The 57,671-nt window shown below is 74.7% G+C and carries 46 protein-coding genes and 2 tRNA genes; 14 read left to right on the top strand and 34 right to left on the bottom strand.

Annotated features, from left to right (window positions below; genetic code table 11):
* The first annotated feature begins 29 nt into the window (after positions 1-29).
* A complete protein-coding gene (locus tag ACH4SL_RS12280; RefSeq protein ID WP_398444222.1) occupies positions 30-353 on the top strand; it encodes a DMT family transporter in 324 nt (107 codons plus the stop codon).
* Between the two features lie 15 nt (positions 354-368).
* Here ACH4SL_RS12280 and ACH4SL_RS12275 read toward each other — a convergent pair whose 3' ends face one another.
* Positions 369-938, bottom strand: coding sequence for a TetR family transcriptional regulator (locus ACH4SL_RS12275; protein ID WP_398444219.1), 570 nt, complete (start codon positions 936-938; stop codon positions 369-371).
* 161 nt (positions 939-1,099) lie between these two features.
* Between ACH4SL_RS12275 and hisN the strand changes: the two genes are divergently transcribed.
* Together hisN and ACH4SL_RS12265 are read left to right on the top strand one after the other, a co-directional pair.
* On the top strand, positions 1,100-1,900 hold the full coding sequence (gene hisN / locus ACH4SL_RS12270; RefSeq protein WP_398444217.1) for a histidinol-phosphatase: 801 nt from the start codon (positions 1,100-1,102) through the stop codon (positions 1,898-1,900).
* 214 nt (positions 1,901-2,114) lie between these two features.
* Entirely contained in the window at positions 2,115-2,513 is a 399-nt protein-coding gene (locus ACH4SL_RS12265) for a cyclic nucleotide-binding/CBS domain-containing protein (protein WP_398444214.1), read from the top strand.
* 199 nt (positions 2,514-2,712) lie between these two features.
* On the opposite strand, the gene ACH4SL_RS12260 is transcribed toward ACH4SL_RS12265, so the two are convergent.
* The 5 genes from ACH4SL_RS12260 to ACH4SL_RS12240 form a co-directional block, all read right to left on the bottom strand.
* Positions 2,713-3,996 carry a hypothetical protein gene (locus ACH4SL_RS12260; RefSeq protein ID WP_398444212.1) on the bottom strand — a complete coding sequence of 428 codons (1,284 nt, stop codon included), beginning with the start codon at positions 3,994-3,996 and terminating at the stop codon, positions 2,713-2,715.
* 144 nt (positions 3,997-4,140) lie between these two features.
* A tRNA-Met gene (locus ACH4SL_RS12255) sits at positions 4,141-4,217 on the bottom strand.
* Positions 4,218-4,343: 126 nt separating this feature from the next.
* On the bottom strand, positions 4,344-6,311 hold the full coding sequence (locus ACH4SL_RS12250; RefSeq protein ID WP_398444210.1) for a tetratricopeptide repeat protein: 1,968 nt from the start codon (positions 6,309-6,311) through the stop codon (positions 4,344-4,346).
* 377 nt (positions 6,312-6,688) lie between these two features.
* Positions 6,689-6,765, bottom strand: a tRNA-Met gene (locus tag ACH4SL_RS12245).
* 41 nt (positions 6,766-6,806) lie between these two features.
* Positions 6,807-9,731 carry a UPF0182 family protein gene (locus ACH4SL_RS12240; RefSeq protein ID WP_398444208.1) on the bottom strand — a complete coding sequence of 975 codons (2,925 nt, stop codon included), beginning with the start codon at positions 9,729-9,731 and terminating at the stop codon, positions 6,807-6,809.
* Between the two features lie 132 nt (positions 9,732-9,863).
* Between ACH4SL_RS12240 and ACH4SL_RS12235 the strand changes: the two genes are divergently transcribed.
* A complete protein-coding gene (locus ACH4SL_RS12235) occupies positions 9,864-10,427 on the top strand; it encodes a PPA1309 family protein (RefSeq protein WP_398444206.1) in 564 nt (187 codons plus the stop codon).
* A 12-nt stretch (positions 10,428-10,439) separates the two neighbouring features.
* On the opposite strand, the gene ACH4SL_RS12230 is transcribed toward ACH4SL_RS12235, so the two are convergent.
* The 4 genes from ACH4SL_RS12230 to ACH4SL_RS12215 all read right to left on the bottom strand — a co-directional run bounded on the left by ACH4SL_RS12230 (position 10,440) and on the right by ACH4SL_RS12215 (position 13,632).
* On the bottom strand, positions 10,440-11,525 hold the full coding sequence (locus ACH4SL_RS12230; protein ID WP_398444203.1) for a PDZ domain-containing protein: 1,086 nt from the start codon (positions 11,523-11,525) through the stop codon (positions 10,440-10,442).
* A gap of 70 nt (positions 11,526-11,595) precedes the next feature.
* Complete coding sequence (locus tag ACH4SL_RS12225; protein ID WP_398444201.1) at positions 11,596-11,805, bottom strand: hypothetical protein; 210 nt, start codon at positions 11,803-11,805, stop codon at positions 11,596-11,598.
* A gap of 160 nt (positions 11,806-11,965) precedes the next feature.
* Positions 11,966-12,427, bottom strand: a complete 462-nt coding sequence (locus ACH4SL_RS12220; protein ID WP_398444199.1) for a molybdenum cofactor biosynthesis protein MoaE — start codon at positions 12,425-12,427, stop codon at positions 11,966-11,968.
* A 101-nt stretch (positions 12,428-12,528) separates the two neighbouring features.
* Positions 12,529-13,632 carry an SDR family oxidoreductase gene (locus ACH4SL_RS12215; RefSeq protein WP_398444197.1) on the bottom strand — a complete coding sequence of 368 codons (1,104 nt, stop codon included), beginning with the start codon at positions 13,630-13,632 and terminating at the stop codon, positions 12,529-12,531.
* 168 nt (positions 13,633-13,800) lie between these two features.
* On the opposite strand from ACH4SL_RS12215, the gene ACH4SL_RS12210 reads away from it, so the two are divergent.
* Both ACH4SL_RS12210 and ACH4SL_RS12205 read left to right on the top strand, forming a co-directional pair.
* A complete protein-coding gene (locus ACH4SL_RS12210; RefSeq protein WP_398444195.1) occupies positions 13,801-15,303 on the top strand; it encodes a zinc-dependent metalloprotease in 1,503 nt (500 codons plus the stop codon).
* The gene (locus tag ACH4SL_RS12205; RefSeq protein WP_398444193.1) at positions 15,300-15,833 is read left to right on the top strand and encodes an NUDIX hydrolase; all 534 of its coding nucleotides are present in this window, start codon (positions 15,300-15,302) and stop codon (positions 15,831-15,833) included. Before ACH4SL_RS12210 ends, ACH4SL_RS12205 begins: the two co-directional genes overlap by 4 nt.
* 73 nt (positions 15,834-15,906) lie before the next feature.
* Here the strand turns inward: ACH4SL_RS12205 and ACH4SL_RS12200 are convergent, their stop codons facing one another.
* From ACH4SL_RS12200 to ACH4SL_RS12170, 7 genes are all read right to left on the bottom strand, one after another.
* Entirely contained in the window at positions 15,907-16,671 is a 765-nt protein-coding gene (locus ACH4SL_RS12200; protein ID WP_398444191.1) for an AIM24 family protein, read from the bottom strand.
* A 16-nt stretch (positions 16,672-16,687) separates the two neighbouring features.
* Positions 16,688-17,371: an AIM24 family protein gene (locus ACH4SL_RS12195; RefSeq protein ID WP_398444189.1), complete on the bottom strand. Its 684-nt coding sequence runs from the start codon at positions 17,369-17,371 to the stop codon at positions 16,688-16,690.
* 6 nt (positions 17,372-17,377) lie between these two features.
* Positions 17,378-19,063 (bottom strand): TerD family protein, encoded by a 1,686-nt coding sequence (locus ACH4SL_RS12190; protein WP_398444186.1) that lies wholly within the window; start codon positions 19,061-19,063, stop codon positions 17,378-17,380.
* Positions 19,064-19,135: 72 nt separating this feature from the next.
* Positions 19,136-19,735 carry a M48 family metallopeptidase gene (locus ACH4SL_RS12185; protein WP_398444184.1) on the bottom strand — a complete coding sequence of 200 codons (600 nt, stop codon included), beginning with the start codon at positions 19,733-19,735 and terminating at the stop codon, positions 19,136-19,138.
* Positions 19,736-19,872: 137 nt separating this feature from the next.
* Positions 19,873-20,916, bottom strand: coding sequence for a hypothetical protein (locus ACH4SL_RS12180; protein ID WP_398444182.1), 1,044 nt, complete (start codon positions 20,914-20,916; stop codon positions 19,873-19,875).
* Positions 20,906-22,993: a hypothetical protein gene (locus ACH4SL_RS12175; protein WP_398444179.1), complete on the bottom strand. Its 2,088-nt coding sequence runs from the start codon at positions 22,991-22,993 to the stop codon at positions 20,906-20,908. Before ACH4SL_RS12175 ends, ACH4SL_RS12180 begins: the two co-directional genes overlap by 11 nt.
* A gap of 68 nt (positions 22,994-23,061) precedes the next feature.
* Positions 23,062-23,349 (bottom strand): hypothetical protein, encoded by a 288-nt coding sequence (locus ACH4SL_RS12170; RefSeq protein ID WP_398444177.1) that lies wholly within the window; start codon positions 23,347-23,349, stop codon positions 23,062-23,064.
* Positions 23,350-23,579: 230 nt separating this feature from the next.
* On the opposite strand from ACH4SL_RS12170, the gene ACH4SL_RS12165 reads away from it, so the two are divergent.
* Positions 23,580-24,962, top strand: a complete 1,383-nt coding sequence (locus ACH4SL_RS12165; protein ID WP_398444175.1) for an ABC1 kinase family protein — start codon at positions 23,580-23,582, stop codon at positions 24,960-24,962.
* Between the two features lie 22 nt (positions 24,963-24,984).
* On the opposite strand, the gene ACH4SL_RS12160 is transcribed toward ACH4SL_RS12165, so the two are convergent.
* The 5 genes from ACH4SL_RS12160 to ACH4SL_RS12140 all read right to left on the bottom strand — a co-directional run bounded on the left by ACH4SL_RS12160 (position 24,985) and on the right by ACH4SL_RS12140 (position 28,799).
* The gene (locus ACH4SL_RS12160; RefSeq protein WP_398444173.1) at positions 24,985-25,164 is read right to left on the bottom strand and encodes a hypothetical protein; all 180 of its coding nucleotides are present in this window, start codon (positions 25,162-25,164) and stop codon (positions 24,985-24,987) included.
* Positions 25,165-25,301: 137 nt separating this feature from the next.
* On the bottom strand, positions 25,302-25,622 hold the full coding sequence (locus ACH4SL_RS12155) for a hypothetical protein (RefSeq protein WP_398444171.1): 321 nt from the start codon (positions 25,620-25,622) through the stop codon (positions 25,302-25,304).
* Positions 25,619-25,978, bottom strand: a complete 360-nt coding sequence (locus tag ACH4SL_RS12150; protein ID WP_398444169.1) for a WhiB family transcriptional regulator — start codon at positions 25,976-25,978, stop codon at positions 25,619-25,621. Before ACH4SL_RS12150 ends, ACH4SL_RS12155 begins: the two co-directional genes overlap by 4 nt.
* 155 nt (positions 25,979-26,133) lie before the next feature.
* Positions 26,134-26,472: a hypothetical protein gene (locus ACH4SL_RS12145; protein WP_398444167.1), complete on the bottom strand. Its 339-nt coding sequence runs from the start codon at positions 26,470-26,472 to the stop codon at positions 26,134-26,136.
* A 137-nt stretch (positions 26,473-26,609) separates the two neighbouring features.
* Positions 26,610-28,799: an ATP-dependent DNA helicase UvrD2 gene (locus ACH4SL_RS12140; protein WP_398444165.1), complete on the bottom strand. Its 2,190-nt coding sequence runs from the start codon at positions 28,797-28,799 to the stop codon at positions 26,610-26,612.
* A 194-nt stretch (positions 28,800-28,993) separates the two neighbouring features.
* Between ACH4SL_RS12140 and ACH4SL_RS12135 the strand changes: the two genes are divergently transcribed.
* Positions 28,994-29,248 carry a mycoredoxin gene (locus tag ACH4SL_RS12135; protein WP_398444163.1) on the top strand — a complete coding sequence of 85 codons (255 nt, stop codon included), beginning with the start codon at positions 28,994-28,996 and terminating at the stop codon, positions 29,246-29,248.
* A 51-nt stretch (positions 29,249-29,299) separates the two neighbouring features.
* Here ACH4SL_RS12135 and nudC read toward each other — a convergent pair whose 3' ends face one another.
* The 5 genes from nudC to ACH4SL_RS12110 all read right to left on the bottom strand — a co-directional run bounded on the left by nudC (position 29,300) and on the right by ACH4SL_RS12110 (position 39,986).
* Positions 29,300-30,241, bottom strand: a complete 942-nt coding sequence (nudC, locus tag ACH4SL_RS12130; RefSeq protein ID WP_398445288.1) for an NAD(+) diphosphatase — start codon at positions 30,239-30,241, stop codon at positions 29,300-29,302.
* A gap of 207 nt (positions 30,242-30,448) precedes the next feature.
* A complete protein-coding gene (locus tag ACH4SL_RS12125; protein ID WP_398444160.1) occupies positions 30,449-33,829 on the bottom strand; it encodes a UvrD-helicase domain-containing protein in 3,381 nt (1,126 codons plus the stop codon).
* 93 nt (positions 33,830-33,922) lie between these two features.
* Positions 33,923-34,735 (bottom strand): hypothetical protein, encoded by an 813-nt coding sequence (locus tag ACH4SL_RS12120; RefSeq protein ID WP_398444158.1) that lies wholly within the window; start codon positions 34,733-34,735, stop codon positions 33,923-33,925.
* A 184-nt stretch (positions 34,736-34,919) separates the two neighbouring features.
* Entirely contained in the window at positions 34,920-38,939 is a 4,020-nt protein-coding gene (locus ACH4SL_RS12115; protein ID WP_398445286.1) for a UvrD-helicase domain-containing protein, read from the bottom strand.
* 648 nt (positions 38,940-39,587) lie between these two features.
* Positions 39,588-39,986, bottom strand: coding sequence for an MGMT family protein (locus tag ACH4SL_RS12110; protein ID WP_398444156.1), 399 nt, complete (start codon positions 39,984-39,986; stop codon positions 39,588-39,590).
* A gap of 80 nt (positions 39,987-40,066) precedes the next feature.
* Between ACH4SL_RS12110 and ACH4SL_RS12105 the strand changes: the two genes are divergently transcribed.
* The 3 genes from ACH4SL_RS12105 to ACH4SL_RS12095 all read left to right on the top strand — a co-directional run bounded on the left by ACH4SL_RS12105 (position 40,067) and on the right by ACH4SL_RS12095 (position 45,128).
* On the top strand, positions 40,067-43,180 hold the full coding sequence (locus tag ACH4SL_RS12105) for a lysylphosphatidylglycerol synthase domain-containing protein (protein WP_398444153.1): 3,114 nt from the start codon (positions 40,067-40,069) through the stop codon (positions 43,178-43,180).
* Between the two features lie 185 nt (positions 43,181-43,365).
* A complete protein-coding gene (locus tag ACH4SL_RS12100; RefSeq protein WP_398444151.1) occupies positions 43,366-44,064 on the top strand; it encodes a hypothetical protein in 699 nt (232 codons plus the stop codon).
* Between the two features lie 8 nt (positions 44,065-44,072).
* Complete coding sequence (locus ACH4SL_RS12095) at positions 44,073-45,128, top strand: hypothetical protein (protein ID WP_398444149.1); 1,056 nt, start codon at positions 44,073-44,075, stop codon at positions 45,126-45,128.
* A gap of 106 nt (positions 45,129-45,234) precedes the next feature.
* Here ACH4SL_RS12095 and moeZ read toward each other — a convergent pair whose 3' ends face one another.
* The 7 genes from moeZ to ACH4SL_RS12060 all read right to left on the bottom strand — a co-directional run bounded on the left by moeZ (position 45,235) and on the right by ACH4SL_RS12060 (position 55,728).
* Positions 45,235-46,413 (bottom strand): adenylyltransferase/sulfurtransferase MoeZ, encoded by a 1,179-nt coding sequence (gene moeZ / locus ACH4SL_RS12090; protein ID WP_398444147.1) that lies wholly within the window; start codon positions 46,411-46,413, stop codon positions 45,235-45,237.
* Positions 46,414-46,542: 129 nt separating this feature from the next.
* The gene (locus tag ACH4SL_RS12085; RefSeq protein ID WP_398444145.1) at positions 46,543-47,358 is read right to left on the bottom strand and encodes a spherulation-specific family 4 protein; all 816 of its coding nucleotides are present in this window, start codon (positions 47,356-47,358) and stop codon (positions 46,543-46,545) included.
* On the bottom strand, positions 47,346-48,260 hold the full coding sequence (locus tag ACH4SL_RS12080) for an NAD-dependent epimerase/dehydratase family protein (RefSeq protein WP_398444143.1): 915 nt from the start codon (positions 48,258-48,260) through the stop codon (positions 47,346-47,348). The genes ACH4SL_RS12085 and ACH4SL_RS12080 overlap by 13 nt, the downstream gene beginning before the upstream one ends.
* Positions 48,261-49,272: 1,012 nt before the next feature.
* A complete protein-coding gene (locus ACH4SL_RS12075; RefSeq protein ID WP_398445284.1) occupies positions 49,273-50,211 on the bottom strand; it encodes a hypothetical protein in 939 nt (312 codons plus the stop codon).
* Positions 50,212-50,618: 407 nt separating this feature from the next.
* Positions 50,619-52,304: a DUF3492 domain-containing protein gene (locus tag ACH4SL_RS12070; RefSeq protein WP_398444141.1), complete on the bottom strand. Its 1,686-nt coding sequence runs from the start codon at positions 52,302-52,304 to the stop codon at positions 50,619-50,621.
* Between the two features lie 566 nt (positions 52,305-52,870).
* Positions 52,871-54,187: a DUF3152 domain-containing protein gene (locus tag ACH4SL_RS12065; protein WP_398444139.1), complete on the bottom strand. Its 1,317-nt coding sequence runs from the start codon at positions 54,185-54,187 to the stop codon at positions 52,871-52,873.
* A gap of 392 nt (positions 54,188-54,579) precedes the next feature.
* Positions 54,580-55,728 (bottom strand): alpha/beta fold hydrolase, encoded by a 1,149-nt coding sequence (locus ACH4SL_RS12060; protein ID WP_398444136.1) that lies wholly within the window; start codon positions 55,726-55,728, stop codon positions 54,580-54,582.
* A 312-nt stretch (positions 55,729-56,040) separates the two neighbouring features.
* Here ACH4SL_RS12060 and ACH4SL_RS12055 point away from each other — a divergent pair, with 312 nt between their 5' ends.
* From ACH4SL_RS12055 to ACH4SL_RS12045, 3 genes are all read left to right on the top strand, one after another.
* The gene (locus ACH4SL_RS12055; RefSeq protein ID WP_398444134.1) at positions 56,041-56,307 is read left to right on the top strand and encodes a hypothetical protein; all 267 of its coding nucleotides are present in this window, start codon (positions 56,041-56,043) and stop codon (positions 56,305-56,307) included.
* A 169-nt stretch (positions 56,308-56,476) separates the two neighbouring features.
* Positions 56,477-57,142 (top strand): TetR/AcrR family transcriptional regulator, encoded by a 666-nt coding sequence (locus tag ACH4SL_RS12050; RefSeq protein WP_398444132.1) that lies wholly within the window; start codon positions 56,477-56,479, stop codon positions 57,140-57,142.
* A gap of 152 nt (positions 57,143-57,294) precedes the next feature.
* On the top strand, positions 57,295-57,525 hold the full coding sequence (locus ACH4SL_RS12045) for a DUF3107 domain-containing protein (protein WP_398444129.1): 231 nt from the start codon (positions 57,295-57,297) through the stop codon (positions 57,523-57,525).
* Positions 57,526-57,671 lie beyond the last annotated feature (146 nt).

Genomic DNA, 57,671 nt, shown 5'->3' with positions numbered 1-57,671 from the left:
CGACGAACGAGCCGAAACGGAGGCGCCGGATGGCCTGGCTCCTGGTGGTGGTCGCGGGTCTCATGGAGACCGGCTTCGCGGTCTGCCTGAAGCTGTCCCACGGCTTCACCAGGCTGTGGCCGACCATCGCCTTCGCCGCGTTCGCGCTCGGTTCCTTCGGGCTGCTGACGCTGTCGCTGAAGAAGCTGGACGTCGGCCCCGCCTACGCGGTGTGGACCGGCATCGGCGCCGCGGGCACCGCCATCTACGGCATGGCCTTCCTCGGCGACCTGGTCTCCTCGCTCAAACTCGTCTCGATCTCGCTGGTCATCGTCGGCGTCATCGGCCTGCAGATCTCCAGCACCTCGCACTGACCCCGCCGCGCCCGGTCACCTCCCGCCCCGCGCGGGCGGGTCGAGCAGGCCGCGGATCAGCTGGCCGATCCGCAGGCACGACTCCTCGTCGTCCGCGGCCGGCGCGATCACGTACGACAGCGTGAGCCGCAGCGCCGCCTCGCACGCCCAGCCGACGTCCTCCGGGAGCAGCCGCGGGCAGCCGTCGACCAGGACGGCGACCGTACGGGCGTGCAGCGCGGCCACCAGCCCCGCGCCCGGGACGGGGACGCCGCTCCGGCCCGGCCCGGTCAGCGCGGCATGCAGCAGCGGGCTGCGGCGGGCGCTGCGCAGCGTCCAGCGCGCGGCGGCCGCGAAGCACTCCCCCGCGTCGCCGCCCGCGCAGCGCGCCCCGGCCAGCGTGCTGTCCAGACCCGCGAGGAATTCCTCGGCCTCCCGCCGGGCGAGCGCCCTGGCCAGGCCGTCCTTGCTGCTGAACTCGTTGTAGAGGGTCTGCCGGGACACCCCGGCCGCGGCCGCGACCTCGGTCATGCGCACCGCCTCCCAGGGCCGTTCGCCGAGCGCGGCGAAGGCAGCGTCCATGAGTGTGTCTCGCGCGGTAGGCATCGGCGCCTCCAGGCGGTGCCTCCGGGCCGCCACGGTGGGGGCGGCGGGTCGGACGGACAGGCCGTACGGGGAGAATTGACGCACCGCCAGGGCCTGTCAAGGCCCCGCGGCACGGCGCAGCGGCGACCGGCCGCACACCCCGCCGCGCTACTGTTCGGCACATGCCCGACTACACCGACGACCTGCGGCTCGCCCATGTGCTGGCCGACGCCGCCGACGCCGCGACCATGGCCCGCTTCCGGGCACTCGACCTCAAGGTCGAGACCAAGCCGGACCTGACGCCGGTCAGCGAGGCCGACAAGGAGGCCGAGGAGCTGATCCGCGGGCAGCTCGCCCGCGCCCGTCCGCGCGACGCGGTGCTCGGCGAGGAGTACGGCGTCACCGACGGCGGGGGCCCGCGCCGCTGGATCGTCGACCCCATCGACGGCACCAAGAACTACGTGCGCGGGGTGCCCGTGTGGGCGACGCTGATCGCGCTCGTGGTGCGCGGCGAGGGGGGCGACGAGGGCGTCGTCGGCCTGGTCTCCGCCCCGGCGCTCGGCCGCCGCTGGTGGGCCGCCGCGGGCAGCGGCGCGTACACCGGGCGCAGCCTGACCTCCGCGACCCGCATCCGCGTCTCGAAGGTGAACCGCCTGGAGGACGCGTCCTTCGCGTACTCCTCGCTCACCGGCTGGGAGGAGCTGGGCCGCCTCGACAACTTCCTGCACCTGTCCCGCAACTGCTGGCGCACCCGCGGCTACGGCGACTTCTGGCCCTACATGATGGTGGCCGAGGGCTCCGTCGACATCTGCGCGGAACCCGAGCTGAGCCTGTGGGACATGGCGGCCAACGACGTGATCGTGCGCGAGGCCGGCGGCAGCTTCACGTCCCTGGCCGGTACGCAGGGCCCCTTCGGCGGCAACGCGGCGGCCTCCAACGGGCTGCTGCACGACGAGCTGCTGGGCTACCTGGGCGACTCCTGACCCGGGCGCGAAGGCGCGGGCCCGCGCCGGGAGGGCACCTCCGCGCGCGGGCCGCGGGCCGCGCGCGCCCCCTTCCGTCCGCCGGTGCTGCGTGTGACCATGAAAGTGCCGCCGCTTGTGAATTTGTGAATGCTTTCACGGGCTTTCCACAGGAGCGCATCCGGTCCGGCGCGCATGCACACCGCACACCGCACAGCCAGGAGGTGCCCTGCCCATGCTGGTCCGCGACGCGATGAGCACGGTGGTTCTCACCATCGGCCCCGCACACACGCTCCGCCAGGCCGCCCAGTTGATGTCCGCCCGCCGGGTCGGCGCGGCCATCGTCCTCGACGCCGACAACGACGCCTGCGGGCTCGGCATCCTCACCGAGCGCGACGTCCTCGACGCGGTCGGTGCGGGCATGAGCCCCGACGAGGAGCGCGCCCACGCCCACACGACGACCGACGTCGTCTTCGCCGGCCCGCAGTGGACGCTGGAGGAGGCGGCCGCCGCGATGGTCCGCGGCGGATTCCGCCACCTCATCGTCCTCGACGGGCCCGCGCCCGTGGGCGTCGTCTCCGTCCGCGACATCCTCCGCGTATGGGCTGCCGCCGGCTCGCCCGTGAACGCATAAGCCCCCGTAGGGGCGCGGGGAACTGCGCGCTCAGCCACATCCGTGGCGCGGGTAGTCACCGGCCCGGAGGGGCAGTTCGGTTCGTTCCGGACCACCGGCCGGTGGTGGGTTGCTCGCGCAGTTCCCCGCGCCCCCAGAACCGCTCGCCCGGCGGCGCAGTCGCGCCCTAAAACGCTTGCCGCCCCGCGCAGGGGCGTGCTCAGAGGCGGGCGGCGGCGCGGCGGACGGCGGGTTCGGGGCGGACGGAGCCGAGCCAACGGATCTCGGGCGGGATCCCGCCCGCCGCCCGCGCGGCGAACGCGGTGAAGACCTCCCGGGCGACCCCGGGGTCGGAGTCGCGGGCCAACGGTCCGAGGAGGGAGACGAGTTCGGCCCGCGGCGCGAGCCGCCCCACCGCGTGGACCGCGGCGCGCCGCACCGCGGCGGGCGCGGGCCGCCGCCGGTCCAGGAGCCGCATCAGCACCGGCACGTCACCCGCGTCGCCGCACTCCCCGAGCCCGGCGGCGAGGCCGGCGAGATGGCGCGCGGGCGTCGTACGGCCCGCGCGGGCGATCTGCCGCCGGTAGACCGCGGAGGGCGGCTCCCCGCGCCCGTACAGCATCCAGCGGGCCGTCGCCCGCACCGTGCGCGCGCGGTCCGCCAGCGGGGCGACCAGCCGGGTCGCGGGCACGTCCAGGGGCAGCGCGGCGACCGCTATCTCGCGGACCGCAGCGTCCCGGGCCTGGAGGAGGCGGGCCGCCTGGCCGGGGTCGAGGTCGAGCAGCCGCTGCGCGCACAGCGTGCGGCACTCCTGGTCGTGGTCGTGCAGCGCGGTGCTGAGCAGCTCGCCGCAGGCGTACTCGCCCACCTCCAGGGCGAGCGCGAGACCGAAGCGGCGGGCGGGCCCGTCCTGGTCGACGGCGAGCGCGTGCAGGGCGCGGCGGTACGGGGGGCGGCACAGCAGCCCGCGGTAGTCGGTGAGCAGGGCGCCCGTACGCCGGCGGCCCGCGAGCCGCAGCAGGACGCGTACGGCGGCGGCCACCTCGTCGGGGGCGCTGCGGGCGAGCAGCGCGGCCGTCGCGCGGGCCCTGACGGGCTCGACCCAGTCGGCGCTGCGCAGTGCCAGGCCCGCGGCGGCCGCGGGCCCGCCACGGGCGGCCAGGGCCGTGACGGCGGCCTCCCGCACCCGCCCGTCGGGCGCGAACGACCGCAGGAGCAGCCCGAGTACGTCACCGCCCGCGGCCTGCGGGGTGCCCGTGCGGCGGGCGGCGCGGTCGAGCCGGAGCAGCAGCCGGGGCGGGGCCGCGCTCAGCGCGGCGAGGGCGGCGTCGCGCTCGTACGGTTCGCCCTGGGCGGGCAGCGCGAGCAGGCGGCGGAGCAGCGCGTCCGCGTCCGCGGGCCCCCCGGATTCCGCCGCCTCGCACCACAGGGCCCAGCGTGCGCCCGCCTCGGCGGCCGCCGCCCCCCGGCCCCGCCCCTCCCGACTCCGCAGCCACCGCCACACGCGCGCCTCCTGAGGATCCGTCAGTTCATCCTCTCTTCAGCATTCCCTTCCGGGGTGCCCGCCTCCACCTGATATGCCCGGACTTTGCCCGAACCAGAACAAAAAACGAAGGCCCGGAGGCAGATGCCTCCGGGCCTTCGTCCGTGGTAGCGGGGACAGGATTTGAACCTGCGACCTCTGGGTTATGAGCCCAGCGAGCTACCGAGCTGCTCCACCCCGCGTCGTTGTGTCTTTACCTTAGCCCACGCCATTTGATCAGCGCAAATCCCTTCCCGGGAAGGGGACGCCGGAGGAGGCCGCGCCTGCGCGGTGGGGCGCCCCAGGAGCGCGTGGGGGCGCCCCGCGGGCTAAGCGGTGAGCTCGCTCGTCAGGACTGCCGTCAGGCGGGTCGCGCGCTCGGCGACTGCCGCCGGGCCCAGGGCCACCGCGCGGGCGCACCAGGTCTGCGCGTCGGCGAGGCGGCCGTGCCGGGCGGATAGGAGGGCGAGGCGCAGGGCCGCGCGGCCGTGGCCCGCGTCGGCGGCGCGGGTCCACCAGAGCGCGGCCTCCGGCTCGCTGCCCTCGCGGGCCAGCAGCAGGCCGAGGTTGAAGGCGCCGTTGCGCGACCCGGCCTCCGCCGCCAGGCGGTACCAGTGCGCGGCCAGCTCGATGTCGCCGCACTGCGCGGCGGTCATGCCGAGCCGCACCTGCGCGCGGCTGTGCCCTTGCCGCGCCGCGCGCTCGTACCACTCCGCGGCCTCGTCGCCGAAGGCCTCCGCGCCCTCGAACTCGCGGGCGCGGGCGTCGAGCAGCGCACCGAGGCGGAAGGCCGCGTCGGGGCTGCCGCCGCCCGCGGCGCACCGCAGGTGGCGTTCGGCGCCGTGGTGGTCGCCCTCGTGCTGGAGGGCGATGGCCACCTGGAGCGCGGCTCCGGCGTGCCCGGCCGCGGCGGCGCGGTCGTACCAGACCCGCGCGGCGGCGGGCTCGTCGCGCCCGGCGAAGAGGATGCCGAGGTTGAAGGCGGCGTCGATGCTGCCGGCTTCCGCGGCCTTGGAGAACCACGGTTCGGCCCCGTCGGCGTCGCCGTGCTGGAGCAGCAGGACGGCGAGCGCGTTGGCGGCCTCGCGGTGCCCGGCGTAGGCGGCCTTGCGGTACCACTGCTCGGCCTGCGGGGCGCGGCCCTGGCCGGCGCAGAGCAGGCCGAGGTTGTAGGCCCCGTTGATGTCGCCGGCCTCCAGCGCGGCGCGGTACCACCGCTCGGCGGTCTGCGGCTCGCCCTCCTGGGCGTGCAGGGCGCCGAGCGCGTTGGCGGCGTTGCCGTCGCCCGCCTGGGCGGCGCGGCGCCACCAGGTGGCGGCCTGGTCGAGGTCGCCGGAGTCGCGCAGCAGGAAGCCGAGGGCGCACGCGGCCTTGGCCTCGCCGTCGCGCGCGGCGGTCAGGTACCAGTGCGCAGCCTCCTTGGTCTCGCCGCGCTCCTCCAGCAGACCGCCGAGCCGCAGGGCGGCGCGGCGGTGCCGGCGGGCGGCGGCCTGCCGGAACCACTGCTCCGCCTCGTGGCTCTCGCCGCGGCCGGCGCAGAAGCGCGCGAGCCGGTAGGCGGCCTCGCGGTGGCCGTGCTCGGCGGCGACCCGGAACCACCGTTCGGCGGCGCTGTCCCGGCGGTGGTCGAGCAGGTCGGCGAGCGCGTAGGCGCCCAGCACATGGCCGGACTCGGCGGCCTGGCGCAGCCAGTATTCGGCGCCGGGCTCGTCGCCGCGCTCGCGGTAGTGCCGCCCGAGGGCGTGCGCGGCCGCGGCGGAGCCGGCGACGGCGGCGATACGCCACCACCCGGCGGCCTCGTCGGCGCGGCCGCGCTGGTGCAGCAGCAGGCCGAGGTTGTTGGCGGCGGCGCGGTCGCCGTGCTGGACGGCGGCGCGCAGGTACGGCTCCGCGCCGTCGAGGTCGCCGCGGCGCAGCAGCAGGGTGCCGAGCGCGCTCATGGCGCCGGGGTCGCCGTGCTCGGCGGCGCGCCGGTGGCGGGCCTCTATCTCGGCTTCCTCGCGCAGCGCGAGGGTGTCCTCGTCGGGCAGCTCGAAGGGCGTGCCGTCGTCGTCCGCCGCGCCGGGCAGCACGGGGATGCGGGGAGCGGGGAGCAGGGCGGCGGGGCTCTCCACGGAGCCCTCGGCGGATTCCGGGGCGGCCGGGCCGGCGGGCACGGCGGCGGGCGCTCCCGGGGCCGGGGCCTCCGGGGCGGACGGGTCAGTGGCGGCGGGCAGCACGGGCTCGCCCGCCGGACCGTGGCGACCACGGTTCTGACGAGTGTTCAGCAGTCCTGCACCATCCCCCATGAGTTCCATCGTCGCACCACCCGCTAACGGCGTACACCTGGTATACCCCAACCCGCCGGTCTCTACAGCGTTTTGTCGACTTCCCGACATGACGTCAGATCAAACACTCCTTCCCTGGATTCATCAGAACAAGCGAAGAGGCCCGAAGTCGCTTGACTTCGGGCCTACTTCATGTCGTAGCGGGGGCAGGCCGCGACCCGGCCACTCCGCCCCGCGTCGATCGCCTCCCGGCAATCTAGCAGAGCACCCCACCTCCGCGTGACGGGCGTTCACCCTCCGTGCCCACCCGGCGTGGGCCCGGGGCGTACCTCCGGCGTTGACGGGCCCGTGAGCTGCCGGGTAACGCACAAAACCCCCTCCGGCCGGAAGCCGGAGGGGGTCTCGATTGGTAGCGGGGACAGGATTTGAACCTGCGACCTCTGGGTTATGAGCCCAGCGAGCTACCGAGCTGCTCCACCCCGCGTCGTTGTGTGCTCACCGTATCACGGAGCGGGCCTCACCCGTTCAGTCTTTCCCTGCGGGGACCTGCGGGGTCGCCGTGGGGGCCCGCGGGGTCGGCGTGGCCTCCTCCGCGGTACGCGCGGTCTCCAGCGCCGCGTCCAGCCGCCGCTGGGCGGCGTCGTAGGCGGCCCGGTCACCCTTGCGCTCGGCGGCCTGCCGGTCGGCGTAGGCGTGCTGCGCGTCGTCCAGCGCCTTGTCGAGGGTGGCGTCGGGGTCCGCCCCGGGCGGGGCGGCGTCCTTGGCCGCGGCGGGTCCGAGGAGGTCGTCGAGGGCCTGGTCGAGCGTCGGCCGGTAGCTGGTGCGGTCGCCGTAGACCGCGGCCACGCTCACCAGCTGCGGGTAGTCCGCCTTGGGCGCGCGCGCGTAGACCGGCTCGACGTAGAGCAGCCCGCGGTCCAGCGGGATGGTCAGCAGATTGCCGTGGACGACCGTGGCGTTCGCGCCGAGGCTCGCCAGCTGGTCGGCGGCCGGGGCGGAGCGGCCGGCCGCGTCGATCGCCGACTGGACGGCCGCCGGGCCGTCCGCGTCCGCGCCGGCGGATATCCGCAGCAGCCGGATCGTGCCGTAGTCGCGGCTGGTCGGATCGGCGTCGACGGCCATGAAGGCGCTCATGCTCTCCCCCTTGGCGGGGGTGAAGGTACTGGTGAGCGAGTACGTCTTGGCGGTCTGGCTCTCGGGCATCCGCAGATCCAGGTAGTACGGCGGCACCGCCTTGCCGGCCTTGGCCGCCGGGTCGTCCGGCACGTCCCACACCTGGCCGGGCGCGCCGAAGTCGGCCGCCTTGGTGACGTGGTAGGTCGTGAGCATCTGGCGCTGCACCTTGAACAGGTCCTGCGGGTAGCGCAGGTGGGGCAGCAGCCCGGCGGGGATGTCGGCCTTGGGCTCGACGGTGTGCGGGAAGGCCTTCATCCAGGTCTTGAGCACCGGGTCCTGCTCGTCCCACTGGTAGAGGGTGACCGTGCCGTCGTAGGCGTCGACGGTGGCCTTGACCGAGTTGCGGATGTAGTTGACCTCGTTCTGGCCGGTGAGGACCTGGCGGCGGCTGTCGGTGAGCGAGTCGGCCGTCGCGTCGCCGAGGTAGGTGCGGCTGGCGTAGGGGTAGTCGTCGCTCGTGGTGTAGCCGTCCACGACCCACAGCACCTTGCCGCCGACCACCGTGGGGTAGGGGTCGCCGTCGATCGTCAGCCAGGGCGCGACCGCCGCGACCCGTTCCTTGGGGGTGCGGTTGTAGAGGATCTTCGAGCCTTTGCCGACGGCGTCGGAGGAGAGGATCCGCGGCTCGCCGAGGCTTATCGCGTACGCGGCGCGCGTCAGCGGGTTGCTCAGGCTGACCCCGCCCTTGCCCTGGTAGGTGGTGGTCGTCCCGCCGCCCTTGGTGCCGTCCGCGTAGTCCATCTCCGGGGTGCCGCCGCCGACGATGGCGTACTGCCGGGTCTGCTCGCCGAAGTAGATCCGCTGCTGGTAGCCGGCGGACGGGCCGGCTGTGCCGGGATCCTGGCCGCCGAAGAGCGGGGTGCCGTCGCTGCTGGTCGTACTGCCGTCGGCGATGACGACGCCGTACCCGTGGGTGTAGACGAGGTGGTCGTCGGTCCAGTCGCCGTGCGGTATGCCGTCGCTGTTGAGCTCGCGCACGCCGACGACCGTGTCCTTGGCCGTGCCGCCGTCCTGGTAGTGGTCGACGTCCAGGGTGGAGGGGAATTCGTAGGCGGAGCTGCCGCGCTGGAGCTTCTGGAAGGCGGGCGAGACGACCTTGGGGTCCAGCACCGTGGGGCTCGCCGCGTCGCCGGCCTCCTTGCGCAGGCTGCCGTCGGCGGCGGGGGCCGCCGAGGCGGTGGTGTCCGCGCCGGGATACTGCGTGACCTGGGTGTCCGCCAGGCCGTACGCGGCCCGGGTCGCGTCCAGGTTCTTCTGGACGTACGGCGCCTCCTTGGCGGACTCGTGCGGCAGGACCTGGAATTTCTGCATGACGGCCGGGTAGAGCCCGCCGATCAGGATCGCGGAGAGCACCATCAGGCCGAAGCCGACGGCCGGCAGCGTCCAGGTCCGCCGCCACGCGGTGGCGAAGAAGAGCAGCGCGCAGATCACGGCGATGAAGCACAGGATCGTCTTGGCCGGCAGGTACGCGTTGGCGTCGACGTACCGCAGGCCCGTCCAGCCGCGGGCGGCGCGGTGGCCGCCGGAACGCACGGCCAGGGCGTAGCGGTCCAGCCAGTAGGCGGCGGCCTTGAGGGACACGAACAGGCCGAGCAGGACCGCCAGGTGCGCGGTGGCGGCCCCGGTGACGCGCGCGCCGGGCGAGGTGAAGCGCACCCCGCCGTAGAGGTAGTGCACCATCGCGGCGGCGAGCAGGGACAGGACCACGAGCGCGAAGCCGAAGCCGACGAGGAAGCGGTAGCAGGGCAGCTGGAAGATGTAGAACGACAGGTCCTTGTGGAACTGCGGGTCCTTGGTGTGGAAGGGCGTCGAGTGCGTCATCAGCAGCCAGGAGCGCCACTGGGTGGCCGCCGCGCTGCCGGCGATGATCCCGAGCGCCCCGCAGATCCCGGCGAGCACCCACATCCGGTAGGGCGCCAGGCCCATCCGGTAGCGGTCCAGGCTCTGCTCCTCGCTGGACATGGCGCTCAGCGGCGGGCGCAGCCGGTAGGCGAGGTACATGTTCAGGCCGACGCCGAGGGCCATCAGCAGGCCGAAGCCGGCGAAGAGCGCGGCCTTGGTGCGGGTCATGGTGGAGAAGACCGAGGAGTAGTGCACCGAGCGGTACCAGAGCAGGTCGGTCCACAGGCCCGAGAAGGTGACGAGCCCGGTCATCAGCACGGCGAGGACGCCGAGGACGACGATGAGCACGACGGCCGCGCGGGAATGGCGCCCGGGGCTCCGGCTGTGCCCTGCGGCCCCCGCGCCGCCGCGGTCGGGCATCTGGAATACCAAGGGTCGTGCACCTCGAATAGTGGCGAATGTCGGCTTTTGTCCGCTGGTCCCGGGTCGGACTCCCACACATGCAACTTCACCACGCTTTGGCCGGTTCCCGATTCCGGCAGGGGAAGGGGGAGGATACGCACCATGTCCAACAACGCGACCGAAGGAACGCCGCTCGCGGCGAACCCGCTGACCCGTGCCGTCCTGGAGATCGACGACTACGCCTCGGGCCTCGGCTGGGACCAGCCCGCCCGGCTGTTCGCCCTCGTCGACACCGCCGAGCTGAAGGCCCAGGAGCCCGCGCTCGCCGCGCAGCTCGGGCTGGCCGACCAGGAGGCGACCGCCGCGGGGGCGCTCACCCCGATCGAGCAGGACGAACTGCCGGAGGGCGCGCCGCTCGACGAATTCCTGGCTACCATCGCCTGGCCCGACGTGATCAGCGGCTGCGCCCTGACCGTGGAGCGGCTGATGCTCCCGCCGACCGCCGAGGCGGCGATCCCGAAGGGCATGGACGACGCGTCACTGGCCGCCTGGGTGGCCGCGCACCCCGAGCGGCAGGAGGTGCGGATGACGGTCGCGGTGCTGCGCGGCGGCGCGCGGGAGTCGGCGGTGCGGCTGCGGTCGAAGGACACCCCGTCCGAGGTGCTGACCGGCGGCGGCCTGGTGCCGGGGCTCGCGGACGCCCTGTCGGCGACGTTCGAGGCGTAGCCCCGGGGCCCGTCAGCTCTTCGTGCAGCTGGGCAGGGCCTTGGTGTTGCCGGACTTGATGTCCGCCAGCGCCTTCACCGCGTCGTCCAGGGTTGTGATCTTGACCAGGGTGAGGCCGCCGGGGACGTCCTTGGCGGCCTCGCCGCAGTTGTCCGCGGGCGTCAGGAAGTACTGGGCGCCCTTGTTGCGGGCGCCGATGGTCTTGAGGCTGATGCCGCCGATCGGCCCGACGGTGCCGTTGTCGTCGATCGTGCCCGTGCCCGCGACGAAGTGGCCGCCGGTCATGTTGCCCGGGGTCAGCTTGTCGATGATGCCCAGCGCGAACATCGTCCCCGCGCTCGGGCCGCCGACGTCCGCGAGCTTGATGTCGATGCTGAACGGGAAGAGGTGTTCGACCCCGGCCTGGATGCCCACCACGGCGCGGCTCGGCCCGGTGTCGGCGGACTTCCGGGTGGTGACCGTGATCTTCTTGCCCGGGACGTCGTCCACCGACTTGCCCTTGGCCTGCGCCGCGGGGACGACCGTGAAGACCACCGGCTCGCCCGGCTTGTGCTTGGTGACCAGCGTCGCGACGTCGTCCGGCTGCTTGACCTCGGTGCCGTCGACGGCCTTGATCACGTCACCGGCGTGCAGCACGCCCTGCGAGGCGCCGCCGCTGACCACCGCGGCCACGACCACCCGGGACGGCACGGGGATGTTCAGTTCCTTCAGCGCCGCCACCTTGGCGCTGTCCTGCGACTGCGTGAATTCCTCGGCGTTCTGCTGGTCGGCCTGCTCGGCTGTCTGACCCTTGGGGTAGAGCGTGTCGTGCTCGACGACCTTGTCGTCGTGCCGCAGCCAGCCGAAGACCGACTCGACCAGGTTCATGTGGTAGTCGGCGCCGGTGACCCGGACGGTGGTCATGTTCAGATGCCCGTCCGCGGGGTAGGTCTTGCGCCCCGAGATCTGGATCACGGTGTCGCCGCCGTAGGTCCCCAGGGTGTTCACCGTGGGGCCGGGCGACATCTCCGAGTAGGGCGTCGGGACGAGCAGCGCGACGCCGAGCAGCGCTATCAGCGTCAGTGTCGAGGTGATCAGCGTCGCGGTACGACTGGGCATGGAACGACAGTACGTGACCGGTGCGCGGTCCGGCCCCCCGGGTGAGCCCGGAAGGGTCGCCGCGCGGGCCTCAGACGGGCTCGGCGTCGGTCTCGTCCGTGTCGCCCTTGCCGAGCGTCAGCGGCGGCAGCTCGCCGGGCTGCATCGCCGTACGGAAACGCTCGTACCCCGCCAGCGACGCGCCGTCCGCGTGGGTACGGCCGCGGGCCGCCCAGCGCGCCCAGACCACGGCGACCAGCACACCGAACAGGGGGATGACCAACCACGCAAGTGCCGCCACGGCGAACTCCCGACCCGACGCATGACGAAAGCGTCATAACCGACCTATGAGCAGATTAACGACCCACCAGGTCAACGCTCGGCCGGGGCGCGGGGTTACGCAACCCGAATTCCCCCTGGCAGCGGACCGCCCGCGGCGCCGGACGGGCGGGGGCGGCGGGTCAGACGCCGACCCACTCCTCGGTGCCGTCGGCGAAGGTCTGCTGCTTCCAGATGGGCACCTGGCTCTTGAGGTCGTCGATGAGCCGGCGGCTGGCCGCGAACGCCTCGCCGCGGTGCGGGCAGGACACCGCCACGATCACCGCGAGGTCGCCGACCCGCAGCTCGCCCACCCGGTGGACGGCGGCCAGCGCCGTGACGGGGAAATCCGCCGCGACCTTCTCCGCGACCTGGCGCAGCGCGTCCTGCGCGCCGGGGTGCGCGGTGTACGTCAGGCCCGTCACGGCCGCGCGGGAGCCGCCGTCGTGGTCGCGCACCGTACCGACGAAGAGGGTCGTGCCGCCCGCCGCGTCGTCGCCGACCGCCGCGAAGACCTCGTCCACCGACAGCGGGGTGTCGCGGACGGCCAGCAGCCGGATCGGCCCGGCGGGGTCGGTGGGGGCGGTGGGTGTCATAAGGGCCATGCTCCCTCATCCGCCCGCGCCGCGGAAAACCGCCCCGGACCCCGCCCCCGTCACCGCTCCCCCGCCCCGCCCCCTGTCCCGTCCCTGCTCAGATACCGCGCTCAGATACCGCGCCGCTTGCGCGCCCGGCGCACCAGCGCCGCGGTGCCGACCAGCGCGACCGTGGCCCCTGCCGCGCCCAGCGTGGTGGCGTCCTTGCGGCCGAGCCGCCGCCCGGCCACCGAGTTGCGGCCCGCGACCTCCTTGAGCAGTTCGGCGAGCACCTCCTCGTTCGTCCACCGCGGCCGCCAGCCCGCCTCGTGCAGCCGGCTGCCGCTGACCACCCACGGGTGCATGGTGTAGGCGAGGTCGCCCGCGGGCGAGGGCGTCAGCCCCAGCCGGTGCAGCCGGGAGGCGGCGCCGAAGGCGATCGCGGGCGGCAGCTCCATGCGCCGGATGCCGCTCAGCTCCTCGACCTCCTCCTGCTCCAGCCAGCCGTCGCAGCCGACGGCCATCTCCCCCTCGACCTCCTCCAGCACCGCGTACTCCAGCGCCGACACCAGGTCCTCGACGTGGCAGAACTGCCAGCAGGGGCGGCTGCCCGCGACGACCAGCAGCCGCGGCGACTCGAAATACCGGGTCAGGGCGGTGTCCGTGCCGCCGACCAGCACCGCGGGGCGCAGGATCGTCACGTTCAGCCCGGGGTGCGCGCGGGGGGCGCGGCGGCCCAGCCGTTCGATCTCCAGCAGGTCGTCGACAAAGCTGGCCTCGGACGTCGCCCGCAGCGGCGCGTCCTCGGCGAGCGGCACGTCGTTGTCGGCCTGGGCCCCGTAGACCATCGCCGAGGTGCACAGCACGACCCGGCGCACCCCGGCCGCCGCGGCGGCGGTGAGCACGGTCTGGGTGCCGCGCACGTTGAAGGCCGAGCGGGCCTTGGGGTCGGACTCCAGGTCGAGGTCCACCGCGAGGTGCACCACCACGTCCGCGCCGCGCAGCCGCTCGGCGATGGCCGGGTCGCGCACGTCCAGCACCCGCCAGGTCGCCCCCGGCACCTCCCCGCGCCGCTCGTCGATCGCCACCACCTTCCTGACCTGGTCGGACTCGGTCAGGCGGCGGGTCAGCGCAAGCCCGACGCCGGACGCGGCGCCGGTGACGGCGACCACCGGCCCCGCACCGCCGCGGGCGGCGCTCCGCTCTGGGCGAACGTGTCCATCTGGGGAACTCACCGGGCGTCTCCCACGGTTGTCTCAGTTACGTACGCGGCCTTGGCGTACGCGGCCCGTACCCGCCACGCACGCAGCCATCCTGCCGGACAGGTGTCTAGGCTTGGAGGTACAGCCCATCACACCCGGCCGACCACGACAGCCCACCACGACACAGATCCGAGGAATCCCGTGAGCGACATCCCATTCGGATTCGGCGTCCCTCCGGAGGAGCCCGAGGACGGCGACGAAGGCAAGCAGCGCAAGGGCGGTGGGGAGGGCGACGCCACCGGGGGAGCCGGGGGTCCGGGCAATCCGTTCGGTTTCGGGGGCGCGGGCCCCTTCGGCGCCAATCCCTTCGGCGCGGGCGGCGACAACCCCTTCGCCGCGATGTTCGGCTCCATGAATCCCGGTGACCTCGGCGCGGCCTTCCAGCAGCTCGGCCAGATGCTCTCCTACGACGGCGGCCCGGTGAACTGGGACATGGCGCGGGACATCGCCCGGCAGACCGTCGCCCAGGGCACCGCGGACGGCGTCAAGGACGCCTCCGTCAGCCGCGCCGACCGCGCGTGGGTCGAGGAGGCCGTGCGGCTGGCCGACCTGTGGCTGGACGGCGTGACGTCGCTGCCCTCGGGCGCCGGCACCGCCGTGGCCTGGAGCCGCGCGGAGTGGGTCGAGGGCACGCTCCCGGTGTGGAAGGACCTGGTGAACCCGCTCGCCGAGCGCGTGGCGGGAGCGATGGGCGACGTCATGCCGGAGGAGATGCAGGCCATGACCGGGCCGCTGCTCGGCATGATGCGCTCCATGGGCGGGGCGATGTTCGGCTCCCAGATCGGGCAGGCACTCGGCACCCTGGCCGGCGAGGTCGTCGGCTCGACCGACATCGGGCTGCCCCTCGCCCCCGCGGGCAAGGCGGCCCTGCTGCCGGCCAACACGGCGGCGTTCGGCGCCGGGCTCGGGGTGCCGATGGAGGAGGTGCGGCTGTATCTCGCCCTGCGTGAGGCCGCCCACCAGCGGCTCTTCGCGCACGTGCCGTGGCTGCGGGCCCATCTGTTCGGCGCCGTCGAGGGCTACGCGCGGGGCATCAAGGTGGACACCGCGCGGCTGGAGGAGGCGATCGGCCAGCTGGATCCGACGCAGCCCGAGCAGCTCCAGGAGGCCCTGCAGGGCGGCATGCTGCAGCCCGAGGACACCCCGGAGCAGAAGGCGGCGCTGGCCCGGCTGGAGACGGCGCTCGCGCTCGTCGAGGGCTGGGTGGACGCGGTGGTGCACGCCGCCGCGGCCCCGCACCTGCCGTCCGCGGGCGCGCTGCGCGAGACGCTGCGCCGCCGCCGGGCGACCGGCGGGCCCGCCGAGCAGACCTTCGCGACGCTGATCGGCCTGGAGCTGCGGCCGCGCCGGCTGCGGGACGCCTCGCGGCTGTGGGCGTCGCTGACGGACGCGCGCGGGGTCGACGGGCGGGACGGCCTGTGGGCGCACCCGGACATGCTGCCGACCGCCGCGGATCTCGACGACCCGGACGGCTTCGTGCACCGCGAGTCCCTGGACATCGACTTCTCCGAGCTCGACCGCATGCTCGGCGAGGCGGCGGACGGCACCGACGACACCGACAGCACGGACCGCGCCGACGACGCGGACGCCGGTGAGGGCGACGGCCCCGCCGACGGCCCGGCGAAGGGGGACAGCGGCAAGTGAGCACCCTGTACGCCGACGCCGTCGCCGTCCTGGAGGGCTGGCAGGCGCCCGGCGCCGAGCAGGACGTGCTGCGCAAGGACTACCTGGCGCATCTGGCCGCCCACGGCGAAGAAGGGCTGTGGAAGCCGTGCAGGGCCGGGCACATCACCGCGAGCGCGCTGGTGGTGGATCCGCCGCGGGAGCGGGTGCTGCTGACGCTGCACGCAAAGATCAGGATATGGCTGCAGATGGGCGGCCACTGCGAGCCGGAGGACGGCACGCTCGCGCGGGCCGCGCTGCGCGAGGCCACCGAGGAGTCGGGCCTGCCGGGGCTGCGGCTGCTGGCGCCGCGGCCGGTGCGGCTGGACCGGCACCTGACGCCCTGCGCCTGGCATCTGGACGTGCAGTACGCGGCGCTGGCCCCCGAGGGCGTGGAGCCGGTCATGAGCGACGAGTCGCTCGATCTGCGGTGGTTCGGCTACGACGAGGTCGCGGAGGTCGCCGACACCTCGGTGCGGACGCTGCTGGCGGAGACGCGCGCGCTGCTGTGAGCGTGCCGGAGGGCCGGGGAGGAGCGCGACACGCTCCCTCCCCGGCCCTCCCCGGCTTCTCCCGGCCGTCCGGTCAGTTCGACCAGATGTTGCCGGCGTTCTGCCCGCGGGCGCCCTGCTGCCCCATGCCGTACTGCGCGCGCAGGCCGCTGCCGATCTCGGCGTGCTGCGGCGGCATCTGCTCGCTGGGCTGCACCAGGACGTAGCCCTGCCCGACGAAGTTCAGCTCCCAGCCCTCGCCGGTGCTGCCGCGGCGGCGCCACACCGAGCTGCTGCTGGTCTGCGCCTGCATCTGGACCCGCAGGCCGGTGGACCAGGCGACGACGGCGTCCGCGTCGCACGACACGTACTTGTCCGGCGTGACCTGCATCATCAGCGGCTTGCCCGAGGTCATGAGGGCGACCTTGCCGTTGCCCGCGATGTTCAGGTTGTACTGGCCGGTGCCGGACAGGCCGAACTGGCTGTCCACCGCGATGACGTCCCAGTGCAGGCCGGAGTCGAGGGCGAGGACGTAGGCGCTGTCCACCGTCAGGCCGTCGTGGTCGACGTCGAGGATGTGGATCTGCTGCGCGAGGTTGGCGAGGTAGACGGTGCCCTGGCCGGAGCAGCGCATCAGGTCCAGCCCCTCGCCCGTACGGCGGCGGTTGCCGCGCTGCTGGTGGGACTGGTATTCGCCGTCGAACTCGATCATCCCCTGGTAGGCGACCATCGACCCCTTGCGCGCCAGGCAGTCCGGCCCGGTGGTGCCGTCGAGGCGCACCCGCAGCAGGTAGGAGTTCTGCAGGCTGTAGTGGTCCTGGTTCTGGACCTCGGTGTACGCGAACAGCGGACTCTGCATGATGTGTCGCTCCCCCTCAGCCCCGCGCCCGCAGGCGGTCGGTGCTGTCCTCGCTCGGCTGTACCACCACGAAGCCCTGCCCGGAGAAGGCGATCTGGAAGGCCTCCCCGCTGCCCCGCCCGATGAGCGAGCCGGCCCTGAAGCTCCGCTTGGCCTTCATCTTCAGGCCGGACGACCAGGCCACCAGCGCGTCCGGGTCGACGTACGTCTCGTCCTCGCCGCGGCCGCAGTCGACCACGATCGGGGTGCCGCGGGAGGTCACGGCGACCCATCCGCTGCCGGACACACCGACGTTGAACAGGCCCTGCCCGGCGAATTTCGCCAGGCCCTTGACCCGCTCGACACCCCAGCTCAGATGGGCGTCGAAGGCGAGCAGGTTGGTGCCGTTGACCGACACCGACTCGTTGTTCAGGTTCAGGCACACCACGTCGGCGCCGTAGTCGGCCAGGTAGAGCAGGCCGTCGCCGCTGCACTTCATGATGGGCGTGCTCTCACCGGTCAGCCAGGCCGAGGCCATCTGCCGCACCGCCGGGGGATTCGGCTCGTACTGCACATAGCCCTCGTAGGCGACCATGGAGCCGGTGCGCGCGAAGAGGTCCTGCCCGGTCACCATGGCGACCTTGAGCATGTGCGAACCGTGGTTCTCCATCCGGGCCGCCACCGGGGTGGGTGCGTAGCCCGCGATCATCTGCTGGTCCATGGCGGGTCACACCTCGTAGGGCTGGACGACGATGAAATTGCCGGGAGCGCCGCGGAACTGGAGGTTCACGGTCTCGCCGCTGTGGCCGGGGTAGGCGCTCCGGCGCAGCCGCACCTGGCTGGAGACGATCACCTGGGCGCCGGCCGACCACGCCACGACGGCGTTGCTGTCGGCGTAGGTGGTCGGGGTGACGGGCAGCACCACCGGGGTGCCGTGGGTCTTGACGATCACCGTGCCCGTGCCCTGGAAGAGCATGGTGAACAGCGCGCCGCCGGGGATGCCGTGGCCCTCGATCCGGCGCACCTCGTGCTGGAGGCCCTCGTCGAAGGCCAGCACGTTCTCCGCGGAGACGCAGATGGCGTCGTTCTGCAGCTCTATCGGATGCAGGTAGGCGGCGTTCTCGGCGAAGAAGACCTGGCCGTTGCCGGTGCAGCGCATGAGCTGCATCTCCTGGCCGGTCATGTTGCCGACGATCCGGCCGGTGAAGCCCGCGCCCTTGTAGGCGAAGTCGACCTTGCCCTGGTAGAGCACCATGCTGCCCTGCCGGGCGAGCACGGCCTGGCCGCCGCCCTGGGCGAGGTCGGCACGCATCATCTTCGGATTCTGCGCCGTCCAGCGCTGCCCGGTGGGCAGCTCGCGGTACTTCTGCATGACGACGGCCATGCCCGCGCCCTGCGTGGGAACGGGCGGCTGGCCGTAGCCGGCGGCCGGGGGCTGGCCGAAGGCGGGCTGCTGGCCGCCGAAGGGCGGCTGCGCGTAGCCGGGCGGGGGCTGCTGGCCGTATCCGGCGGGCGGGCCGGGCGGCTGGGCGTATCCGGGCGGGCCGGGCGGTGCGCTCTGGCCGGGGAAGCCGCCGGGCGCGCCCGGGGTGGGCCCGGGGGGCGGGACCTGGCCGAAGGGCGGTGCGGTGGGCCGGCCGAGCGGGGCGACCATGGTGGGCGCCTGGTGGACGTCGCCGGGCGGGGTGCCGAAGGCGGGCGGCGCGGGGGCCGGGGCGGGCGGCGGGGTGCCGAACGCGGGGGGCGCGGGGGCCGGGGGCGGGGTGCCGAAGGCGGGCGGGGCCTGGGCCGCCGGGGGCGGGGCGAAGCCCGGGGCGGGGGCGGGCGCGGCGGGGGGCGGGGCGAAGCCGGGGGCCGCGGAGGGCTCGGGCGCGGCCGGCTGCTCCTCGGCGACCTCGCCGCCGAAGTTCTGCAGCAGCGCGGCGAGCCCGCCGTCGAAGCCCTGGCCGACCGCGGCGAAGCGCCACACGTCCTTGAGGTAGATGTCGGCGAGCATCACGGCGCGCTCGGTGGAGAATTCCGCGCCGGTGAACGAATACCGCACGACCTCCTCGCCGCCCGCGACGAGCCGCAGGTAGCCGGGGCCGATCTGCGACATCCGGCCGTCGCCGTCGATGGTCGCGGTGAAGCTGAGCTTGTGCACCGCGGGGGGTATGCGGTCGAGCGTGACCCGGAAGGACTCGGTGTCACCGGACTGCGGGCCGAGCAGCTGGATCGATTCCTCGGGCGACTTCGGCTGGTTGAAGAAGACGAAGTAGCGGTCGTCCGACAGCTCTTCCTTGGCGTCCAGACCGAAGCAGCTGATGTCGAAGGTCAGGCCCGGCGCGGCGATCGAGACACCGACGTACAGATCCGTCCCCGAGGTCAGATCGCTGATCTTGGCCTTGTGACCGCGCTGGAATTCCCTGGCCATGGATCGACCGGCCCCCATCCCGTCTGGCGTGCGTGTACGTTGCGACAGGCTAACCGGTCGCGCCGGGGGCGGCTATTCCCCCATGGCCTTCGGGGCCCGGAGCTCGTCCCCCTCGTCCCGGCCGCCCCTGGCCTCGCGGTCCGCCACGCCCTCCAGGAAACCGCGGGCCCGCTCGGTGCGCGGATAGCTGTCCAGCAGCTTCCAGAAGGCCGGGCCGTGTCCGGGCACCAGCAGATGCGCCAGCTCGTGCAGCAGGACGTAGTCGATGACGTACTCCGGCATGCCCTGGAGCCGGTGCGACAGCCGGATGGTGCCCTCGGACGGCGTGCAGGAGCCCCAGCGGGAGTTCTGGTTGGTGACCCAGCGCACCGTGTCGGGCACGGCGCGGCCGTTGAGGTACTGGCCCGAGAGCCGTTCCGCGCGGGCGGCCAGCTCCGCGTCGCCGGGCGTGCGGCGGCTCTCCTGCGCGGCCAGCTTCTCCAGCATCACGGCCACCCAGCGCTGCTCCTCGGCCGTCGACATCCGGGCCGGGATCAGCACGACGGTGCGGTCGCCGTCGCGGTAGGCGGACACGGTCCGGCGCCGCCGGGCGCTGCGGCGGACTTCCACCGAGCTCGTCCGGTGGCCGCGGGCGGGCTGGCTGGCGGTATTGCGCGCTGGATCGGCCGACACGCTGTCGACCGTACCCGCTGTCCGTCCGGGAAGTCCCGTTTCCCGACCGGTTGCCTCAGGAATCACCTCGCTTCTTACGCATATTGAACGACTTCCTTCGCCGGACCCCCTCGGAGGCAGGTCGTCCACCTGCGTCTTTACGCCCCCGGAGAGGGTGCGGCGCGCACGGCGAGGGCGGGACCCGCGGCCCGGCCGTCGCTCTGGCCGACCAGCAGCACGCGGTCGCCGAGCGGGAGGGCGAAGTAGGGCATGACGCACGGATTGCCGAGCGCGGGGTAGTGGTGCCCCGCCGCGCACGTCGCGGCCTCGGCGGGCGCCCCGAACGCCGCGAGCACGTCCGCCGCGGTGCCGTGGACGCGGATCAGGTAGGTGGCCGTGCCGTCGGGGGTGCCGGCGGTGGCGTAGAAGCCGTCGGCCGCCCCGGCGAGGGTGTAGACCTCGAGCCCGGAGACCGGTGCGGAGCCGCCCGGCAGGTGCCCGGTCACGCGCAGGGCGTGCGTCCCCCCGGCCGGGGGGACGACGCGCACGGCGTCGAGCCGGTTCTTCCCGGCCGGGACGACGTACGCCGTTCCCGCCCCGTCCACGGCGCCGGGGCCCAGCCCGTCCGCCCCGGCGGCGTCGGTCAGGGCGGAGGTGTGCCCGTCGCGTACCGACCAGACCTGCCCGGCGTCCAGGACGACGAGCGAGCCGTCGGGCCGCGCCCCGATCGGCACCGGGCCGGTGAAGCGGTGGTCGGCGGGCAGTGCGGCGGGGGCCCCTTTCCCGGTCACGCGCAGCAGGGTCGCCCCGCGCCCCACCGCCAGGCTGCCGTCCGGGAGGGCGGTGAGCCCGAAGACGGTGGGCCCGGGCCCGAGGGAGGCGAACCGGCTGACCTCCCCCTGGGACGTCAGACGCAGGATCTCCGTGGAGCCGTCGGACGCCGTCCGGTGCGCCACATAGCCCGCACCGCCCCGCCCGGCGGCGACATGGCTGCCGTACGGGAGGTCGCTGACGTCGCGCTGCAACGGGAAGCCGCCCCCGAGGCCGTCCAGGTCGAAGGCCGCCACCGTCCCCGCCGCCGGGTCGGGCAGCCCCTCGGCTCCCTTGTGCCCGCCCCCGGAGCACCCCCCGAGCACCAGCCCGGCGACCACCGCGCCGAGCGCCGCGGCCCGGCCGGCCCGCCCTTTGCGGCTACGAGCCACTGACGTCCCCCTCCTGGGTGTCGAACCCGTCCTGGAACTGGCCGATGTAGGCGTCCGGGACGTGCTGCTCGCCCAGCCAGGTGTTGAAGCTGTTCACCGAGTTCGCGTCCGTCGACACGGTCTTCGTCGCCGGGTCGTACCAGGAAGGGTCCCCGGCCGGCGGTTTCATCCGGCCGGACCGGATGAGGCCCTGCACCACGGCCGGGGAGAAGGACTTGTACTGGTCGCGTGCCTGGTCCTTGTTGAGCGCTTCCTGGGATGCCGCGTTGCCGGTGCCGAAGGGGTCCTGGGTGGGTGCCGCGATCGTCCGGCCGATCGTGGCGAGGTTCTGCGAGTACTTGAGCCCCTTGGTCAGCACCTTCGGCGCCGTGCCCGGCGGAGCGGGGACGAAGCCGAAGAGCAGGCCCGCCGTGTTGAGGAGGGCGAGATTGCGCTTGTGGTCCTCGTCGATCTGCTGCGCCTGCGTGTAGTTGACGGCGACCTTCGCCTTGGTGAACAGCCCGGCGGTGTTGCCGATGGTGAGGAGGGCGTGGTCGGGGTCCGGCCCGGCGGCCGCCTCGGACACCTGCTCGTGCAGGGTCGTGTCGAACATCGCGGCGGCGTCCGGGTTGCCCTTGACGAACAGCTGCATCACGTTCTCCAGGTCGGTGGAGTTCGACCCCAGGCGGTGCAGCTGCGGGTCGTAGCCGTGCGTGTGGGAGGAGGAGTCGGCGGTCTTGATCGTACTGCCGAGGTCCTGCGCCCATGTGCCGGTGATGCCGGCCAGCGCCATCGAGGTGGCCTTGGGGTAGTCCGGGTAGTCCTGCCGGTAGCCCTGCTCGTGCTCGGTCTTGTTCATGTCGAAGAAGATGTCCTTCTCCTTCGCGGCGGCCGTGAGGATGTTGTCGGCCGCCTGCCCCGACTGGTCGATGTGGGCGGGGCTGCGGTCGGTGGCGGCGAAGGTGAGGACGGTGCCGACCGGCCCGGACTCGTCGATGTCGCCGTGCGGGCCGGGCGTCTGCCACGTGTGGTCGACGAGCTGCTGGGCGTTCTTCAGGCCGACGCCGTCAGGCTTGGTGAGCAGGTCGCGGGACGCCTGCGCGTTCTGCGCCAGGGCTCGCATGACGGCCAGGGAGGGATCGTTGGCCATGACCGCGTCGGTCAGCGCCTTGCCGTGGTCGGGGTCGCTCATCGAGGGGTCGAGGCCGATGTCCTGGTACCAGGTGTCGGGCTGCGGCCCGCTGTACGGGCTGGCACCGTAGCCGTACCACGAGCTACCGCCGGCTTGCGGGGTGTAGCCGGGCCGCAGGCCGCCGGGTCCCGCCTCCTGCTTCGCCCGCCACGTCAGCATGCGCGTGCCCACGTCGGACAGCACCGTCGGGTCCCAGGTGTTGCCGGGCGGGCCGTACGCGAAGAGCATGCCCGTGGCCCAGACCGCGCTGTCGGGCGGGTCGACCAGCGGCGCGAGGTAGTTCGGGGCGGGCCGGGGGTAGTCCCCCTTCACCGCCAGGGTGGACATCACCTGGGTAGCCCTGCCGAACTGCGCCAGCGTCCGCTGCGACTCCTTGCTCAGGGGGAGGCCCTTCTTCGCGCCGTCCTTGTCCAGCAGCGCGTTGGCCACCTGCGTCGAGTCGGCGATGCCCCCGGCCTGCATGAAGGCGGTCATGTAGGCCGTGTCGCCCTGGTGGTCGTCGAGCGACTGCCCGATCTCGGCGATGGTCTGCCGGGACGCGGCGTCGTCGGGGTGGTCCAGCGCGTTCTTGAGCTCGGCGGCCTCCTGCTGGGCCTCCTGCGCCGTGTTGATGTCCTTGGTGTCCCAGGGGATGTTGACCCAGTTCCCGTCCGGGGTGCAGAAGGCGGCCCCGTCCGGCTGGTGCAGAAGGTTCAGGGCCTCGTCGGCGCGCAGACCCATCTTCGCGGCGTCGTCCCCCACCTGGGACGCCTGCTGGTGGAGCTGGCCGATGTTGAGCGTGCCGCCCCACTCGTCGAATCTGGTGCGTGTGGCCGGTGCGACCCGGGTGAGTACGTCCGCGAGATCTTTCAGCCGATCCGCCAGGACTCGCAACCGATGGGGATCCACCCCTGCGAAATCACTCATTGCCTTCCCCCCATTGTCGGCGTCCGGTCACTCCGCCGGGTGACGCGGACCGTGTGGTGTCCGGGACCTCACGCGTGCCCGTGGTATTTCCGGTCACTGGCCGCCTGGTCCTTCTGGGCCTTGGCGATCAGCCGCTGCTCCTCCGCCGGGAAGCTGTCGAAGAGCCGGCCCAACGACGACATGCGCCCGTTGAAGTCGGAGGCCCAGGTGTCCGCCGTGGCCCCCACCCATGTCTTGGCGCCCATCACGTCGTGGACCTTCTTCAGCGCCGCCCGGACGTCCGCCACGTCGGCCTCGATCTTCCCCATGTCCGTTCGGCACACGTTCTCGAGCCGGTCGTCGTCGGGTACGCCCACGCGCGACTCGCCCCCTCTCGGTCAGGCCGCTTCTGCTACGGACCTGTCCGGCACTCTAGGCGTCGCCAGGAACGGTCGAACACGCTTTGCCCAACCGCAACCGGTGCCACAGGACGCCTCCTCGGGGTGGACACGCAGAGTGACGGCGTGCGTATCCTGACCCGCTCTTGACCGGGCAGCCGGTGGGGCCAGGCACAATGGCGAGGTGACCGACGCGAAATGAGGCGCGCATGTCCGATCTTCCGCGCAAGGCTGTGACCCGCACCGCGAAGCTGGCTGCACTGCCCCTGGGATTCGCCGGGCGGGCCACGCTCGGGCTCGGAAAGCGGCTCGGGGGCAGGCCGGCCGACGAGGTGGCCGTCGAGTTGCAGGAGCGCACCGCGGAGCAGTTGTTCAAGGTGCTGGGCGAGCTGAAGGGCGGGGCCATGAAGTTCGGCCAGGCCCTCTCGGTCTTCGAGTCGGCGCTGCCCGAGGACGTCGCGAGCCCCTACCGCGCGGCGCTGACCAAGCTCCAGGAGGCGGCCCCGCCGTTGCCGGCCCGCACCGTGCACCGGGTGCTGGCCGAGCGGCTGGGCGCGGACTGGCGCTCGCTGTTCGCCGAGTTCGAGGACACGCCGGCCGCGGCCGCGTCGATCGGGCAGGTGCACCGCGCGGTGTGGGGCGACGGCCGCAAGGTCGCGGTGAAGGTGCAGTATCCGGGCGCGGGGGCGGCGCTGCTCTCGGACCTGTCGCAGCTGGGCCGGGTGGCGCGGCTGTTCGGGCCGCTGGTGCCGGGCATGGACGTCAAGCCGCTGCTGGCCGAGCTGCGCGAGCGGGTCGCCGAGGAGCTGGACTACGCCCTGGAGGCGGCGGCGCAGCACACCCACGCGGTGGAGTTCGCCGGGGATCCGGACGTGGTGGTGCCCGATGTGGTGCACCAGGCCGACCAGGTGCTGGTCACCGAGTGGATGGACGGGGTGCCGCTGTCGGAGGTGATCTCCGGCGGCAGCCAGGAGATGCGCGACCGGGCGGGCCAGCTGCTGGCGCACTTCCTCTTCGCGGGACCGGCGCGCACGGGCCTGCTGCACGCCGATCCGCACCCGGGCAACTTCCGGCTGCTGACGGACGAGGGCCCGGTGTCGGGCTGGCGGCTGGGCGTGCTGGACTTCGGCACGGTCGACCGGCTGCCCGAGGGGCTGCCGCTGCCGATCGGCACCGCGCTGCGGCTGGCGCTGGAGGGCGAGGCGGAGGAGGTGCACGCGATGCTGCGCGAGGAGGGCTTCGTCAAGCCGACGATCACGCTCGACTCCGACGCGGTGCTCGACTACCTCAAGCCGATCATCGAGCCGGCCGGGCGCGAGGAATTCTCCTTCGACCGGGCGTGGATGCGCGCGCAGGCGGCCAGGATCGCCGATCCCCGCTCGCCCGCGCACCAGCTGGGCAAGCAGCTGAACCTGCCGCCGTCGTATCTGCTGATCCACCGGGTGACGCTGAGCACGGTGGGTGTGCTGTGCCAGCTGGGGGCCACGGTGCGGTTGCGGGCGGAGCTGCAGGAGTGGCTGCCGGGCTTCGACCCCGGGGATGCCGGGGATACCGGGAAGTCCGCGCCGGGCGACGGCGCCGCGTCCGGGTGAGGGCGGGCGGCGGGCGCTGCGGTCACCACCAGGAGGAGTCGAGCCGGCTCTCGATGCTGCGCAGATGGCGGCGGGCGCAGTCGTCGCAGAAGTAGACGCGGCGGCCGTTCTCGACGGAGCACGTCCAGGTCAGCGGCAGTCCCTCGCGCGTGGCCCCGCAGCGCGCGCAGGTGGTGGTGGTCTGGTCGTTCTTGTGATCCACCGGGTGACGATACCTCCTCCCCCGCACTGTTCGTCGGCACCACGCACCGCGGGGCCGGTCCTTTCGGACCGGCCCCGCGGTGTCGTTGGTGCCAGGTGGTGCTGAGTGGTGCTGGGTGGTGCCAGGCGGTGCGGCCGTTACTGCATCACGGCCAGGGCCAGCGCCCGCCGGGCCCGCAGCGAGGCGCGCTCGGCGCGCCGCTGGAGCCGCCGGGCGGCCAGCAGGTGGGAGGCCCTGCGTTCTTGCTCGGCCTCCGACATCCGCTGTTGCATATGGGCACGGGCCAGGGCTTCAGGCATGAGTTGCATGTGGTGGTTCCTGTTCTGGTGCGACGCCATCGCGTCGGGGGTACGAGCGGTCTGTTCGAGGCGGCTGGAAGTCATCGGGGCCTGATTCATCGGATCGTGGGTGGCGGGACGGTCGATCGTCCCCGGGGTGGTGAACCTGCGCGTGTTCATACCGCGACCGCGTTCTTGCGCGGACGGCCACGCGGACGCTTGCGGGGCACGACGACACCCTGGATGAACAGCTCGCCGCCCCAGACACCCCAGGGCTCACGGCGGTCCTTGGCGCCGGCGAGGCAGGCCTCGCGGACCGGACAGGTCTGGCAGAGGGACTTGGCGTACTCCACGTCGGCCGGGGACTCGGCGAAGAAGACCTCCGGGTCGTAGGTGCGGCACGGGACGGGCACGCCGAGGCGCTCGATCTCGTCGTCGAGCTCGGTGAGGGGAAGCAAGGTGGTCTCCGGGGGCTGTGCGGGCGGGCGGCTCGGGTCGGGGGCGGGTCCGGACGGTGCGTGCTGGGCGGTGTGCACGGTGTGTTCGTTCCTCGTCTTTCGGGCCGGCCGGTCGGCCGGTGTGCTGTTGTGTCTGTCGCGGGCGACAGCCGTTCGTTCTGCGACGGAAAACAGAAGGGCCGCGGATCCCGGTCTGGGATTCCGCGGCCCTGAGGTGCCGACCTGATGCGATGTCAGGCTGGATCACTCCAGGGTTCGAGCCCGCGGAAGGCCCACTTGCCGTACTGCTGCGTCTTCTGCTGTCCATTGCCAAAGCCATGGGCGCCTGCTGCGCCGATGACGGTCCTGGTGCCGGCGCCCGCCGCCGCTGCCGCGGAGCCGAAGGCATACGCCTTCGCCTGCGCTGCCGCTACCGCGGACGCCTCGGTCGGTCGCTCACTGCGCAGCCGCGCAGCCGGGGCGGCCGCGGGGAGCACGGAGGACATCAGACCGGTGGCAGCCGAGGGCATGCCGAGGAGGCAGGTGGCGACCGGACGATCGGTCAGTTTCGTGATCAGAATCTGCGTGGACATCTGGCTCGCCTCCTCTCGGCGTCTCGTAAGGCTGATGGACCGTTCTTGCGTATTACATCACGGTCGGGCGGGCTCTTGGAAGAGCCGTTCTCAACCGCGCTCGTGAAGGCTATGGGGACCTCCGCGGGATGCGCAAACTATTTTTCGGCTCCTTCTTCGGATTCCTCGGAAGATTCCTGCACGGGCTCCCCCGCGCACAGCGCGAGCACGTCGGCCCCGAACTTGTCGAGCTTGCGGGCCCCCACGCCGGGGATGACCGCGAGGCCTCCGGCGTCCTCCGGCCTGACCTCGGCGATCGCCAGCAGCGTGCGGTCGGTGAAGACGCAGTAGGCCGGCTGGCCGAGCGCCTTGGCCTGTTCCGAGCGCCAGGCACGCAGCCGCTCGAAGAGGGCCTCGTCCAGATCCGACGGGCAGTCCTCGCAGCGCATCAGCTTGATCTCGCGGGCGTCCGACAGGGTGCGCCCGCACACCCGGCACAGCACCGGGCCGCCGCGCCGCTTGCGCCCGCCGGAGCCGCGCTCCGCCCCGCCCGCGCCGCCGCCCGCGGTGCGGGCGCCGCGCGGCGCGGAGCCGGGCCGCAGCCCGTCCAGGAAGCGGGAGGGCTTGCGGGTGCCGCGGCCGCCGGGCGAGCGGGACAGCGCCCAGGACAGCGACAGGTGCTCGCGGGCGCGGGTGACGCCGACGTAGAGCAGCCGGCGCTCCTCCTCGACCTGCTCGTCGGTCTTGGCGTAGGTGATGGGCAAGGTGCCCTCGGTCAGGCCCACGACGAAGACGGCGTCCCACTCCAGGCCCTTGGCCGCGTGCAGCGAGGCGAGCGTGACGCCCTCCACGGTCGGGGCGTGCTGCACCCCCGCCCGCTCGTCAAGCTCGGCCACGAAGTCGGCGAGCGTCGCGGCGGGGCGGGCGGTCGCGAAGTCCTCCGCGAGGCGCACCAGCGCGGCCAGCGACTCCCAGCGGTCCCGCACCGCGCCGGAGCCGGCGGGCGGCTCCGAGGCCCAGCCGCGGGAGCTGAGCACCGCCCGCACCTGGTCCGCCACGCCTGCCGCGGTCTCCTCCGGATCGGCGGACGCGCGGGCGGCGCCGCGCAGCAGCATGCCCGCCTCGCGCACCTCGGGCCGCTCGAAGAAGCGCTCGGCGCCGCGCAGCTGGTAGGGCACCCCGGCGTCGGCGAGCGCCTGCTCGTAGACCTCGGACTGGGCGTTGATCCGGAAGAGCACCGCGATCTCGCTGGCCCGCACTCCGGAATCCATCAGCTCGCGGATCCGCTTGGCGGCGCCGGCGGCCTCGGCAGGCTCGTCGGTGTATTCGGTGTAGGAGGGCTCGGGGCCCGCCTCGCGCTGCGAGACCAGCTCCAGGCGGTGCGCGGCGGCCTGCCCGCGGGCCTGGCCGAGCAGCCCGTTGGCCAGGGCCACCACCTGGGGCGTCGAGCGGTAGTCCCGCACCAGCTTGACGACCGTGGCGTCCGGGTAGCGGGAGCGGAAGCCGAGCAGGTGGTCGGGGGTGGCGCCGGTGAAGGAGTAGATGGTCTGCGACGCGTCGCCGACCACGCACAGCGTCTCCCGGCCGCCGAGCCACAGGTCGAGCAGCCGCTGCTGGAGCGGGCTGACGTCCTGGTACTCGTCCACCACGAAGTGCTGGTACTGCGAGCGGACGGTGTCGGCGACGTCCGGCCGGTCCTGGAGCACGCCGACGGTCAGCAGCAGCACGTCCTCGAAGTCGATCATGCCGCGGTCGCGCTTGAGCTGCTCGTACGTGGAGTAGATCCGGGCGACCTCGGCGGGATCGCGCGGTACGTCCCGCCCCGTCTTGGCGGCGACGGCCGGGTAGTCCTCGGGCACGGTCTGGGTGACCTTGCACCACTCGATCTCGCTGGTCACGTCCCGCAGCTCGTTGCGGTCCAGCCGGATGCGGCTGCGCGCTCCCGCCTCGGCGACCAGCTGGACCTTGCGCTCCAGCAGCCGGGGCATCTCGCCGCCGATGGCGCGCGGCCAGAAGTACTGGAGCTGGCGCAGGGCCGCGGAGTGGAAGGTGCGGGCCTGGACGCCGCCCGCGCCGAGCTGCCGCAGCCGGCCGCGCATCTCGCCGGCCGCCCGCGCGGTGAAGGTGACCGCGAGCACGCTCGCCGGCTGGAGGATGCCGGCCCGCACCCCGTAGGCGATCCGGTGGGTGATCGCCCGGGTCTTGCCCGTGCCGGCACCGGCCAGCACGCACACGGGGCCGCGCAGCGCGGTCGCCACCGCGCGCTGCTCGGGGTCGAGGCCGTCGAGCACCGCGTCCGCCGACTCCGGCGCCGAGGGGAAGAGCGTGTCGTGGGTTGTCGCAGTCACACCGCCACTCTGCCAGGTCCGGCGGACAGCCCGGGAAAGTTATCCACAGCCCCCACCCGAACCGGGCGTGCCAGGAACCCGGTCCGGCCCGCGGACCTGGTGCGACGCGGCGGGCGGACGGTGTTCCGGAATGCCGGCCGGGGGCCGGACGTTAGAGGGTTGCCAGAATCTCTCGCGACGAGGAGCGACCACCGATGCCGGGCACCGTGACCATGTACAGCACCAGCTGGTGCGGCTACTGCCGCCGACTGAAGTCCCAGCTGGACCGCGAGGGCATCGCCTACACCGAGATCAACATCGAGGAGCATCCGGAGTCGGCGAAGTTCGTCGAGGAGGCGAACGGCGGCAACCAGACCGTGCCCACCGTCCAGGTCGTGCCGTCCTCCGGCGCCGAGGTCGTCATGACCAACCCGAGCCTGGCCCAGGTCAAGCAGGCCCTGGGCGTCTGAGCCGGCGCCCGCCCCGCCCGGCTCCCGCCGCCCCGCCCCCGCCCCCCGCGCTCACGGGCGGGGCAGCGGGGCGCCGTACCACTCCTCGATGAGCCGGGCGGCGATCGAGATCCCGAACGGCGGCAGCACCTCGCCGGAGGAGAAGGCCGCGCGCAGGTCCTCGCGGGAGAACCAGCGGGCCTCGTGGATCTCCTCGCCGTCGACGTTGATCTCCGAGGAGACGGCGCGTGCGAAGAAGCCGAGCATCAGGCTGGACGGGAAGGGCCACGGCTGGCTCGCCATGTACGTGACGTCGTCGCCGACCGTGACGCCGACCTCCTCGGCGACCTCGCGGCGCACCGCCGCCTCGATCGACTCGCCGGGCTCGACGAAGCCGGCCAGCGTCGAGAAGCGGCCTTCGGGCCAGTGCAGCTGGCGGCCCAGCAGCGCGCGGTCCTGGTCGTCCGTGACGAGCATGATCACCGCGGGGTCGGTGCGCGGGTAGTGCTCGGTCAGGCACGCGGGGCAGCGCCGGATGTGGCCCGCGGCGGCGATGACGGTGCGCTCGCCGCAGCGGGAGCAGAAGCGGTGCATGCGCTGCCAGTTCTCCAGCGCCACCGCGTGCACCATGAGGCCCGCCTCCAGCGGCGCGAGCAGCCCGCCGACCTCGCGCAGCCCGGCGGGCCGGGCCGCGCCGTCCATCCGGCCCGGCAGCGCGTCCTTCTGGAGGGCGAAGTAGCGCACGCCGTCCGGCGCGATCCCGAGGAAGTAGCGGTGCATCTCGGTCTCCGGCGCGTCGAACGCCGGGGTCATGACCAGGTCGGTGCGGCCGTCGGGGCCGTCCTCGACCAGCACCTGCCCGCCGGAGACCACGAAGACCCGGGTCGTCGGATGGCTCCACGCCGCGGCGAGCCATGCCTCGTCCGTCCGGTGGTGCGCGGCGCGGTCCACCCCCGTGTAGGTGAGAGCGAGCGGGCGGTCCTTCGCGTCAAGTCCGGTCAAGGTCGTTTCCATCTCCCCGTCGAGCGTGGGTACGTACACCGGCGCACCACCTTGTCGTCCGGCAGATGCCAACTACCGGCGGCCAGGGAAATTCCCGGTGACGGTACGGATTCGCCACGTCGTCCGAGGTGGAGCGCGCCCTATGCAGCGTAGCCCGGCTCGCGGTGCGCCCGCGGAACGGGACCTCCCGGCGGCCACCGTCCTCCCGGTCCTGCCCGGTCATTCCCCGGCCAGCAGCCGTTCCAGCGCGGTGCGGCCGGGCAGCGCGGCCGGGCGCACGATCTCGCCGCTGCGCACGAAGAGGAAGGCCGCGGACACCCGCTCGGGCGGCACCCCCAGCATCTCCGCCCAGGCCAGCCGGTAGACCGCCAGCTGCATCGGGTCGGCGGTCGCGGCCGGGTCTCGGCCGGTCTTCCAGTCGACGATCTCGTACGTGTACGGGTCCGGGCCGGGTTCCTGGTGCGCGTCCGCGCCTTCCGGCCCGCCCGTTGCCACGGCGTGGCGGTATACCGCGTCGATCCGGCCCCGCACGACCCGGCCGCCCAGCGTGAGGTGCACCGGCACCTCGACCCGGTAGGGGGTGCGGTCGGCGTAGGGGCTGCGCAGGAAGGCCTCCTTGAGGGCCGTCAGGTCGGCCTCGTCGGCGATCTCGTCGCCGCCCTCGATGCCGGGCAGGTCCTCGGGCCCGAAGAGCGGGCGGGCGTCGAAGCGGGATTGGACCCAGGCGTGGAAGCGGGTGCCGCGGCGGGCGGCGGGCGCGGGCGGGTGCGGCAGCGGGCGGGCCAGCTCGCGGGCCAGCGTGTCGGGGTCGGTGGCCAGCAGCATGAGCTGGCTCGCGGTGAGCGTGGCGGGCAGCGGGACGTCCCGCACGGTGGCGCGGGAGCGGCGCAGTTCGTCGGCCAGCGCCTCCAGGTCGCGGTCCCAGGACGCGACGAGCCGCGCCTCGGCCGCGTCCAGCCCGTCCCCGCCCGCCGGGTCCGTGCCCGCGCCGTCCCCGTCCGCCGCGTCGGCGTCGGCGGCCTCCCGCGCCCCGGGGATCGCGCCCGGCCCGCCGGCGTACGCCTGCGCGCCCTCCTCCCCCGCCGCGTACGCGAGCACCCGGCGGGCCGCCCCGCGGCGGCGGTGCAGCGCCTGCGCGTCCAGGGGCAGCGGCCAGGCGGGCTCGGCGACCTGTTCGAGTGCGGGGTTGGCGGCGCCCTGCTCCGGCTCGTCGGCCCAGGCCTCGATCTCGCCGTACCCGGCCTCGCAGTGCTCGCGCAGGGCCTGGAGGAAGGCGGAGGGCCCGAAGGGGGACTTCTGCGTCGGCCCCCACCAGTGGCCCGAGCCCAGCAGCAGGGAGCGGGGCCGGGTGAAGGTGACGTAGCCGAGCCGCAGCTCCTCGACGCGCTGGTGCTCCTTCATGGCCTCCTTGAAGCCGTCGAGCCCGGCGCGCGTCCACTCCTGGACGTCCGGCAGCGTGGCGGCGTCGCCGCGCAGCCCGTGCGGCAGCACCTTGGCGTTGACCGGCCACAGCTCGCGCCCGCGGGTGCTCGGGAAGCCCCGGTCGACCAGGCCCGGCACCACCACCACGTCCCATTCCAGCCCCTTGGACTTGTGCGCGGTCAGCACCTTGACGGTGTTCTCGCCGCCCGGCAGCGAGCTGTCCAGGCCCTTCTCGTACTCGGCGGCGGTGCGCAGGAAGCCCAGGAAGGCCAGCAGCGTCGCCTCGCCGTCCAGGGCCGCGAAACCGGCCGCGACGTCCAGGAAGCGGGTGAGCGTCTCGCGGCGGCGGGCGGCAAGGGCGTGCGGGGAGGCCGACAGCTCGACCTCCAGGCCGGTGACGCCCAGCACCCGGTGCAGCACGTCCATCAGCGGATCGGCCAGCGAGCGGCGCAGCTCGCGGATCTCGGTCGCGAGCCGCGCGAAGCGCACCCGGGCCTCGGCGGAGAAGGGCAGGCCGTCGTCGGGGCCCGGGAGGTCGGCGAAGGTCTCCAGCGCGTCGGCGAGCGACACGACCTCGGCCGGGTCGACGCCCTCCACGGCGGCGGCCAGCCGGTCCCGCCCCTCCTCGCCCGCGTCCGCGCCGTGGCGGACCAGCAGCCGGGCGCGGCGGCCGAGCAGCGCCAGGTCGCGCGGGCCGATCCGCCAGCGCGGCCCGGTCAGCAGCCGCACCAGCGACGCGTTGGCCGTCGGGTCGTGCAGCACCTCGCACACCGCGACCAGGTCGGCGACCTCCGGCAGGTGCAGCAGCCCGGACAGGCCCACGACCTCGACCGGCACCTCGCGGGCCACGAGCGCCGCGTGGATCTCCGGGAAGTGCGCGGCGGTGCGGCACAGCACGGCGATGCCGCCGGGGGGTGTGCCGGTGCGCACCAGGTGGGCGACGGAGTCGGCGAGCCAGGCCGTCTCCTCCGCCTGGGTGGGCAGCAGGGCGCAGCGCACCAGCCCGTCGTGCTCGGCGCCGGGCGCGGGGCGCAGCGCCTCGACGCCCTCGTGGCGGGCGCGCAGCTCGGCGGCGAGGGTGTTGGCCAGGTCCAGCAGCCGGCCGCCGGAGCGGCGGTTCTCGCTGAGCGAGTAGCGGTCGGCGGGGCGCCCGTCGGCGTACGGGAAGTGCTCCGGGAAGTCGTCGAGGTTGGCGACGCTCGCGCCGCGCCAGCCGTAGATGGCCTGGCAGGGGTCGCCGACGGCGGTGACGGCGTGGCCCGTGCCGCCGCCGAAGAGCCCGGCGAGCAGCAGCCGCTGGGCGACGGAGGTGTCCTGGTACTCGTCGAGCAGCACCACGCGGTACTGCCCGCGCAGCGCGGCGCCGACCTCGGGGCGGGTCTGCGCGAGCGTCGCGGACAGCGCGATCTGGTCGCCGAAGTCCAGCAGGTCGCGCTGCCGCTTGCCCTCGCGGTAGGCGGCGGCCAGCCCGGCGAGGTCGCGGCGGGCGGCGACCGCCTGGCGGACGTCCTTGACCCAGGCCCAGCCGCGGCGGGCGGGGTCGAGCTCTGCCAGCTCCGCCGCCAGCCGCTCGTCGTGGTCGCGCAGCCGCTCGGGCGGCACCAGGTGCTCGGCCAGCTCACCGGCGAGCGCCAGCAGATCCCCGACGAGCGTGGGCAGGCCCTTGGTGAGCGCCGGGTAGGGCCCGGGAGCGGCCCGCAGCACCTGTGCGGCCAGCTGGTAGCGGGTGGCGTCGGCCAGCAGCCGGGCGGTCGGCTCCAGGCCGATGCGCATGCCGTGGTCCTTGAGCAGCTGCCCGGCGAAGGCGTGGTAGGTCGAGATCTGCGGCTCGCCGGGGTGCTCGGCCCCCGGTTCGGCCCCGGGGTCGTACGGCTCGCGCCCGCCGGGGGCGTCGCCGTCCGTCACGCCTGCCTGGGCGAGCGCCCTGCGGACGCGCTCGGCCAGTTCGCCGGCCGCCTTGTTGGTGAAGGTCAGGCCCAGCACCTCTTCGGGCGCGACCTGGCCCGTACCGACGAGCCAGACCACCCGGGCGGCCATGACCGTGGTCTTGCCGGAGCCCGCGCCGGCCACGATCACGCCCGGGGCGAGGGGCGCGACGATGCACGCCGTCTGCTCCGGGGTGAACGGGATGCCCAGCAGCTCCTTCAGCTGCTCGGGCGATTCGATGCGGGTCGCCACCCGTGGAGGCTATCCGGAGCCGCCGACACCGGACGGCGCCGGCCTGCTGCGATACCCCGCGCAGGGGGCACCGCGGCAGGCCCGTCCGGCTGGTCAGATGTGCAGGCCGCCCGGACCGCCGACCTTGCTCGGGTCGAGGGTCATGGAGGGCGGCGGCGCCGTCACGTTCGGCTGCTTGCCGAAGTCGGAGAAGACCATGAGCATCGGCTGGCCCTCGTTGGTGCCCTCCGCCCGCAGGATGACGGGGTTGTCGCCCGTCGTGACGGATATGGTCGTCTTGTCCGCGCCGTCGGTCTCGATGAGCTGGAAGACCTGCTGGCCGCCCACCGTGGCCGTCCGGCCCTTGTCGAGCCTGCTGGAGTCGTCCCCGTCGTCCTCGCTGAGCGTGTCCATCATGCCGTTGAGGTCGCACATGGTCTTGAAGTTGTCCTCGTCGTCCGAGTCGAACTCGGCCGAGGGGATCTTCACCCACTTGTCGCCGATCACCCGCGCGGACTCGGCGTCGGCGTTCGTCGTCCAGAAGGTGTTGTCGCCCTTCATGTACGTGTAGTCGCCGCCGGTGAAGATCAGCTGGACCTTGCCCTCGCCCATGTCCACGGCGAGCGCGCACTTGTCCGTCGTCGTCAGGGTGCCCTTGATGTGCATCTGCCCGCTGTCCTCGTCACTGCCGGACAGCTCGTACGTCATGGCGCCGGAGTCGCGCATGTCCTGCTCGGCGCGCTTGAGGACCTCGTCCGCCGTCTGGTCCGCGAACGGGTCGGCGGCCTTCGTCGGCGCCGACGTCGTCACGACGGGCTTCATCAGCGGGGCCGCGTCGTCCCCCTTGTCACCGCCGCATCCGGTGAGTGCGGCGCCCCCCGCCGCGACGGCGCAGAGCGCCGCGATGAACGTTCGTGTGGCCGGCATGAGCCGTACCCCCTCGATCCCAGTGCCGGCAACGCCCGCACGGGCGCGCTTCCCCACCCCGGGTGGCACAGGAAAACCATAGCGGTCGCCACTGACACGCAAAGCCGCGCCCTTTCCCGTACGTTGCCCGCACTTGTCCGCCACGGCACGGCCATGTGCCGGTCATCGTCCGGTCAAGAGCCCGTCATTCGACGATGTGCCGCCCCTCGGGGCGGGCGGTGCAGGAGGCGCGGAAGGCGCAGTGCGCGCAGTGCTGGCCGGCGGCCGGGGTGAAGCGCTCGTCCAGCACCCGGGCCGCGGCCGTGGCCAGCAGCTCCTCGGCCCACTCCCCCGCGAGCGGCTCCTGCCGCTGCACCACGGGTGCGGTCTCGCCGCCGTCGCGGCGGGACGCGCCCAGCCGCAGCTGGACGAGTTCGGCGCCGCCCGCGGGCGGGGTGTCGCCGCCGAACAGCGGGTCGACGGCGCCCTCCCGTACGGCCAGCTGGTAGACGGCCAGCTGCGGGTGGCGGGCCACCTCGGCGGCGGTCGGCTTGGCGCGGCCGGTCTTGAAGTCGACGACATAGGCCGCGCCCTGGGCGTCCGTCTCGACCCGGTCCATGCTGCCGCGGATCCGCACCTGCGCGTCGCCCGCGGCAAGGGTGACGTCGAAGTCGTGCTCGGAGGCGACGGGGGTGCGGCCGCGCTCCGTGACGTGCCAGCGCAGGAAGCGCTCCAGGGCCGCGCGGGCGTTGTCCTTCTCCTGCCGGGATTTCCAGGGGGCGTCGAAGGCGAGCGCGTCCCACACGTTGTCCAGCCGGGCCATCAGCACGTCCAGGTCCGCGGGCGCGCGGCCGGACGCGACCTCGTCGGCCAGTACGTGCACGACGTTGCCGAAGCCCTGCGCCGCCGTCGCGGGCGGCTCCGCCTTGACCTCGCGGCCCAGGAACCACTGCAGCGCGCAGGTGTTGGCGAGCTGGTCCAGCGCGCTGCCGGACAGCGCGACCGGCTGGTCGCGGTCGCGCAGCGGTACGGCCGAGGCGGTCGGCTCGTACAGGCCCCACCAGCGGCCCGGGTGCGCGGCCGGGACCAGCGGGTGGCCGTCGTCGTTCAGCGCCGCGAGCCGGGCCAGGCGGCGGGCGGCGGCGTCCCGCAGCGCCGGGGAGGCCGCCGGGTCGACGGCGGTCGCCCGCAGCTCCGCGACCAGCGCGGCCACCGCGAGCGGGCGGCGCGGCCGGTGCGTCACGTCCTGCGGCGGCACGCCCAGCTCGGCGAGGAAGCGGGACGGCTGGTCGCCGTCGTCCGCGGCGGACCGCACCGCCGTCACGAGCAGCCGCTCCGACGCGCGGGTCGCGGCGACGTAGAACAGCCGCCGCTCCTCCGCGAGCAGCGCGCCCTGGCTCAGCGGCGGGGCGATGCCGTCGCGGCCGATCCGGTCGGCCTCCAGCAGCGAGCCGCGGCGGCGCAGGTCGGGCCACACGCCCTCCTGCACGCCCGCGACCACCACGAGCCGCCACTCCAGGCCCTTCGCGCGGTGCGCGGTCATGAGCCGCACCGCGTCCGGGCGGACCGTGCGGCCGCTCAGGGTGTCGGCGGCGATGTCGTGGTGGGACAGCTCCTCCAGGAAGTTCAGGGCGCCGCGGCCGCCCGTGCGCTCCTCCGCGCGGGCCGCGGACTCGAACAGCGCGCACACCGCGTCCAGGTCGCGGTCGGCGTTGCGGCCCGCGGCGCCGCCGCGCAGGGCGGCCCGCTCCAGGCGGGCCGCCCACGGGGTGCCGTCCCACAGCGCCCACAGCGCGTCCTCGGCGGTGCCGCCCGCCGCGAGCACGGCGCGGGCCCGCCCCAGCAGCGCGGCGAGGCGCCGGGGGGCGCGGGCGTACGAGGCGTCGTGCGCGGCGAGCCGCTCCGGCTCGCTGAGCGCCTCCGCGATCAGCTCGTCCGACGGCCGCGGTACGGCGACCCCGGCCGCCCGCTCCTCCTCCCGCAGCGCCCGCCCCAACCGCCGCAGATCCCCGGCGTCCATCCCCCCGAGCGGCGAGCCCAGCAGCGTGAGCGCGTCCTCGACCCCGACCCGTACGCTGCGCGGCGTCTCCGGGCGACCCGCCTGCGCGGAGTCCGCTGCCGCCAGGTCCGCTGCCGCGGGGGGCGGTACGGAGTCGGCGCCGGGCGCCGCTGCCGCGGAGGGCGGTACAGATCCCGTACCGGGTGACCCTTCCGCCGGGGGCGGTACGCAGCCGGTGCTGGGCGCCGCTGCCGCGGAGGGCGGTACGCAGCCGGTGCCGGGCGCCGTTCCCGCCGGGTCCCCGGCGTTCCTCCGCGCACGGCTCTCGACGGCTTGGCTGCGCGGCGCGGAGGTGTTCTGACCCGGCGCGTCCGGGGGCGGGACGTCACCCGGCGCGGCCGCGGGCGCCCCGCGGCCCGAGGCCTCCGCGGCCGGTGCGAGAGGGGTCCCCGGCGCGGCGGTTTTCGCGCCTGAGGCGCCCCCGGGCAGCAAGCCCTCGGGCAGGGGGTCGCCCCCGGGCGCTCCGCCCTCGGCCTCCGCCGCCGGCGCGGAAGGGGCCACCGGCGCGGAAAGTCTCGTACCCGGCGCGCCCCCGAGCAGCGCGTCGCCCCGGGGCGCTCCGTGGCCCGGAGCCTCCGCCGCCGGCGCGGGAGAGGCCACCGGCGTGGCGATGTCCTCACCCGGCGCGTCCACGTGCCGGACGTCACCCGGCGCGCCCGCTGCCTCCCCGGGCATCGCGTCACCCAGCGCATCCACGTGCCGGACGGCACCCGGCGCGCCCGCTGCCTCCCCGGGCATCGCGTCACCCAGCGCATCCACGTGCCGGACGGCACCCGGGGCGTCCTCGGGCAGGACGTCGACCGGCACACCCGGCGCGTCCTCGGGCCGGACGGCACCCCGCGCGTCTCCGGGGAGGAGGGAGGTGGCGGTGAGGCGGAGGGACAGGAGGAGGGGGGTCAGGGCGGGGTCGGTGTGGAGGGGGGTGGTGGAGGGGGGGAGGTCGATGGGGACGCCGGCCGAGGTGAGGGCGCGGCGGAGGGGGGCGAGGGCGGCGGTGGAGCGGGTCAGGACGGCCATGTCGTGCCACGGCAGCCCGTCCTCCAGATGCGCGCGCCGCAGCGTGTCCGCGACGGACTCGACCTCGGCGCCCGGCGTCGGGTACGTGCGGACGGCCACCGTGCCGCCCGGCGCGAGCGCGGCCGGCGCGCGGTGGGCGCGTACCGCGGCGGCGGGCAGCCGGGGCAGCGGCATACGCGCGGCAATCTGCCGGGTCGCCGCCAGCAGCCCGGCCCGCGCCCGCCGCGAGGCGCGCAGCACCTGGACCGGCGCGGGGCGCCCGTCGCGCCGCGGGAAGTGCTCGGGGAAGCCGAGGATGCCGTTCACGTCGGCGCCGCGGAAGGCGTAGACGGACTGGTCCGGGTCGCCGAACGCGACCAGCGTGCGCCCCTGCCCCGCGAGCGCCCGCAGCAGCCGCACCTGCGCCGGGTCCGTGTCCTGGTACTCGTCGACGTACACCGCGTCGTAGCGGCGCGACAGCCGCTCGTACACCTCGGGGCGCCGGGCCAGCAGCACCGCGCGGTGGACGAGCTCGGCGTAGTCGACCATCCCGCCCAGCTCCGTGACCTCCAGGTATTCGTCCAGAAAGGCCGCCGCAGCGGTCCAGTCGGGGCGGCCGATACGGGTCGCGAAGGCGGCGAGCGCGTCCGGGCCGAGGCCCAGCTCGCGGGTGCGGGCCAGCACCGCGCGCACCTCGTCGGCGAAGCCGCGCGTGGTGAGGGCGGCCCGCAGGTCCGCGGGCCAGCGCACGCGGCCCAGGCCCTCCCGCTCCAGCGCCGGCTGCCCGGCGAGCAGCTCGCGGACCAGCAGGTCCTGCTCGGGCCCGGACAGCAGCCGGACGGGTTCCTCGAAGGCCTCGGGGCTCTGCTCCTCCCGGACCAGGGCGTAGCAGAAGGAGTGGAAGGTGCTCGCGTGCAGCCCGGCGAGGCCGCGCGCGGCCATCCGGTCGCGCAGGTCGACGGCGGCGCGGCGGCCGAAGGTCAGGACGAGGACGCGGTCCGGCGCGGTCCCGGCGCGCACCCGGGCGAGCACGGACTCCACGAGCGTCGTCGTCTTGCCCGTGCCGGGCCCGGCGAGCACCAGCAGCGGACCGTCCCCGTGCTCAACCACCGCCCGCTGGTCCGCGTCCAGCACAGGGGGCCGTACGGGCTCCGGCGGGGTCCGCAGCAACCGGTAGCCGGTCGCCGCGGTCGCCGCGGAGGCCGCGGAGGCGGGAGGAGGAGACAGGATCACGTGGTTCGCCGGTTTCGTGGTGGTCGGTGGTGCGGGGGCGCGCGGGCGCGCCGGTGGGTACGCCGGTGCGCCGGTGCGGGCGTCGTACGGGCCCGGGGCGCCGTCCCCCGACGCTACGCCGTCCGCCGGGCGGACACGCCGCCGTGCGGGGGGCGAGGTCCTGCGGGGGCCCTCGCCACGATGCGACCGGCGCGTGTCGCCGCCCCGGAGGGGTGGTCCGGCCGTCTCCGGACCAACAGACCGCGGGCGGTTGCTCGCGCAGTTCCCCGCGCCCCTAAAAACGCTCGCCCCACGCGCCCCACCGCCCCGGAGGGGTGGTCCGGCCGTCTCCGGACCAACAGACCGTGGACGGTTGCGCGCGCAGTTCCCCGCGCCCCCAAAAACACTCGCCCCGCGCGCCTCACCGCCCCGGAGGGGTGGTTCGGCCGTCCCCGGACCAACAGACCGTGGACGGTTGCGCGCGCAGTTCCCCGCGCCCCTAAAAACGCTCGCCCCGCGCCGCCGCGCCACGTGCGGGTGCCCGGCGGGGCGATGCCGTGGTCGGGCCACGGATGGCCGAAGCTGGGGGGCATGAGTTTTCGGCCGTCAGCCGCCGTCCGCGCCGGGCGTGCGCCCGTCCCAGCGCGCGCGGCGCATGTCGATGCGCGGGGTGTGGCCCTCGGTCGCGGGGCCCGCGGTGCGCAGGGGGGTGCCCTCGGCGCGGTAGGCGTCCAGGGCGCGCAGCTCGTGGCCCGGGAGCAGGACGCCGTCGGCGCGGACGACGCGCCACCAGGGCACCCCGCTGCCGTACAGCGAGAGCACCCGGCCGACCTGCCGGGGGCCGCCCTCGCCGAGCCACTCGGCGACGTCGCCGTAGCTCATGACGCGGCCGGGCGGGATCAGGTCGACGGTGTCGAGCACCCGGTCCGCGTACTCACCGGGCCCGTCCGCGGCTTCCTCCGCGTGCGCGGCGCTTTCCTCGTGCTCCTCGCTCATCCGCCCCATCCTGCCGCAGACCACCGACACCGGGGGGTTCCGGTGTCATCCGTACGGTGCTCATGCCACCATCGTCCCGGCGGTGACTGGTGATACGAGATCAAGAAGAGACCGAAGCGGATCAGCCGGGCGCGGACGAGGCCGGAGCGGCCTCCCGCGCCCGTAAAGCGCTGCCCGCACCCGGGAACGGCGGCGGCGCCAGGCCGCGCGCCGGTGCCGACGGCCACCGCGCCCGACCCGGCCACGGCGCCTCCGGCGCGGGGGGCGGCAGCCGCGACGGCGAGCGGCCGGACGCCGGGGGCACACCCCCCGACCCGGCCCGCGGCGAGAGCGGCGGTAGCGGCGGCAGCGGCGGGGAAGGTAACGGCGGCGGGAACGACGGCTCCCCCCGCCCGACCGGCGGCCCCGGCGACACGCCCCCCGCGGGCCAGGGCGACGGCCGCCCCTCCCCCGAGGGACCCGCCGAACCCACCGGACCCGGCGACACGCTCCCCGCGGGCCCGGGCGACGGCTGCCCGTCCCCCGGCGAGCACGGGCACAGCATCGTCCCCGAGCCCTACCCCGCCCCCGTCGCCGTCGACGAGCCGCTGCTCGCCGCGCGCGTGCACCGGCCGGCCGACCTCGTACGCTTCCTGCTCGGACTGCTGGGCATCGCCGTCGTGCTGGCCGTCGCGGGGTTCGCGCACGCGACCACGACGGGCCTGGAGACGGACATCACGAAGGGCACGGACCACGCGCCCGACGTGCTGTCGTCGTTCGCGGGGCTGACGGCGAGCATCGCCGTGCTGATCGTGCCGGTGGCGTTCGCGATCGAGCGGCTGGCCAAGCGGGACGGGCTGCGGATCGCCGACGGCGTGCTGGCCGCGGTGCTGGCGCACGGCACCGCGCTGGCCACCGACCTGTGGGTGACGAATTCCGCGCCCGGCCCGATCCGCGACGCGCTCACCCACAATTCACCCTCCGGCACCGGCATGACCGACCCCGTGCACGGGTATCTGGCGCCGGTCATCGCCTATGTGACGGCGGTGGGCATGGCGCGCCGCCCGCGCTGGCGGGTGGCGCTGTGGTTCGTGCTGCTGCTGGACGCCTTCGCGGTGCTGGTCGGCGGCTACACGACACCGTTCTCGATCGCCGTGACGGTGCTGATCGGCTGGACGATCGGCTACGGCACGGTCTACGCGGTCGGCTCGCCGAACGTCCGGCCGACCGGCCGCCAGCTGCTCGCCGGGCTGCGCCGGGTGGGCTTCAGCCCGCAGACCGCCCGCCGGGTGCGGCAGGACGGGCCGGGGACGGCCGACGCCGAACGCGGCCGCGGCTACCTGGTGACGCTGGAGGACGGCCCGCCGCTGGACGTCACGGTGGTGGACCGCGAGCAGCAGGCGCAGGGCTTCTTCTACCGCGCCTGGCGCCGGCTGTCCCTGGTCGGCGGCATCAACGAGCGGCGCAGCCTGCTGTCGCTGCGGCAGGCCCTGGAGCAGGAGGCCCTGCTGGCGTACGCGGCGATCGCCGCGGGCGCGAACGCGCCCAAGCTCATCGCGACCTCCGAGCTGGGTCCTGACGCGGTGATGCTGGTCTACGAGCACATCGGCGGCCGGCGGCTGGACGCGCTGGCCGACGAGGAGATCACCGACACGCTGCTGCGCGAGGCGTGGACGCAGGTGCGCGCGCTCCAGTCGCGGCGCATCGCGCACCGCCGGCTGGTGGGCGAGTCGCTGCTGGTGGACCGGTCGGGCCGGGTCTTCCTGACCGACCTGCGGGGCGGTGAGATCGCGGCCGGCGACATCGTGCTGCGGATGGACGTCGCGCAGCTGCTGACGACGATGGCGCTGCGGGTCGGCCCGGAGCGCGCGGTGGCCTCCGCGGTCGCCGTGCTCGGGCCGGACGCGGTGGCGAGCGCGCTGCCGCTGCTCCAGCCGATCGCGCTCAGCCGTGCCACCCGCGCCCAGCTCAAGCAGCTCGCCCGGGAGCGGGCGCAGCGCGAGCGGGAGGCGGTGCTCGCGGCGTCGGCGCGCGAGAAGGAGGCCCGCGACCAGCGGCGGGCCCAGGAGCACCAGGAGGCGGCGGGCCGCCGCGGCGCCGTACGGGCCGACGTCGGGGAGGCCGAGGCCGAGGAGCGGGACGGCAAGGACGACAAGGCGGTCTCGAAGGCGGAGCGCAAGGCGGAGAAGCGGGCCATAGAGATCGCACTGGAGGAGGCCCGCGAGGAGGACCTGCTGTCGCGGATCCGGCAGCAGGTGCTGCTGATCCGCCCGCAGGCGCCGGTGGAGCCGGTGCGTCTCGAGCGCATCAAGCCGCGCACGCTGATCACCGTCATCGCCGGGGCCTTCGCGGCGTACTTCCTGCTGTCGCAGCTCAGCTCGGTGCCGATCGGCCAGGCCATCGCGCACGCGGACTGGCGCTGGGCGCTGGTGGCGGTGGCGGGCTCGGCGGCGAGCTATGTGGCGGCGGCGTGCGCGCTGGCCGGTTTCGTCCCCGAGCGGCTGTCGCTGCTGCGGACGGTGCAGGCGCAGATCGCCGGGTCGTTCGTGAAGCTGGTGGCGCCGGCCGCGGTCGGCGGTGTGGCGCTCAACACCCGCTACCTGCAGAAGGCCGGGGTGCGGCCGGGCCTGGCGGTGGCGAGCGTGGGCGCCTCGCAACTGGTGGGCCTCGGCATGCACGTGATGCTGCTGATGACCTTCGGCTTCATCACGGGCACCGAGAAGACGCCGTCGCTGTCGCCGTCCCGTACGGTCATGGCGGGGCTGCTGACGGCGGGCGTGCTGGTGCTGGTGGTCACGGCGGTGCCGGCGCTGCGCAAGTTCGTCTCGACGCGGGTGCGGGCGCTCTTCGCGGGTGTGGTGCCGCGCATGCTGGACGTCCTCCAGCGCCCCGGCAAGCTCGCGACGGGCCTGGGCGGCACGCTGATGGTCACCGTGACCTTCGTGGTCTGCCTGGACGGCTGTGTGCGCGCCTTCGGCGGGAGCCTGAGCTACGCGGCGATCGCGGTTGTCTTCCTCGCCGGCAACGCGCTGGGCTCGGCCGCGCCGACGCCGGGCGGCGTGGGCGCGGTCGAACTGGCCCTGACCGGTGGTCTGATCGCGGCGGGCCTGCCCAAGGAGGTGGCGACCCCGGCGGTGCTGTTCTTCCGTTTGCTGACGTTCTGGCTGCCCGTGCTGCCGGGCTGGCTGTCCTTCACCCAGCTCTCCCGGCGCGGGGAGTTGTGAGCGCGGCCGCTCGGAAGGGGTGGGTTCGAGACACGGCCGTGACCGAATCCGCACACCGGAGCCCTCGTTTGGCGCTTCCGCTTTCTGTACGGTGAGTTCCCTGGAATCGGGGACCAGTTGGTGGTAGGCGTTCGCGCCGTACGCCGCGGTCCCGTGTCGGGACGGCCGGACGGGGAGCCGAACGTATGCGAGCGCAGAGGGCGCTGACAGCCTGTGCGGTGGCCGCCATGAGCGCGGCCGCCGCGGTCGGGGTCGCCGGGTGCGGCGGCGGTTCGGGGTCGGACGACTCCGCGACCATCGCGCCGGGCGGCGCCCCCACCACCACTTCCGCCTCGGTGTCGCCCACGGCCTCGTCCGCGGCGAAGGCCGGGGCGCCGCTGACGATCGACCCGGCGGTGGCGCTGCCCGCGGACGTGAAGGTCGTCTTCGACTGGACGATGCCGGCCGACACGGCGCAGCACGCCGCGCTCACGGCCGCCGCCAACTACCTCCAGTCGGTCGACCACGCGGTGGTGAAGCAGAACCTCCAGGACCCGCCGATGTACGCGCACGCGGCGAACACCGCGCTGGCGCACGGCAAGGAGTACGTGCAGGCGAACGTCAGCGCCAAGCTCACGCTCAGCGGCACCGACCGCTTCTACCTGCCCGCCTTCACGCAGGGCAGCGGCGGCGCGAAGGCCACGTCGGTGGGCATCACGCTGTGCGAGGACCAGTCGAAGCTCTACAGCAAGGAGATCGCCACCGGGAAGGTGCGCGTGACCGGTGACGACCCCCGCAACTACCTGGGCTATTCCCTGGTCGTGGTCAAGGTCGCGACGGCCCACCCGTTCTGGCAGGTGCAGGGACTCGCCGTGACGGAAGGGGCGAAGCAGTGCATGCAGTGAGGATTCCCGTGGCAATATGCCGCGGATTCGTGGTCGCCGGAGTGCTGGTGCTGGCCGCGGCGGGCCCGGGTTTCGCGTACACCGGCCCGTCGAAGTCCACGTCCGGCGGCAGCGACGGCGACGGCGGCCTCTCGGCGGGGGTGCAGTACGCGTACCCGTCGGGCAAGCAGACGGGCCCGGGCAGCAAGCCGATGGCGTCGTCGAACGTGACGTGGTCGCCGCCGCCGTGCTGGATCGGCCCGGTCGGCGACCCGAAGACGTTCAAGGCGAACATCCTCAAGCAGGTCGCGAACACCAATGTCCCCGGCCAGGCGAATTACGCGCTGGAGGCCATGAACGAGCTGCAGAAGCACTACGAGGAGGGCTACACCTGGGACGGCGGGGGCGACGGCTACAAGGACTTCAACCTCGACAAGCAGGGCAAGGGCCAGTTCTGGGGGCCGATCCCCAACAAGGCCATGGGCAACGACCCGCGCACGATGGACTGCAACGGCACGCTGCCCTTCTGGGTCGACAACGGCAAGATGCCGCCGGCCGGCACCCCGAACGTCATCAGCGTCGACATGCTGTCCCAGCTCGCGTACGCGCGCACCCGGGTGCCCGGCGTCACCGTGGTGACGAGCCCCGCGCAGACGCAGACCGTCAACCTGCCGACGTGGGTGCACCTCACGCAGAACTACAGCCCCGTGCGCGTACGCGCGTACGTCGACCTCGGCGGCGGCGCGCAGCTGTGGGCCGAGACACAGGCGGTGCCGCAGCCGGTCGAGATCGACCCCGGTGAGAAGGACGCCACCCGCTACCCCGCCTCCGGCCTGTGCCCGGTCGCCGCGGACGGCACGGTCGGCGCGGCCTACAACGGCAATCCCAAGGCGACACCGCCGTGCGGCATGACCTACCGCCGCTCGACGGTCGGTGCCAGCCCGTACCCGCTGCGGGTCACGGTCAACTGGAAGGTGAGCTGGACGGGCTCGGGCGGCGCGGGCGGCGACCTGCCCGACGGCCGGGTCACCAACGACCCGGTGCCGCAGGTGACCGTCCGGGAGATCCAGGCCGTCAACCGCTGACGGCACGCACTCCGTACGACGACGGCGGGGCCGGCACCCTCGAAGGGTGCCGGCCCCGCCGTCCGTCTGCGATGTACCGCGCGTGCGCGCCGCTCAGTGGAGCCGGTCAGTAAATCGGCTTGTGCGGCTCCACCGTGTTGACCCAGCCGACCACGCCGCCGCCGACGTGCACGGCGTCGGAGAAGCCCGCGGACTTCAGGACCGCCAGCACCTCGGCGCTGCGCACGCCCGTCTTGCAGTGCAGCACGATCCGCTTGTCCTGCGGCAGCGTCTCCAGGGCGCTGCCCATCAGGAACTCGTTCTTGGGGATCAGCTTCGCGCCCGGGATCGAGACGATCTCGTACTCGTTCGGCTCGCGCACATCGATGATCTCGATGTTCTCGCCGTCGTCGATCCACTCCTTGAGCTGCTTGGGAGTGATCGTCGAGCCGGCCGCCGCGGCCTGCGCCTCCTCGGAGACGACACCGCAGAAGGCCTCGTAGTCGATGAGCTCGGTCACCGTGGGGTTGGTGCCGCACACCGCGCAGTCCGGGTCCTTGCGGACCTTGACCGTACGGTAGGTCATCTCCAGGGCGTCGTAGATCATCAGCCGGCCGAGGAGCGGCTCGCCGATGCCTGCGAGCAGCTTGATCGCCTCGTTGACCTGGATCGAGCCGATCGACGCGCACAGCACGCCGAGGACGCCGCCCTCGGCGCACGACGGGACCATGCCCGGCGGCGGGGGCTCCGGGTAGAGGCAGCGGTAGCAGGGGCCATGCTCGGACCAGAACACCGAGGCCTGGCCGTCGAAGCGGTAGATCGAGCCCCACACGTACGGCTTGCCGAGCAGCACGCACGCGTCGTTGACCAGGTAGCGGGTCGCGAAGTTGTCGGTGCCGTCGACGATCAGGTCGTACTGGGAGAAGATCTCCATCACGTTGTCCGACTCGAGCCGGGTCTCGTGCAGCACGACGTTCACGTACGGGTTGATGCCCTGGACGGAGTCGCGGGCGGACTCGGCCTTGGAGCGGCCGATGTCGGACTGGCTGTGGATGATCTGGCGTTGCAGGTTCGACTCGTCGACCTCGTCGAACTCCACGATGCCGAGCGTGCCGACACCGGCGGCGGCGAGGTACATCAGGGCGGGCGAGCCCAGACCGCCGGCGCCCACGATCAGCACCTTGGCGTTCTTGAGGCGCTTCTGCCCGTCCATGCCCACATCGGGGATGATCAGGTGACGCGAATATCTGCGGACCTCGTCAACGGTGAGCTCGGCGGCCGGCTCGACCAGGGGTGGCAGCGACACAGGGACCTCAGCAATACGGTTGGTCGGTCTCAGACGGTAGGGGCGCGTGTTCGCACACGCATCCCTGCAACACTGCCACGCCGGTCTTCATTCCAAGACACCCGGTCCGCAGGCCGAGACGTCCTACGGTCACATGGTGGGCGGCGGCCGGTCCGCACCCCCTTCCGTGCCCGTCCCGGAGCCCGCCTCGGCGGCCGCGCGCACCAGCCGGTCCCAGTACCCGGGCAGGCCGGACCACGGGTCGGTGCCGCCGCGGTCGCCGCGGTCGGTCAGGCACACGGTGGCCGCGCCCTGCCAGCGGGCGATGCGCAGGGCGCCGTCCAGATGCAGGCCGGGCACGGAGTGCACGAGGTGGACGAAGGTGGACGGCGGGTGCGCCGCGGTCCACTGCGGGGCCTCCGACCAGCGGTAACGGTCCCAGGGGCCGGTGAACGTGACGAGCTGGTCGGCGAATTCGGCGTAGCCGGGGTGCGGGTGGACACCGTGCCCGAGCACGATGATCCCGGAGCCTCCGGAGCGGTCCGCGCCCGCCGCCGGCTCGCGGCCGAGCAGCGCGCGCAGCGTCGTCACCGCCCACCGGCAGTCGGCGGCGTGGTCGCGGCCGGTGGGCGCGCGGTCCAGGTAGAAGCCGTCGACCTGGTACCAGTCGAGGTAGCGGGACGCGTCGGACACCAGCTCACCGAAGGGCCGGTCGCCGTACGCGGCGTCCAGCGTCCCGAGGAGTGGGACGCCGTTCTCACGGACGCGCGCGGTCACCTCCCCGTACAGCGGATCCGGCCGGCTCCCCGGCCCGCGGCTCACGTCGAACGCGGCCCAGCGCAGATCGGCCCCCGGCCGCGCGAGCTCGGCCCACTCGGCCGGGGCCATGAGCGGGTGCACGAGGCCCGGCACGGCGAGCCGGGTCCCCGTGGCCGCGGCGCGGGCCGGCCTGGTCAGACGCGGCATGCCGCCTCCATCCACACGTCGGCCAGCGACTCCTCCAGGCCGATCCGCGGCCGCCAGCCGAGCCGGTCGCGGGCGGTGCGGACGTCGGCCTGCTGCCACAGGCCGCAGCCGTCCGGGTACGGCGGCGCCGCGGCGCCGCCCGCCGGCGGCTCGTCCAGCTCGCGCACCGCGCCCTCGTAGCCCGCGACGTGCGCCAGGGCCGCGGCCATGTCGCGCATCCGGACCGCGCGGCCGCTGCCGATGTTCACCACGCCCTGCGCCGCCGACAGCGACGCGGCGTGCACCGCGCGGGCGACGTCCCGCGCGTCGACGAAGTCGCGCTGCACCGCGAGCCCGCCGAGCCGCAGCTCGGGCTCGCCGCTCTGCATCGCGCGGCGCAGCGCCTCGGCGATCCGCCCGAGCGGGGCACCGGTCGGCGTCCCCGGCCCCACGGGGCTGAACACCCGCAGCACCACGGCGTCCAGGCCCGAGCCCAGCACCAGCTCCGTCGCGGCGAGCTTGCTCACCCCGTACGGCCCGCCGGGCCGCGGCGCCGCGTCCTCCCCGGTCGACGACCCGGCGGGCGACGGCCCGTACTCCGACCCGCACCCCACCTGCACCAGCCGCGCCCCGATCCCGCTGCGCCGCATCGCCTCGCACACGGTCGCGACGGCGACGGTGTTCTGCCGCGTCAACTCCCGCGCCCCCCCGCGCGTCGCCCCGGCGCAATTGACGACCACCCCCGGATGCACCGCATCCAGAAACCGCGCGAGCACCCCCGGCGCCCCGCTCGACAGATCGAACCTGACATCGGCGTCATCACTGCGCCCCAGCGCGGTGAGCTGCACCGCCGGATCCGCGAGCAGCCGCTCCGCGACATGCCGCCCCAAAAACCCGTCGGCCCCGAGCAGTAGCACTCTCATCGAAGACCTCCCTGCCCGCAGCGACGGGCCGCGCCCCCGACAAGCCGGGTGCCCCTGCGAGCGGGGTGAGCCGCGCTCCCCGCGCGGGGGCCGGTGGCGGCGACCGCCGCTGCGGGCGTACGCGCCGGGACCGCGACGCCGCCGGGCGCGGCGGTACGCGCGGGGTGGGCCGCGCCGCGCGCGGGGGCACGGTGGGAGGGGGCGCCGCCGCCAGCGTGGCGGATGGGCGCGGCGGGGGCCGGGGCCGTAGGCGCGGAGGGAGCCGCGCTCGTCGCGCGGGGGCCGGTGGCGGCGACCGCCGCCGCGGGCGTACGCGCCGGGACCACGACGCCGCCGGGCGCGGCGGTACGTGTGGGGTGGGCCGCGCCGCGCTCGAGGGCACGGTGGGAGGGGGCGCCGCCGCCAGCGTGGCGGGTGGGCGCGGCGGGGGCCGGGGCCGTAGGCGCGGAGGGAGCCGCGCCGGCGGGGTCGGCGGGAGTGGGGGACGTACGGCCAGGGCGTGCCGTGGCGGAGGCCGGGGCCGTACGCGCGGGGTGAGCCGCGCCTCGGGTGGGGACGGCGCTCGCGTCGGGGGCTGGGGCGGGGGCGGGGCGGGTGGGCGCGGCCGGGGCCGTACGCGCGAGGTGCCCCGCGCTCGCCGCGCGGGGGCCGGTGGCGGCGACCGCCGCCGCGGGCGTACGCGCCGGGACCGCGACGCCGCCGGGCGCGGCGGTACGGGCGGGGTGGGCCGCGCCGCGCGCGAGGGCACGGCGGGCGAGGACGGCGCCGCCAGCGTGGCGGGCGGGCGCGGCGGAGGCCGGGGCCGTACGCGCGGGGTGGGCCGCGCCGCGCGCGGGGGCACGGTGGGCGGGGGCGGCGCCCCCGCCGGGGGCGGGGCAGGTGGGCGCGGACGGGGCCGTACGGGTAGCGGCGCTCCCACCGGGGGGCCAGGGGGTGGGGATCGGGGTTGGGGGGGCTGGGCGGGGGGGGTGGGTGATCATGGGGGTCTCCTGGTGGGTTGTGGCGGGGTCAGTCACGGGCGGTGGGCCGCCGCGCGGGCGAGCAGGCGGAAGGCCTGGGCGGCGAGGACGAGGGCGGCGGCGCCGCAGACCGCGGCCTCCGCCGTGCCGCCGGGGGGTGCGGTGTGGGTGGGGGCGGCGGCGAGGACGAGGGTCAGGGCCTCGGCCGCGCAGGCCGCGGCGAGGCCGGCCGCCGCGGGCCCGGGGTGGCCGTGGACGGCCAGCAGCCGGGCGGTGAAGAGCAGCATGCCGAGCGCCGCGGGCCCGGCGAGCGGCGCCGACCCGGCCATGGCGGCGGCGAGCAGCAGCAGGCCGGTCAGCGCGGCGGCGTATCCGGCGAGGGCCGCGGCGAGCCGGGGGCGTACGGCGTCGGCGAATTCGGCGAGGCCGTGGCTCGGCGCGAGCTGGGCGCGGGCGGCGACCGCGAACCAGCGCGCCAGCAGCGCCGCCGGCAGCAGGCTCAGCGCCAGCGCGGCGAACGCCGCCGTGCCCGCCCCCGCGTCGAACGCTCCGCGCCCGGCGAGCGCGGCGACGGCCGGCGGGCCGTACGGCGCGAAGGCGAGCAGCCCGTACGCCCATACGGCGGCGCCCGCGCCGTACGCGACGCGCAGCGGCCCGCGGCGCAGCGCCGCCCACAGCGCGACGGCGGCCAGCGCCGCGACCGGCCCCGCCGCGGCGGGCAGCCCCGCGGCCAGGACGCAGCCCGCGCCCGGCAGCAGGTGCGCAGCGACGTCCCGTCCGCGCAGCCGGACGCTGCCCGCCGCCGGACGCTGCGGCGGCTCCACCACCCGCGCCGCGTGCGGCACCCGGGCGTACAGCTCCTCGGCGAGGCCGAAGACGTCCCGGTGCCGCAGCCTGCGGGCCTCCCCGTCGCTGACGCCGTACGCCTCCAGCCCGGCGGCGATCTCCCACGCGTCGACGGCGCCCGCGAGCATGGCCCGGTGCCGGTGCATCACCGCGCGCACGGGATCGGCGGGGCCCCGGCGCCGGGGCACGGCGGGGGCGCCGTCCCCCCGCGGCGCGTGCGTAATCGATTCACCACCCCCGCGAGCCGCCCGCGCCCCCACCGCGCGCCCCCCGTTCCCCCCGGGTCCGCGCGGGGCGGGGCTCCCGGGCTCCGCGGCAGCGCCGTCCGCACCGCGCGCGGGAGTGGTGACGGACGTCCCGGCAGGCACGCGGCCGTCCTCAGCGCCCGAAGGCCGCGCGACGGGCGCGGGTGCAGCGGAAGGCGTCACGTCCTCCGTGTCGGGGCGGGGCTTTTCGGGGGGCTCGGCCGGGCGTGGGCGGACGACGGCGCGGGCGAACAGGCGGGCGAAGTCGAGGTCGTTGTCGTGGGGCGGTATCGGGGCGGAGTGGGCGGTCATGGGCGGGCCGTTTCGGGGAGCGGGGCCCACGCGGGGTGGGCCGGGGTGGGGGCCAGGCGGCTGGGGGCGAGGAATTCCGCGGGGGTGGTGAAGGGGCGCGGCGCGCCCTTGGCGTCGAGGAGGGGCGGGCGGCGCGCGGGGTGGTGGGCCACCACCCCGAGGTAGCTCTCGCGGAAGGCGTCCACGGACGCGCCGACCGTGAAGAGCGCGAGCGCCCTCTCGCGGGCCGCGGCGCCGAGCCGGGCGGCGCGCTCGGGTCCGCGCAGCAGGCCGAGGGCCGCCTCGGCGAGCGCCTTCGGATTCCGCGGCGGCACCACGAGCCCCGTCCCGCCGATGACCTCGCGCACCGCGCCGACGTCCGTCGACACGGTCGGCCGCCCGCAGAACATCGCCTCCACCAGGCTCAGCGGAAAGCCCTCCGCGCAGCTCGACAGCACGACGACGTCACCCGCTGCGTACGCGTCCGCGGCCTCCGGCGCACCCGGCGAGCCGATCTCCTCGAAGCTCACCGGGCTCTCCCCGACCGCGTGCGCGTCCGCCGCCTCGTCCGGGAAGAGCTGCGCGGCGAGCGTGCGGCAGTGGCCGAGGTAGCCCGCGGCACGCTCGTCCACCGCCCGGGCGTGGAATATCCGCAGCCGCGCCCGCGGCTCCTCGCGGCGTATCGCGTCGAAGGCGTGCAGCAGCGCGATGAGGTCCTTCGCGGGGTCGGCCCGGCCCACCCACGCGACCGTGGGGTCCGCGTGCACGGCCTGCTCCTCCGCGTTGGCCGCGGCCTCCGCCGCCGCCCCGGCCCGCGCGAAGCGCCCCGCGTCGATCCCGGGGTGGATCGTCCGCATCCGCTCCCGCGGCGCCCCGCACCGCTCCTGCCAGCGCCGCACGTGCGCCGACCCGGGCGTGACGAGCGCGGCCTGCCGGTAGGCCTCGCCGGACAGCAGCCGGTGCAGGTCGCCGAGCAGCGCCCGTACGGCCGGGGGCAGCCCGGCCGCCCGGTGCGCGAGCAGCGCCTCGCGCGCGCGGACGGTGTACTCGGTGACGATGAACGGCGTACCGCAGAACCGTTTGGCCAGCAGACCCGGCAGCGCGGCGGGCCCGCCGGACACCGCGTGGCACACGTCCACCGCGCCCAGTTCGGCGGGGCCGTACCACTGCGCGGACAGCGGACGCAGCTGGCGCTCCAGCTCGTCGACGACGGTCAGCAGCTCCGTCACCACGATGTCCCCCAGCAGCGGGCGCACGCCGGGCGCCCGGCACGCCGCCTCCAGCTCGGCGAGCGCGTCGTCCCCCCGCAGCAGCGCGGGGAGCGCGCCGGGGCGCTCCTGGGCGAGGTCCGCGAGGGCGTACAGCCCGCAGGCGAAACGGTCCGCCCGCCGCCCCGGACTCCCCCCGGCGGCCCCCGCCAACGCCTCCGCGAGCTCGCGGAACCCACTCCGGAAGGCGCCCCGCACCGCTCGCCCGCCGCCGGGCGCCTCCGCGGTCGGCGGACCCCACAGCCGCTCCAGCCGCAGCCGGCGGACGTGGGGCGGCATCTCGACCTGCCCGGCCGCCTCGGTCCGCGGGGAGCGGCTCAGGGTGTACACGTCGAAGTCGTGGCGGGGCAGGCCGCGTACGAGGCGGTCGCACCAGGCGCTTCCCTCACCTCTTGCGTACGGGTAGCCACCCTCGGTAAGTAATCCAATCCGCACGGGTCCGGCCCTTCTCGTCCGTCGCGCCCGGCGGGTCCGTGTCCCGCCCGGCGCGACGACCGTATTGCGCCGTCCCGGCATGGCGGCGGACGGTTGTCCGCGACGCCATCAAAAGGGGTGAACGGGCGTAACCTCTCCCAACGCCGGGCGTTGACGCCCTTCCCTGCGGTGGGCTTGCGGCTTCCCCGCCGCGGAGGTGCCCGCGCCTAACGGCGCGGGGTGTTTCCCACCCGCACCACCCGTGCAGATAGTGGGCGGGTGCACGCCTCCCTGTGGGGGTGACTCACCGTCGGCGGCGAACCGCAGTCCCTGGGACATCTCCCCCACCGGCAGGAAGCCGCCGACGAGACGCCGGGAGGGGGACGATCCGGGGGTGCCCCCGGAGGAATGCGCACGCAGGCCCCGTCACGCTCGGGGAGAGGTCAAAGGCGCATTCCGAGGAGGTACCCCCGGAGTGGCACCCGACCCACCCGCCGGGCCGCCGCGAAGGGGCGCGAGGAACTGCGCGACCAGCCCCCACCAAGGGAAGGTCGCGCGGCGAACCGCAACCCACCGCCCCGGGGCGGCTACGGGTAAGGCCAGGCGTTCGGCTTGCACGTCGGGCCGCCGTTCAGCGACAGGAACTTCGTCTGCTGCATCATCACGGGCGCCGGCGCCCCCGCCGTGGGGCACCCCACGTGGTGGTGCCCCAGACGGTGCCCCACCTCGTGGTTGATGAGCATCTGCCGATACGCATGCATCAGCTCCGGCCCGAACGTGTCCGCCCCCTGCGCCCAGCGGTACGCGTTGATCATCGTCCGCGGCGTCGACGCCGCATCGCACGACACGTTGTCGATCGTCGTGTCGAGCCCCGACTTCGCGCACCACTTCGCCGTCGTGCCGGGGCTGGCCAGCGTCACGACGATGTCCGCGTCGCCGGTGGCGACCCGCTCGAAGGTCATCGTGCCGCCGTGGCCCCAGCTGCGGTCGTCGTTGAGGGTGCGGAAGACGGTGTCGCTGAAGAGCTGCGCGTCCAGCGGCAGGCCGCGTTCGACGTCGACCCGGAAGGTCATGACCTTGCCCTTGCCGGGCGCGGCCTGGTGGCCGGGGACGGTGTCGAAGGCGCCGGAGAGCTTGAGGTCGGCGGCCAGCGGGTATTGCCGGTCCATCTGCTGGGCGTAGGTGAGCAGCGGCGCGGTGGGGGTGGCCGACGCGGCGGGCGCCGCGCCGGTGCCGGGTGCGCCGGCGTGCGAGGGCGTGGTCGTCGGCGCGGGGACGTCCGCGCTGGTGGGGTCGGGCCCGGCGTACTTGCGCCCGAGGCCCGAGAGCGGGTTGCCGGTCGTGACGGCGGCGACGGTCACGACGGCCGCGGCGGCGATCCCGGTGATGCCCGTGATCGTCCACGCCCGGCCGGGTCTGCGGCGAGGCGCGGTCCCGGCGCTTTCCGCGGGGAGGACGGGTCCCGGCTCGGCGGCGGGCGCGGGGACCGCGGCGGGCGGCTCGAAGGCGTCCAGGAACTCCTGCCGGGGCCGCGGCACGCCGGGGCCTGCCGGGTGGACGCGCGGCCCGCGCAGCTCCGCGGCGGTGGCGGCGTCCTGCGCGGCCCAGCCCTCGGCCCATTCCTCGACGGGGTCGAAGGGCAGGTCGCGGCGCCGTACGGTGTCGTCGGCCCAGGTGTCGGGCGCGCCCCAGGCCGCGTGTTCGGGGTGCTCGGGGTGGTGGTGCGGGGGCCGGGCGTCGGGGCGCCGAGGGCGCACGGTGGCGAAGGCACCGGAGTCGACGAAGGGGTCGAACGGCTCGGTGTACGGCCCGACGGGTGTGCGCCGCCGACGCCCGCTGCCCGGCGTACCCAGCGCGGTACCGGGAGGCGCGAAGGTCCCGGGCCCCGCGAGCGAACCCCCCACGCCCGGAACACCCCCCGCCCGCGGAAGACCACCCGCCTCCGGAGAGCCCCCGGCCCGCGGAAAACCACCCGCCTCCGAAGGGGCGCCGCCCGCCCGCGGAAAGGCATCCGCCTGCGAAGACCCGCCCACCGGCGGGAAGCCACCCGCCGCCGAGGAACCCCCCGCCCGCGGAGAACCACCCGCCGCCGGAGCACCGCCCACCGGCGGAAAAGCACCCGTCCCGGGGGCGCCCCCCGCCTCCGGAGAGCCCCCCGTCCGCGGAAAACCACCCGCCGCCGAAGGAGCGCCCCCCGTCCGCGGAAAACCCTCCTGCGGGAAGCCGCCGGTCTGCGCGATGCGGTCGTCGCGGCCGTCCTGGCCGTCCCGCGCGCTGTGTTTGCCCACGCCCTCGATCAGCTCCCGCTCGCCGCAGTGCTCATGCCCGTCGTCGTACCCGGCGTGCCGGAGGCACCCGGCGCGTCCGCGGCCCCCGCCGCACCCGGCGCGTCCGCCGTCCCTACCGCACCCGGCGCGCCAGGCGCGCCCATCGTCGCCGAGACGCTACCCGCGGCGCCGCCCCCGTGGGGCCGGGCGGCGATTTCCCGGCGGAGGTCGCGGAAGGCCCGGTCGACGAGCCGCGGGTGCTCCATCATCGCGACGTGCCCGCTGCCGGGGATGGTCAGCAGCCGCGGGTCGCGGAAGGTCCGGTAGGCGCGGCGTGCCATGCGGTAGGACACGAGCTTGTCGCGTACGCCGTAGACCAGCAGCGTCGGGGCGAGGACGCGCTCGGCCTGCCGCCACAGGGCGTGCTGGCCGCCCAGCGTGTACGCGTTGACGATGCCGCGGGTGGAGCGGATCGTCACGTCCCAGAAATACGGCAGGTCGATGCGGCGCTGGTACTCGGCCGCCGCGGCGGCGCGCTCGGCGGGGCCGACGACGGAGGGGTCGGCGTAGCACAGCGCCAGCAGCGCCTGGGTGCGGCGCTCCGCGGACCAGCGGCGGGTGGCCCGCAGGTAGAGCGCGGGGGTGCCGGGCAGGGCGGCGAGCGCGGTGGGCAGCGCGGTGGGCTGCACGCGCAGCTCGGGGAGCGCGGGCGAGACCAGCGTGAGGGTGCGGACGAGGTCGGGCCGGGCGGCGGCGACCTTGACGGCGACGGCGCCGCCCATCGAGTTGCCGAAGAGGTGCACGGGCCCGCGGCCCTCCGCGTCCAGCAGCCGTACGACGGCCCGGGCGTGCGCGGCGATCGAGTAGTTGCCGTCGTCGGGCGGCGGGGAATGGCCGAAACCCGGCAGGTCCGGCGCCTGGACGTCGAGGATGTCGTCGAGCGAGGCCATGAGCGCGGACCAGTTCTGCGACGAGCCGCCGAGGCCGTGCACGAACAGCGCGGGTTCCGCGGTCCCGGCGTCGCGGGGGCGGTCCCCCGCGGGTTCGCGGGAACGGACGAGCAGGCTGAGGCCGGGGAGGCGCACGGTCCTGGACGTCTCCCCGTCCGCGAGCACGGGGCCCGCAGGGGGTACGGACGCCGGAGGGGCGCCGGTTCGGGAGTAGTCCGTCGAGGCCATGGACCGATGTTACGAGACGATCACGTGAACGGTCGTGTGTTCGTCCGCACACAAGCGAACAGAACCGGCCGCCGGACGGTTGCCGCGCCGCGAATGGGTAGCCGACGGGTGAGCGCGCCGCCGCCCGGCCGGGGGGCGCGCGCCCGCACTGCGCACGCGCCCTCGTGCTCCTAGGCTCCAAGAAGGAGCCGGGCAGGGAGCCGGGCGGGGCGCACGGAGTGCCGCGGGTACGCGCCCGGGACGGACCGCGGACGCGCCCGGGGACGTGCCGGCGGGAGCCGGAGAGTCCGGAGAGCGACGAAGGAGGGCGTCATGTCCGACGAGATCCCCCGGATCGCACGGATCGAGCAGGAGGCCGACCAGGACGACAGCGAGGCCGTGGCGGACGCGCACGGCGAACTGGAGCTGGAGGTCCCGGAGGCCGACAGCGCCGAGCAGCGCGCCGACCTGCTCCAGCACCGCGACGAGCCGGTCACCTCCCGGCCCGCGGACCGGGACGGCGAGGCCAATCCCGCGGACACCGCCGAGCAGCGCCGGGTGGTCGCGATGGACGAGGACGAGGACGAGGGCCGCCGGTGATCCGTGCGCGTCCGGTCACCGGGCGCGGCCGGCGCGGTTCCAGTACGTGAGAATGTGCCGTCGTACGGCGCGCACTCTCGTTACCCAAAAGTACGATGGCCAGCGCAGCCTACGTTCCTTCGTTCATCCGTTTCGTTCATCCGTTCGTTCCGCAGAATTGGGAGGCGGCGTGACAGCCATCGAGCAGACTCAGGCACGGCCGCGCGGCACCCGCCTGCCCCGCAGGGCCCGACGCGAGCAGCTGCTGGGCGCGGCCCAGGAGGTTTTCGTCGCACAGGGTTACCACTCGGCCGCGATGGACGACATCGCCGAGCGGGCCGGCGTCAGCAAACCGGTGCTCTACCAGCACTTCCCGGGCAAGCTGGAGCTGTATCTCGCGCTGCTGGACCAGCACTGCGAGTCACTGCTGCAGTCGGTGCGCGGCGCGCTGGAGTCCACGACGGACAACAAGAAGCGCGTCGAGGCGACGATGGACGCGTATTTCGCCTACGTCGAGGACGAGGGCGGCGCCTTCCGGCTGGTCTTCGAGTCCGACCTGACGAACGAGCCGGCGGTCCGGGAGCGGGTCGACAAGGTCTCGCTGCAGTGCGCCGAGGCGATCAGCGAGGTCATCGCGGAGGACACCGGGCTCGCGCGCGAGCAGTCCATGCTGCTGGCGGTCGGGCTGGGCGGTGTCTCCCAGGTGGTGGCGCGCTACTGGCTGGCCAGCCGCAGCGAGGTGCCACGGGACACCGCGGTGCAGCTGCTGACGTCGCTGGCCTGGCGCGGCATCGCCGGCTTCCCGCTGCACGGCGCGGAGGGCCACCACCTCCCCGAGGGCGGCCCGCAGTCCTGAGCCCCGCGCGGCGCCCCGCCCGGCCGCCGGGCGGGTGTTCGCTCACGGCGTGCACGAGGCGCTGATCGCACACCGTCCGGCCGGGCTACGCTGAGCAGCGTAACGGCGCGACCAACCGCGCACACCGCCAGACCATCGGAGGTAACCAAGCCGTGGAGGTCAAGATCGGCGTGCTGCACGCGCCGCGCGAGATCGTCATCGAGAGCGCGCAGTCGGTGGAAGAGGTCGAGCAGGCCGTCGCCGGCGCGCTCGCCGGCGACGCGAAGCTGCTCAGCCTCGTCGACGAGCACGGGCGCAAGGTGCTCGTCCCCGCCGACCGGCTGGCCTACGTCGAGATCGGCGAGCCGGCCGCCCGCAAGGTGGGGTTCGGCGCCGCCCTCTGACACGGGGTCAACGGCGGGGGGGGGGCCCCGGGGGGGGGGGGGGCCCCCCCCGGGGGGGGGGGCCCCCCCCCCCGGGGGGCGGGGGGGGCCCCAGAAAACCCCCCCCCCCCCGGGCGGGGGTTTGTTTGTTCTAATACAAACACGCG

The sequence above is a fragment of the Streptomyces sp. NPDC021020 genome, from assembly GCF_044333285.1.
Lineage (GTDB): Bacteria > Actinomycetota > Actinomycetes > Streptomycetales > Streptomycetaceae > Actinacidiphila.
The sequence above is the reverse complement of the archived record's forward strand: the minus strand, read 5'-3'. Positions and strand labels throughout refer to the sequence as shown.

Bases quoted from the DNA above. Each gene is read 5' to 3' on its own strand.
- ACH4SL_RS12080 (WP_398444143.1), bottom strand. From the start codon at position 48,260: ATGAGAGTGCTACTGCTCGGGGCCGACGGGTTTTTGGGGCGGCATGTC.
- ACH4SL_RS12220 (WP_398444199.1), bottom strand. From the start codon at position 12,427: ATGGCCCTTATGACACCCACCGCCCCCACCGACCCCGCCGGGCCGATC.
- ACH4SL_RS12275 (WP_398444219.1), bottom strand. From the start codon at position 938: ATGCCTACCGCGCGAGACACACTCATGGACGCTGCCTTCGCCGCGCTC.
- hisN (WP_398444217.1), top strand. From the start codon at position 1,100: ATGCCCGACTACACCGACGACCTGCGGCTCGCCCATGTGCTGGCCGAC.
- ACH4SL_RS12155 (WP_398444171.1), bottom strand. From the start codon at position 25,622: ATGAACACGCGCAGGTTCACCACCCCGGGGACGATCGACCGTCCCGCC.
- ACH4SL_RS12060 (WP_398444136.1), bottom strand. From the start codon at position 55,728: ATGGCCTCGACGGACTACTCCCGAACCGGCGCCCCTCCGGCGTCCGTA.
- ACH4SL_RS12195 (WP_398444189.1), bottom strand. From the start codon at position 17,371: ATGGACCAGCAGATGATCGCGGGCTACGCACCCACCCCGGTGGCGGCC.
- ACH4SL_RS12280 (WP_398444222.1), top strand. From the start codon at position 30: ATGGCCTGGCTCCTGGTGGTGGTCGCGGGTCTCATGGAGACCGGCTTC.
- ACH4SL_RS12235 (WP_398444206.1), top strand. From the start codon at position 9,864: ATGTCCAACAACGCGACCGAAGGAACGCCGCTCGCGGCGAACCCGCTG.
- ACH4SL_RS12145 (WP_398444167.1), bottom strand. From the start codon at position 26,472: ATGTCCACGCAGATTCTGATCACGAAACTGACCGATCGTCCGGTCGCC.
- nudC (WP_398445288.1), bottom strand. From the start codon at position 30,241: ATGGAAACGACCTTGACCGGACTTGACGCGAAGGACCGCCCGCTCGCT.
- ACH4SL_RS12250 (WP_398444210.1), bottom strand. From the start codon at position 6,311: ATGGAACTCATGGGGGATGGTGCAGGACTGCTGAACACTCGTCAGAAC.
- ACH4SL_RS12110 (WP_398444156.1), bottom strand. From the start codon at position 39,986: ATGGGGCGGATGAGCGAGGAGCACGAGGAAAGCGCCGCGCACGCGGAG.
- ACH4SL_RS12055 (WP_398444134.1), top strand. From the start codon at position 56,041: ATGTCCGACGAGATCCCCCGGATCGCACGGATCGAGCAGGAGGCCGAC.
- ACH4SL_RS12085 (WP_398444145.1), bottom strand. From the start codon at position 47,358: ATGCCGCGTCTGACCAGGCCGGCCCGCGCCGCGGCCACGGGGACCCGG.
- ACH4SL_RS12135 (WP_398444163.1), top strand. From the start codon at position 28,994: ATGCCGGGCACCGTGACCATGTACAGCACCAGCTGGTGCGGCTACTGC.
- ACH4SL_RS12165 (WP_398444175.1), top strand. From the start codon at position 23,580: ATGTCCGATCTTCCGCGCAAGGCTGTGACCCGCACCGCGAAGCTGGCT.
- ACH4SL_RS12075 (WP_398445284.1), bottom strand. From the start codon at position 50,211: ATGCACCGGCACCGGGCCATGCTCGCGGGCGCCGTCGACGCGTGGGAG.
- ACH4SL_RS12190 (WP_398444186.1), bottom strand. From the start codon at position 19,063: ATGGCCAGGGAATTCCAGCGCGGTCACAAGGCCAAGATCAGCGATCTG.
- ACH4SL_RS12175 (WP_398444179.1), bottom strand. From the start codon at position 22,993: ATGAGTGATTTCGCAGGGGTGGATCCCCATCGGTTGCGAGTCCTGGCG.
- ACH4SL_RS12200 (WP_398444191.1), bottom strand. From the start codon at position 16,671: ATGCAGAGTCCGCTGTTCGCGTACACCGAGGTCCAGAACCAGGACCAC.
- ACH4SL_RS12100 (WP_398444151.1), top strand. From the start codon at position 43,366: ATGCGAGCGCAGAGGGCGCTGACAGCCTGTGCGGTGGCCGCCATGAGC.
- ACH4SL_RS12120 (WP_398444158.1), bottom strand. From the start codon at position 34,735: ATGCCGGCCACACGAACGTTCATCGCGGCGCTCTGCGCCGTCGCGGCG.
- ACH4SL_RS12230 (WP_398444203.1), bottom strand. From the start codon at position 11,525: ATGCCCAGTCGTACCGCGACGCTGATCACCTCGACACTGACGCTGATA.
- ACH4SL_RS12265 (WP_398444214.1), top strand. From the start codon at position 2,115: ATGCTGGTCCGCGACGCGATGAGCACGGTGGTTCTCACCATCGGCCCC.